The following is a 55,181-nucleotide window of genomic DNA, read 5'->3' on the forward strand; positions in this document are numbered from 1 at the left end:
GCCAGTTTAAGGGCTTCTGCTTTAAATTCAGGAGAATGGATAATACGTTTCTTCTTGTTTGTCATGATTCACCTCGTTAGTGATTGTACTCACTTAACTCGGTGTCCAAAACTGCTGGTGCGGATCAGCTGATTGTATGGCGTCACAATAAATTGCCCTAAAACTTCCGTAAAAAGCGTTAGATGCCAGTAATCAAAAAATCTATTGCAGCAATAATTTCGCTTCTAAACGTGCTTAGTTCGTTGACTGGGGTCGAGAGAATTCTAGTTGGTACACTAGCCATTTGATGAGTAAGAATTACAAAGTTACCTTCGTCGATATGAATGGTAGGGCATAAATGACTGGGTGCTTTTTTCTCTAGTAGCTCGATAGGCGTTAAAGGAATAACCAGCCGAGTATTAAGTGAATCTAGTAACTCGCTTTGGACATCAACAAAATATGGGTAGGCGGTAGCGGTGCTCTTATCGTTGTTCTTATAAAGCGTAAATTGCGACATTAGAATACTCGGTATGAATCAGAAAATAGACCGTGTTTTGCAGTTAAGTCGTTACAAGCTTCAATAGCTTCGGCGTTTTGCTCTAACCATTCAGCTTTCAATCGTTGTTTGACTTCTTTTTCTAGTGCCTGCTCCATTGTTGCAGATAGATTGATGTTTAGGCGTTTGGCTTCGGCTAACAACTCACTGTTTAGACTAAGATTTGTAGCCTTTTTAGGTGCATGCTTATCATATGCGTTTTTCATGAGGTGATCCTATGCGTATTCACTGTGCGCATTTAGTATGGCCGATAGCAGGGCATATATCAAATGACTATGGCAGAGCATCGAAGTCTAATCTTAAGAAGCTAATTCAAGTCATCAATTTCAGAGCAAATGCTCGATCGCACATTTGCTCCAAAACAAAAAAGGGATCTGACAAAGTCAGATCCCTTTCGCGTTATCAACCTAGCCATTTAGCCACGTTGTTTATTCCATTCTAATGCTTACTTGTCATCAACCTTAACAAACATCGTGGTTAGGACGAATGACAGGGCGAACACACCACAGACACCCAGTACAGCCTGAATGAAGTTCTGTGTACCTGCTGATAGGTAAGCAGGAAGACTGAACACAGAAGACAGGATGTAGCTTGTTAGGTGAGTATCCAATGTGACAGAGATGGCACCGAATACACCTGCTGCAAGGCTAGCGGTGAACATGGCTTTAGTGTACTTGGTAAGCACACCGAATAGCGCAGGTTCAGTAATACCTAGAATTGCTGTTACACCAGACCCCGCTGTGATTGAAGATTGCTCTTTCGAGACAGTTTTACGCTGCTTGTGCCAGATAGCAAGGGTTGCACCCGCAATCGCAAGGTTGCCCAAGCACATGATAGGCATGAGTAGATCTTTGCCGTACAGCGCGAAGTTGTTCAGGCTGATTGGCGTCATGCTGTGGTGAATACCGAACACGATAGTAATAGGACGTGTTAGACCGAATACGAAACCTGTCAGCGTTGGTGAAATTTCAAGTAGAGAGCTTACAACCCAACCAGCACCATTACTTAGCCACATACCTAGAGGGCCAACAAATGACAGGGTGGCGGTTGCCGTTACTGCGAAGGCAAACAGTGGTGTCAGTACCGGCTTAGCAACAGTTGGCACAATGCTATCAACAAGCGGTGTGACTTTAGAAAGTAGCCATACTGCGAGGATGGTCGGTACGATTGAGCCGCCGTAGTTCATCAACTCGATTGGCACGACGCCAAGCACGGTTAATTCTGCCACCTCGCTTGCCGCTTTTAGTGCCGCCGCTTTTTCAATTAGTTGCGGGGACAGCATAGCTGCTGCAACAGCCAGCGCGATGTATTCGTTAACTTTGAACATCTTCGCTGCCGAGAAAGAAACCAGCATAGGTAGGAAGAAGAACACGGCAACCGAAATCGAACGGAAGAAGAAAACAGTGTCTGATGTTTCTGAAATGACGTTAGTTGCGATAAGGCCAGATAGTAAGCCCATCAACATACCGGCACCGGCGATAGCAGGGACAACTGGGCCAAAAATACCCGCTACGATACGCATCGCGTTTTGGAATAGCTTGCCGTCTTTGGCTGAGGCAGCCGTATCGTCAGTATTGCTTGCTACGTTACCGTCTTGCAGCATACCTTGCAGCGTTTTGTGCCACTGCTCGACATCAACACCAATGATGATCTGAGTCTGATCTTGGGCAAAAACGACGCCTTGGACACCACTTATCGACTTAAGCGTCTCTTCCGAGGCAAGAGATTGATCTTTAAGCTTCAGTCGTAACCTTGTCATACAGTGTGTCGCATCAGCAATGTTACCAATGCCACCCAAAGCATCAATCATCAGTGTTAATCGTTCAGCAACACTGCTTTTCTTAGATGATGCTGAATTCTTTTTTCCAAAAGCACCCATTGACTCACTAATTTGCATAATATTATTAACTCTCTTTCAGAAAATAAATCTAGTGGAGTACAAACTCTTTGTAAAACAGTTCAAACTACCCAGATTCAATTATTTCAAGATATTAGATACTTATATCGGCTGGCTGCGATATAAAGTCGTACATTCTTATTATCTTCTTAGTCCTGTTAATCATTTATCAGTGCACCAACTTGCAGATAAAACCTTGGTGATGTCGCCGTCAGTGCTTGATGTAGGTGAATAATATAGAACCACGACAAAAATCCAACGCGGCAAACTGAGAGTTCAATCACGTTTTTTGGCGCATTTTAGGGGTGATGAAGCAATTTATTACGATTGGTCTGTTTTTGACGTAAGTTTTGCTAACTTACCATACCAATTAAATTTTATTAAAAAATGCACTTGAAAAGGGCTATTTTTAGTTGGTATATATAAAAATAGATTCCGGTTCAGATGAGACTTTCATTGTGAAAAAAAACATAATCAGTGATATTGAGTGCATTATTACTAAACCAGATAGACATAACCTAATTACGGTAATTGTAAAAACCGAACAAGGTGTGACTGGTTATGGTTGTGCTACGTTTCAACAGCGCCCATTAGCTGTTAAAACCATGGTTGATGAATATCTAAAGCCATTACTGATTGGTAAAGATGCGAATAATATCGAAGACTTATGGCAAATGATGATGGTTAACGCCTATTGGCGTAATGGACCCGTTATCAATAATGCTGTTTCTGGCGTTGATATGGCGCTGTGGGATATTAAGGCAAAACTAGCACAAATGCCTTTGCACCAACTGTTTGGTGGAAAATCGCGTGATGCCATTCCTGTTTATACCCACGCAACCAGCGATACAATGGAAGGTATTTATGAACTTGTAGACGAGTTCTTATCGCAAGGTTATAAGCATATTCGTTGTCAGCTAGGTTTCTATGGTGGTGTGCCTGAAAACATCCATACAACAGCAAACCCAACGGAAGGGTCATACTTTGATCAAGACCAATACATGGATAATACAATTACCATGTTTAAACTACTTCGTGAAAAATATGGCAACCAATTCCATATTCTTCATGATGTACATGAGCGTCTTTTCCCGAATCAGGCCATCCAGTTTGCGAAAGAAGTAGAGCAATATAAGCCGTACTTCATTGAAGATATTTTACCGCCAAGCCAAACAGAGTGGCTGGATAATATCCGTAGTCAAACATCAGTATCATTAGGTTTGGGTGAGTTGTTTAATAACCCTGAAGAGTGGAAACAGCTGATCATCAATCGCCGAATCGACTTCATTCGTTGCCATGTTTCACAAATTGGCGGTATTACACCGGCACTGAAACTTGCGCACTTGTGTCAAACCTTCGGTGTGCGTTTAGCTTGGCATTGCCCGCCTGACATGACACCAATCGGTGCAGCAGTAAACACCCATATGAATGTGCATTTACACAATGCTGCTATTCAAGAACATGTTGAATATAAAGAGAATACTCGTGCTGTGTTCCCGAATGCACCAGAGCCGAAAAATGGCTTCCTGTATGCGTTAGAAGAGAACGGTATCGGTGTTGAAATGGACGTAGAGAAGGCGAGAGACTTCCCTGTGACTTACCGACCACATGAGTGGACACAAAGCCGTTTACCTGATGGTACGATTCATACGCCTTAAGGTATTTGTGACCGTATTTAGTAAAATAGCCGCTTTTAAGCGGCTATTTTTTTCCTCGCATTTTAATATTTTCGCTATTAAAAGGGACAAGGTAAGTACAGTTATAATCGATATCGACCACTTCACTGACAATAAAGACTTCGCCAGTGGATAAAAAACCTCGGTTATTAATACTCATTGCTGCAATGCCTTTTTTACAACCTAGCAGCTGAGCGTCTTCTTTCGAAACATTTACTGCTTTATAGTTGGTTAAGTAACGTGCGATGTCATAACCTAAATCCAGGGTATGGTTTTGCAGCGAACTTTCAATAATCTCTGCTGTCATTTTGCTAAATAAGCTAACGGGTAATTTGGTGTTTTCTAATTGAACCACCGCGCCGTTAACTAAACGTAGCCGTTTTATATCCCAAATATAATCATCTTCACCAAATTGGAATATGTTTTTATCATGCCCGGTTGCGAGTTTCTTATGTAAGCTGACTTTTTTATAGGAAATTTCGTTAAAGCTGTTTTCCGTAATTGAGTTATAAATGAGCGGATTGTCGCGAACCGATTCTTTTACATAGTGACCAGCACCAAGTTTTGCTGTTACGACACCGATCGCTTCCAGCTTGCTTAGCGCTTTTCTTATTGTGAAGCGTGAGACTGCGTAGCTTTCAGCAAGATCCCTTTCAGCTGGCAATTTTACGCTTATTTTATTTTGGTAAATTTTGCTCAGAATATCTTGAACTACAAAGTCATACTTCTTCATTGGTGTGTTCTGTCTTGGAAAGCTACTTTATTTGATATTTTAGGGATATAACCAAGCTACTTCAAGAGTGGCGGGTGAGGGGATGGGCGTTCAATCGCGAGTGGTAAAGGCAGTAAATAGACGCGAAATCAGTGTTGAACTGAATAGGCCGCATTTGCTCAACCTATTCAGCTCAAGGGGGATGGCGGTTGGGTTGTTATGGATAGCTAGTCACGAACAGCTAATAATTAAGATATGGCGACTAATGTTTGGTGATCTCTGATAAAACATCACCAATAGAGCCACTTGGTTGGGTGACCCCCAATACATTCGATAGCGTGGGGGCGATATCGTAGGGGGTGATTGGGCGTGACACCTGCTGTGATTTGATGGTGTGTCCGGCAAAAATAACCGGGACATGGGTATCGTATCGCCAAGGGGAGCCATGGGTTGAAGCGATAGTGAGTCCATCCATGTCGTTAATGTATGTTCGTGGGTTAAATACTACGTAGACATCACCGGAACGTTGCGGGTGGTAGTTATTTTTTACTAGCTGCATTAGGTGTGAATCTGGCAGCGAATTAGCTTCGATATCGCGACTGGTCACAGCAGCGGCGACACCTTCTATTTTGGCAACTTCATCTGCTATGACGGCTTGTACGGTGCCTAAGTCGAGCCCTTTGCGCTTGATCACCTCATGGTCGAGGTAAATATAAGGCTGGGCATAAAGGCGAACCAAATCTTCACCCACTCCAAATCGAGATTTCAGTGTTTTGATTAACGCCGGTTTAACCACTTCTTTGTCAAAGTATCTCGCTGTTTGGTAGCCCAGGGCATTCACCGTTGGGGCTGCTTCAGGTACGCCATGATCCGCGGAAAGCACGATCAGGGTATTTTCTAGGCCGACTTTGTTATCAACTTGGCCAAGTAATTTGGCAATGGTGCTATCGAGGCGTATTAGGTTGTCTTCGGTTTCTAGGCTCGAAGGGCCATACATATGGATGACATAGTCATTAGATGAAAAGCTGACCGCAAGGTAGTCGGTGAACTTGCCTTGACCTAACTGCTCTTTATCAATCAATGTTGAGGCAAAGTTTTCGGTTAACTCATCACCTGCTGGGCTAAGTGTTAGCATGGTGCTGAAATAGGGATAACTTGCTGGCCCATACGGATGTGGGAAAGTACGCTTGAACCCGGCAAGATCAACCTTGTGCTCTGTTGCGGTTTCTTTTAGCGTGTATTTTTCCCGGGGCAATGAAAGTGTCCAGCGTTGCTTTGAATATTGTGCAGTGTGATCTGCGGCGTTCCAATCCATCACCCAGCTTGGGTATTGTTGATAGTAATAGTTACTGGTGACAAATTCAGATTGGGCTTTCGAGAACCAAAAAGCTTTACCGGAGTGACCTGCTAATGAAATTGCGCCTCTGTCTTTGACTGAGACAGAGAATATTTTTGATTCTCCGTTACTTGCTACTGCTAATTCGTCACTGAAGGTGGTTGACAGGATAGGCTCAGGTGAGCGCCCGTCTTGCTTTGCAGCTTTTTGAGTTGGGTCGATCTCTGTAGATTGATTAACACCTGCATTGGCGCTGAGCATGTTGTAGTTTTCATCTTCAACATTGTAAACAAGACGCGCTTTGCTTCTGTCATACCAGACATTACCAACCATGCCATGTACGCTCGGTGGTGCGCCGGTTGCCAGCGAGACATGACCGACAATAGTTTCTGTGTTGCCGTGCTGATAGTGGGCATTGGTGTAATAGACCCCCTGATCCATCAAGTATCGAAAACCAGATTCACCAAAATTGTGCTTATAACGTTCGAGTAAATCGGCTCGCAGGCCGTCGACAGTGATTTGTAGCACCAGTTTAGGTGTTTCTGTCGCTGCGGTGGCTGGGGCTGACATTAGCCCAATGGCGGAGCAGCTGGCTAGGGTAAGCAGTGGTATCCATGCTTTTTTCATTTTGTTGTCTCGCTGGATTAATAAACTAGATTGAGGCCAAGTGTTTGCCCTAATTGGCATCTCTTACCAGCCTTAGTCCCATATCAGACATAAGGATCGATTGGCTGGCAAAATCTCGGCGGAAGTTTTCTGACTCGTTGGCGTCGTAGGCGAAGCTGCCGCCACGCACTGATTTGTGGGCAAGACCGATATCGGTGTCTTGCGCGTTGTTAGGGTTGTTGGAAGGTGCGTAACGATAGTAACCCGCGTCAAAAGCATCAATGACAAACTCGCCGACGTTACCGGTCATATCATAGAGTCCCAGCTCATTTGGTTGCTTTTGTCCAACAGGGCGAGCGCGATTACCCGCATTGCCTGCATACCAAGCAACCTCATCAATATTATTCGAACCACTGAAAGTATAGCCTTTGCTTTCGTTGCCTCCGCGTGCGGCAAATTCCCATTCGGCTTCGGTGGGAAGGCGGTAGTTGGCACCTGTGAGTTCATTCAATTTGTCGACAAAGAAGTTTGCTTGTTGCCAGCTGATATTGTTGACCGGCACATCGGGATCTTTGAAGTAGCTGAGTGATGCGCCCATTACTGACTCGAACAAGCCTTGGGTGACTTCGTATTTGGCAATGTAGAAGCTATCGACCGTGACTTGTCGTGCTGGTTGTTCTGACTTTGCTGCGGTTTCATCATTCGAGCCCATTTCAAAACTACCGCCTTCAACAAGTACCATTTCATCTTCTATCTGTTGTTGAATCGGGTGTGGTATCGGCTCGGAATGGCTTGATGCCAACCAGATGGCAGCTGTGGTGCTAAGGACAGCAGCAAGAGCAAAGTGTTTTGAGCGAGAAGGCATGGCCGATACTCCAAAATGAACAGAGCACCATTGTAGGCAATTTGGTCATACCCATAGGTTATAAGGGGTATAACAAGCGATCTGGCGTGGAGGTCATTAACATGACGCCTTACCTCAGTTAATGGCTTCAAAGGTGAGATATGCTAGTCACTCAAGGTCCACAGTTTAACGGTAAGGCATCAAAGCGTTTGCACGTAATGGCAAAGCCAATTGGTGCGGCGTGCAATATCGATTGCACTTATTGTTACTACCTGAGCAAACAGGATTTGCTTGAGTATAAGAAAGGCTGTTCGCCGAAAATGGATGACGAAACATTAGAAACCTATATTCGCCAATACATTGAGGGGCAGAACACGCCTGAGATTATTTTTTCTTGGCAGGGCGGAGAACCAACCATCCTCGGGTTGGCATATTTCCGAAAAATAGTTGAGCTTCAGAAAAAGTACCAACCCGCTGGGGTGAAGATCGCCAACGACCTGCAAACCAACGGCACCTTGCTCAATGATGAGTGGTGTGAGTTTTTGGCACAGCACCAGTTTCTGGTCGGCCTAAGTATTGATGGGCCTGAGTTACTGCACAATGCGTATCGTACTAATAAAGCAGGACGTGGAACGTTCAAGCAGGTAATGAAAGCCGTAGATTTACTGCATAAGCACAAGGTGAAATTTGCGACCCTGACCTGCGTAAATAACCTGACGAGCAAGAACCCGTTGGATGTTTATCGATTCTTACGTGATGTTGTTAAGTCGCCGCAAATGCAGTTTATTCCCATTGTTGAACAAAAAACATTCCGCACCACTGCACCTCAAACTTGGCACCCGCAAACCCAGTTGCGTCAGGGCGATAAACGTTTAAACCCGTGGCATAAAAATTCGGTGGTAGAGCCTTGGTGTACTTCGGCAGAGGCGTGGGGGGATTTTCTGATCGCAGTTTTTGACGAGTGGGTGAATAACGATATTGGCAAGGTATTTGTTCAGTATTTCGAGGCCAGCGTTGAAACCTGGATGGGGCGGAAAAACCCACTGTGTACTTTGGGTGAGATCTGCGGCAAAGGGCTAGCGATGGAGTCTAATGGGGACGTGTTTACTTGCGACCATTATGTTTATCCAGAATACCAAGTGGGCAATATCCATCACCAAAAATTGGATGAGATGGCGTATTCCAGCGAACAGCAAAAATTTGGTTTTGCCAAATCACGGACTTTAACCTCTCAGTGCCAGCAGTGCGACTACAAATTCGCTTGCTATGGTGAGTGCCCAAAAAACCGGTTTATCCGAACCAAAGATGGCGAGCCTGGACTGAATTATTTGTGTGCCGGTTGGAAAAAGTTCTTTAACCATGCAGACAGTACCTTGACTTATATCTTAAGGGCTACGGGCCACCCTGTTGCCAATGGCAAATTCCGTGATGGGCTGCTGAAGGCGCATTCGCCTCAGTATTCATACGTTCACAATCGTGCCTAAAGGAGGAAATGTGCCATGAAAATGACCTTAGCAAAGGGGCTACTTGTGTCGATTCTTACGGTTTCTGGCGGCATGCTTTTGGGGGGAGTGTCTGCCTTGCCAGCCAGTGCAACTGAGGTTGTCGATGCTGTTCAAGAGAAAGCGATTCAAGAGAAAACTATTCAAGAGAAAGCTATTCAAGAGAAAACAGGCACTCAAGACAAGCCTGAGCAGTCACAACAGGTTCAGTCTCAACAAGGCCAGGCCCAACAGCTCCAGCAGTGGGTAATGATTGCCCAAGATAAACGACAGGATGATGCCACAAGGGCAGAGGCACTCAAGCAGCTTGCACGGTACCCAAATCAAAACAGTCTAGTTGCGGTTGCAAGAGCCCTGGGTGATGAAAGTGCCGTGGTTCGTGAAGCCGCGGTGGTTGGCGCAGAACCTTATCAGTTCGCCCATCGCTGGCGAATGCTTTCACCCTTGCTTTCCGATAGCGAGCTGCGAGTGAGGCTCACCGCAACCACGAACTTGGTGCGTAATTTTGCCGAGATGTCACCTGAGCAACAATCCATGCTCGAAAAGCCTGCAGCTGAGTTGGAGGCGTACCTAGAAGGGAAGAAAGACAGCCAATCTCAGTTATTGCTAGCGGATGTTTACCGTTGGCAACAACAATGGCAGCCTGCTCAAGCGTTGTATGATTATCTGTTGCTAGAAGATAAAACCAACCCGCAAATTTGGTTGAGCATGGCTGATAACTACCGCGCCCAAGGCGAGAACGAAGCGGCGAACAAACTGTTGCTGAAAGCGCAGTTTATCCTACCTGACAATGCCAATTTATATTACTCACAAGCGCTAACCTTGGTGAGGTTGAACCAGAAAGCCGATGCTGCGACAGCCATACAAAAATCCACCGAACTTGAACCGCGAAATAGCTACTTTTGGTACCTGAACGGGGTGCTGCAAGAACCTATTGATATCAAGGTTGCGACCGCATCGTTTGAAAAAGCGTATCAAATCTCGGGCGCCCCTGAGCAGTTGTACGCCGTGTGCGACATCTATATTCGACATGACCATCAAAATACCAAGGCTTGCCTTGATGAATTGGCTGAAGTCGCACCGCCGTATGTCATCGATGAACTGAAATCCAAACAAGGCTAATTAGCCTTATTTTCCCCTAAAGAGTAATTGAGAGAGTATATGCGACCATCAAAAGTAGCGCTGGCCGTTGTGTCAGTGTTTTCCCTGTCGGCACAGGCAAGTGGTATTTTTCTACAGGAAGCAGTAACCGCCAATGCAGGGGCAGCTGGCGCGGGTGACGGTGTTTATACCGATTCGGCCGCGGCGATGTGGACGAACCCCGCGACGATGAGTGGGATGGGAGAGAGCCTTACGACATTTAATGTTTTGGGCTTTGATCTCGAAATGAAATACACCGATAAAGATGGGCAAGCGGATGGTAAAGCCCATTCGGTATTACCGTCATTTGGTGCATTTCACGCCCATCAAATTACCGACGATCTTCATATTGGCTTAGCGTTAGGGGCTGTCGGCGGATCTAGCCTTGCTTATGGTGATCAATGGGCGGGGGCACCTGTTCTTGATGAAATTACCTTAACTGCGATGCAGTTCAATCCAGCATTAAGTTACCGATTGAACGACCAATGGTCGGTTGGGGCGGGGCTGCAATTTAGTTGGGCGGCGTTGCAGCAATCAAGCAAGCGATTGGATGTTAAGCAAGATACCGATTGGGCGTTTGGTGCCAATGTTGGGGTAATGTACCAGCACAATCCTAAGTTGGTCGTCAGTGCGAGTTATCGAACAAAGTTGGAACATGAGTTTGATACACGCGTATCGGGCCCGACCGAAATTGGGGTGATCAATCGTCTTCAAACTGATCTTAGTCTACCAGCCCTTGCCGATATCAGCGCCAGTTACGCTTATAGCGACAAGCTGAACTTGTTGGCATCTGTTCAGTGGCATCGTTGGAGTGAGTGGGATAAAACGGTAATGAACTTTACTCCTGATACCGATCTTGGGTTGGGGCGTGACGGGGTGACGATAGATAGGGATTGGGACGATGTATGGAAGTTCGCCTTGGGGACGGATTATCAGCTAAACAGCAAATGGCGCCTAAAGGCAGGATTATCATATGAAACGTCGCCACAAGATGATCCAACCAAGCAATGGGTTGATGTCCCAGTTGGTGAGCAATACCGCTATTCGGTTGGTGCCTCAACCAAGTGGGATGGTATCACCGTTGATATGTTCTACGAATATGCCGATTTAGGTGAGGTTGATATTGAACGGCAGAAGGTGGGGCTAAACGGCACCTTTGATGGCAGGATGCACTTTGTTGGCCTTAGCTTTACGTATTAACTGAGCTTTACGTACTAACCCTTGTTTGAGGTATGAAAAAGCCCTGAATTTCAGGGCCTTTTTATCGCAATTTGGCAGGTTAGTAGTGCCAAGGGAAGCGGCTGAAGTCTTGGTCACGTTTTTCTAGGAACGCGTCACGGCCTTCTTGGGCTTCGTCTGTGCCGTAGGCTAGGCGAGTTGCTTCACCGGCAAATAGCTGCTGGCCAACCAAGCCATCGTCAGGCAAGTTAAAGCCGTATTTCAACATACGCATTGCTGTTGGCGACTTGCTGTTGATTTCTTTCGCCCAACGCAGTGCTTCGTCTTCAAGCTCAAAGTGATCAACCACTTTGTTAACCATACCCATTTCGTAAGCTTCTTGTGCGCTGTAGTCGAAGCCACAGAAGAAGATTTCACGGGCACGCTTTTGACCAATCATTTTCGCCAGGTATGCAGAGCCGTAGCCTGAATCGAATGAAGCCACATCAGGGTCGGTTTGCTTAAATACCGCATGCTCTTTTGATGCTAGCGTCAGATCACAAACAACATGAAGGCTATGACCACCACCAACAGCCCAGCCTGGCACAACAGCGATAACCACTTTTGGCATAAAGCGGATCATACGCTGAACTTCAAGAATGTGTAGGCGACCCATGCGGGCAACATCTGCTTTACCGGCTTCTTCACCTTCGTACTTGTAGCCATCTTTACCGCGAATACGCTGATCTCCACCTGATGAGAATGACCATTGGCCTTTCTTCGATGGGCCGTTACCGGTTAGCAGTACGCAACCAACATCTGACCACTGGCGTGCGTGATCAAGTGCGGTGAAAAGCTCATCAACCGTTTTAGGACGGAACGCGTTTAAGCAGTCAGGGCGGTCAATAGCAATACGTACCGTGCCCTGATCTTTGGCGCGGTGGTATGTGATGTCTTCAAAATCGAAGCCTGGAACAGCTTCCCATAATTCTGGGTTAAAGGTTGTTTTGTCGGTCATGTTGAAAATAGCCTCAACGAATAGATGACATAAGGCTAGGGAGTTAAAGAAAAAAGTCAAATTTTGAGTGAAAAAGTGGTGATATAAATAGCGAATTGGAAGCTGACTGTTCATCGACTGTACAACTCATCAATGACCCTGTTCAAACATAAGTTAACGAAGGTATAGCGCTGTATAAATGATACTGAATAATTAGCTATTTGTTATTGAGTTAATTATCAAATGCTAATCAATTTGAATTTCAATACCTCTATACTCTGTTGCTATTGAGTAAGAGCGTTGAGCGCAGGATGTGCGATGCTGAAACATAGGATGTAGTAGTGGCAGATTTATTAGATGGTTATTTTTTTCGTCGAAAGGCTATCAAGCGAAAAGCTCAGGGATTACTTGATATTGTGAGCTGCAAAATTGTTCTGGTTGAGTATAGAGGTCACAAAATACTTGGCCATATTGACCATCCCGAAGATTACCAAGTGTGTTTAAACGGACAAAGTATTAAAGGTTCAATAATTAAATTGCAAAATATTATTAAGCAATGTCATTAGGTTAAATTCAATTATAAGTATTTCAAGGATGAAGGGCTTTTCAATTTAACTAAATAACAAGGATGTAAGTTTGGTTGCATTACATTCCTTCATCTTTGACCTCATTTGCATGGGAAATTCCATTCGAGTGCGCTTACGTTCTGTACTTTTCTGTATTGAGCATCCAAAACCTCCTCCGCTTAGTTTAGGCTGAAGACTCCAAAATTAAGCTTTGCACTCACCCGCCGAAAGGCGGGTCTTTTTTTATTTGTGATTGATGGCGTAGTTTGTGGGGGCGTGCATGGCATCTTTCATGGCGTAGTACTCTGAAATAGTTCATAAGCATCATGAACCCCTTGAATTAGCATTTGCATACCAATAACGGTAAGAATGAGTCCCATCAATCGGGTAGTAATATTTATGCCGCTTTCTCCGATTTTGTCGATAATCTTAGGGCCGAATAAAAAGCAAACAAAGGTGATGAGGCATAACAGGGCAAATGCCGCAATTGTCACAAGTATGTTCAGTACGCCGCCAGCCGCTGAATAATTCATCGCGGTAGCAATAGTACCGGGACCGGCGAGGATAGGCAGTGCTAAAGGGGAAATCGCAATATCTTTGTCTTCAGCTTCATCACTGCTTGGAGTATGAGAGTGAAGCTTTGAAGAGCTTCCCTGCAACATGTGGTAGCCAACCAAAAACACCAAGATGCCGCCAGATAAACGTAGCGCCGGTAATGTAATACCAAAGACTTCGAAGATCCCTTTTCCCAATAGGCAAAATGCCGCAATGATAATGAAAGCGGTCATCAACGCCTTAAAAGCCGTTTTTTTCCGCTGTTGTTCTGTTTCTTCACCTGTCATGCCAACAAACACAGCGGTATTGGCGATGGGGTTCATCATGGCGAAAAAGCCCATAAAAACGGTAACAGCGGTGGTGGCGAGATCGTGCATAATTGGTTTTCAAGTTAGGTATCAATGTTATAACCATAGTTGTTGACGAAATAAAGGCAGCATGAATGATGGAATAAATTAGAACACCTCTAGTTAGTGACTTTACGGCGACAAACGAACCCAATAAGGCCAGATAAAAATAAGGCTATGGTTACGGGCTCTGAGACCTGAGCTTCGGCTGCTGGTGAATAGGCCGTAATCAGGCGTGCCCAATCTCCTGGTGAACTTGCTGTCCAGTTAATACTAGCGCTATCACCATCGAATACCGTGGTGTCTTTCTTTTCTATTCCGCGTAAATTGAAGTCATTGTAATTAATATTCGGAAGAGCAAGTTGGTCGTCACTGTCAAACAAGTTTTGATCTGAAGTGATAAAGGCGAATATTTGAGAATCAAGCACAATTGATGCGTTAATTTGTCCTCGGCCGTTCGGGTCCCACTGAACATAGTGACTTGAAACAATGGTTCCAGCCTTGATGAAATACCCACTATTACCCGCATCTTCAATAAATGAGGCGGTCGGGTCAAAGACACGATCGACCTTCAAGTCTTCAACAAGTACATGGTTTTGTACTTCGTCCCAGGCAACCAGCTTGTTATTGTTTGGATTTGGCGAGATCACATTAGCTGGGGAGTTTGTGATTTCACAGGTTACAGCAGGGCCGTTTTTCGCGGTACCGGAGCAATTTTCTATACTTACGAGCGTTGCTTGGGCTGAAAGGCTGACGGTTGCTAATAAACCAATGGCGATTGAGATGGATTTTTTCATGGTTAGGCCTTAGTCGGGAAAATGAGTGATATATTTCTCTTTTACAAGAACTAGACCAACATTTACGCGCTTGCGCTATACACCTGAAAAGGTTGAAGTATCTGTGTTTTGTGGACTTTGAGTGAGCAAATGGTGAGGCACAATCGCCAAGACCGTCTTAAATTGGTTGGTAATTTCAGGTTTTAAGCCATTATCGTTTGCAAATTGCATTTTGGAAATCAAATGCAGCTTGAGTCATGACAGAGCCAGTATTAATTGTCACAATAAGCATTCTCGCAATAACCGATTGATAAACCATGCCTAACCAAACCTTTTTTCCGATTGAAACCATTAAATCCGATTTTCTGCAGCTGCTGAGCAAGCATCACCTTGTGGTTGAAGCGGAAACGGGATCGGGTAAATCAACCCATTTACCGGTTTGGGCGGCAGAGCAAGGTAGAGTGTTAGTTGTTGAACCGCGCAGGGTGGCATGTACCTCATTGGCTGAGTTTGTTGCCACCCAACGGGGTGAAAAGCTGGCGGAGTCAGTGGGCTATGCTATCCGATTTGATAACCGTTTTTCTGAGCAGAGCAAGATTGTATTTGTAACGCCCGGTGTTGCCTTGCGCTGGCTCAGTGAAAATAAGCTGGCTGATTTTGATACTGTCATTATTGATGAATTTCATGAAAGGCGCTGGGATACGGACTTGTTGCTTGCCATGCTAAAAGAGCAACAAAGCCACCGTTTAGTGGTGACCTCGGCGACACTCGATAGCCAAAAATTAACCCAATACTTGGGTGGACAGTGCCTTCAGGCAAAAGGCCGTAACTTTAATGTGTTTACGGTTAACCTTTGTTCAGATAGTCGAAATATGCCTGATATCCGGCATATCGAAAAACAAGTGAAAGAAACGGTTGTTAGCCACTATCAAGATCACCGAGACGTGTTGGCCTTTTTGCCGGGCCGAAAAGAAATCAGCCAATGTTTGTCGACTTTGCGCCAAGCGCTCATCAGTGAAATCGAACTGGGTACGCTTGATATTATTCCGCTCCATTCGTCGGTAACCGATGATGAGCGCCAGCGTGCTTTAAACGAAAGTAGCAAGCAGCGCATCATCTTAGCGACCAATGTGGCTGAAACATCGTTGACAATTCCTGGGGTGACGCTAATTATCGATACTGGCCTTGAGCGCCGTACGCATCAGCGCAATGGTCGTACCGTTTTGGGACTTCACGCTATCTCTCAAGCCAGTGCCGAGCAGCGCAAGGGGCGGGCAGGGCGAGTGCAAGATGGTGTCTGTATCCGACTATATGGCAAGGCCGCACCGCTAGAGTTAGTGACGCCACCAGAGCTACACCGTGAAGAGTTAATAGAGCCGATGTTGGCATCAGCCAGCTGTGGTCATCGCCTTGATCAGTTATCTTTCATCGACCATCTGCCTGCCAAGTCGCTTGATATTGCGCTGACAAAGTTGCAAGCAATGAAAGCGTTGGGCGAGGAAGGCTTGATCACTGAACATGGAAAGGTGTTGTACCCGCTTCCTATCGATACCTTATTTGCCCATTTGATCACTGCGATGCCCGACAAAGCAAGCCAAGAGGCGATGGTGGATTTATCGGCCGCATTAAGTCTCTATCAGCGTTTGTGGCAAATGCCTTCATCAGAAGAAAAGCGTGAGGCATTGCTGAAATGGGAGCCAAATAGCTGCGATGCCACCGCACTCATTAAATTGCTTCGTGGGCCTGTACCTGATTGCTTGAATATTGACGCTGATCTGCTGAAAGAAGCGCGTCAATTATCAGATCAAATCCGCTTAGCCTTGTCATTACCTTCCTTGGAAGTAGCTTCTACTTTTCGACGCGAAAAGTGGCTTGAATCGGTACTGATTGCCGCACCAGAGTTGGTTTTTGTACGTCGCCAAAAACGCCGTCAGGCATTGGGTAATGGGTTTATTGAGGTCAGTCTTGGCCGTGATAGCCGTTATAGCGAAGATGCTGAAGCCGCCATAGTGTTTGATCAGTTTGCTGTACCGGGTAAAGGGGTGAAACAAAACCTTGTGTTGGCAACCTGCATGGCACCAGTGCCGCTTGCTTTGCTTAACCAGCATCAGTTTGGTGAGGAAGAAATTGGTGAAACCCAAGTGAGTGAAGAAGGTTGCTTGGTTGAATACAAAAAGGTGTATGCGGGGCGGGTGATCCATTCTCATTGGGCGCCACCTCAGGGGGAGTCGGCAGTCAGCTCTCTGGTTGATATGGTGCTGGCAGGTCAGCTGTTAGCAGGGTTATCTGAACAACTTACCGCAGATATACATCAGTGGAATTTGTATCTAGCGCTTGGCCGTTATCAAACCGAGACGTGCTCAAGGCCAGCGGAAGCGGTTGAAGTCATCGCTTGGCTAACAGAGCAGCTGGACGCATTGGGGATTGCATCGGTAGATGATATGGAATTGTTTAGCGCCGATGATTTTGCCTTTGATGGTATCCCTGAGTGGGAGCGAGAAGACTTCGATAATGAATTTCCATACCAAGTCATTCTTACCGATTTGACCATGGCAATTGAATACCATATAGCCAAAAAGCTGGTGGTTGCCGTGCACACCAGCGGAAAGCGAAAGCAGGACCCTAAACGGTGGGAACTACCAAGATGGCAAGGCTGGCGAGTACAATACAGGAAAGCCAGCCGGAATATCGATGTCAGGTAGTTAAAACATCTTTGTCAATAAAATATCATAGCCAATTGAATTATTGCTCGTCAGGTTGGGCAGAGAGCTTTGCTCGTATGAATTCAGAGTGGTCCACATAAATCAGCTCTGCCACCTGACGAATGACCGCTTCTTCCATTGGGTCAAGCACACCATCGGCGTAAGCAACTTGCCACATGGCTTCAATTAATGCGAAGCGCTGCTCTGGCTCAAGTGTGCGTAACTTGGTTGTGAACTCATATAATGAAACGGATTGCTGACTTTTCTGCTTGGCTTCTGTCAGCAATACTTCTGCTTCCTGGTCGGTAATCTCCAACAATTTGACCAGTAGGTGCAACTTTGCTGCTTGCTCTCTTGGATCGTCGCTGTGATCAGCATTGGCGACTTCGCAAAGTAAGCATGCCATGGCCAGGTTTAATGACGGTGTGTCTACAGCACCGCCATCGGTTCCTTCATGCATGACCTGTCGAAAAATTGTGCGCAATTGTTGAAACATTGTGTGCCTCTGAATCTTACTTTATCTCTTTAATTGTGGTCATATTTAGTTAATTCAACCACTATGCCCAGTCACTTCAACACAGGAGTGGGTGGGCCGACACCCCCTCGGAACTGTGATCCTCGAAGACACTTGGGTTATAGATAAGAGGCTTCAAATTCCAATAAGTTCCAAGGAAGGGTAGTCAGAAGAGCCAGGTTGCGCTTGGCTAGCTTTAAGTGCGGATTTTAGGCTGACTGATTAACGCTACTAATCTGTTGATTTTTTACTATAGTCAAGTTGTATAAAAAGAAAACTTATGAATTTGTTAACTTCAGATTAAGGATAATCTTTTGTTTATAGACTCGTTGAGGAAGTTTGGCAGTAATACCGCTATTGTCACCGATAAAGGTGAAAGGCTAACCTATACCGAGTTGGCCGATGAAATCGATAAGTTTGCCCAGGAAATAGGCGACGAGGCAAAGCTAGTCGTTGTTGAAGCTAAGAATGAGATACAGCCATTAATTGCCTATTTGGCAGCATTAAGGGGCGGACACCCTGTCATCTTATTAGCAGATGGAGCTACAGATAACTCCTCACAAATTCTGGATGTATTTAAGCCTGATATCCTATTTAAGAAAAATCAAGATGATCAATGGGCATTGCATTTTCTAGAAAATGCCTCGAAAGAAAAGTTAAACCCTGAACTATGTGTACTGCTTTCTACTTCTGGTACAACGGGAAGTGCAAAATTAGTTCGACTATCTAAATTAAATATCCACTCTAATGCAGAATCAATCGCAAAATATTTAGACATTAACAGTAGCCATAAAGTACCAACAACACTGCCATTTCAGTACTCTTTTGGTATGTCTATTATCAACTCACATCTTTCAGTTGGTGCGTGTTTGTTGCTCACGGATAAGTCAATTTCAGACAATGCATTTTGGCGGTTATTTACGGAAGAGAGCGCAACGAGCTTATATGGTGTGCCATATACATATGAGCTGTTGGATAAGATTGATTTTGTTAATAAGGATTTACCGAGCTTAAAATATTTAGCTCAAGCCGGTGGGCGGTTGTCACAGGAGTTAGTTCTTAAGTTTTTAAACTGGAGTGAAAAAAACAACAAAGAACTGTTTGTGATGTATGGGCAAACAGAGGCTTCACCAAGAATCGCTTACGTTCCATCTAAAGACTTAAAGTATAATACAGACTGTATTGGCCTTCCAATTCCAGGCGGTGATCTAAGTATTATTGATGAAAATGGGATAGAGATACAGGATATACATACACCAGGAGAGCTAGTGTATAGTGGCCCTAATGTTATGATGGGTTATGCTTACTCTAAAGAAGACTTGTCTTTAGGTTGTACATTATCGTCGCTTAAGACGGGTGATCTTGCCTGCCGCAATGAAAACGGTATGTTCAAAATTGTTGGTAGAATGAACAGGTTCAGTAAAATATATGGCTTAAGAATCAGCTTAGATGAGGTTGAGCAATACTTAGAAAGCGTTGGAGTTAAAGCCATAGTTAATGGTAATGATACTCACTTGATTGTGGCAACGCTTAATGTTGGTGAGTCAGATAATATTATTAAACTGCTACAGAAAAAACTGTCATTAAACGCTAGTGCACTCTATGTAAAGGAGTTAGATGAATACCCTCTATTAAAGTCTGGGAAAATTGACTATAAGCAACTTATGTCTTATGTGTCAAATACAAAGGTTGAAACTAGTTATAGTAACTTGCTTGCAGGTTTTATTGCAGTATTTAGCAATTATAATATTAGAGAAACTGATAGTTTCCTGAGTCTTGGTGGTGACTCCATAAATTATGTTGAAATTTCATTAATTATAGAAAAAATCGTTGGGTTCCTTCCGGATAATTGGGAAGAGATGACGATAAAGCAATTAGAAACAATAAATAATAAAAGTACTGTTGTAAATAATGAAAGAAGACCATGGTTAGTTATTAGTTTATTAATCGGTTTTTTTATTGCTGGTGAGGCATTTTTGCATTTTCGAACTTATTTGAAAACAGGCCGTAGCATTCTGTCATATTTTAATGATACTTCTACAATAGTTTATAATGAAAGCTTTGATATTCAAACATATAGACCGAACCATTTGGTTAAGGACCCTATTGATAATAGAACTATTATGGAGTTTAATTCACTGGGGTTGCGAAGCCCTGAGATAGCAAAGAAACCAAAAAGTAATGAGATAAGGTACGCTGTAGTTGGTGCTTCTACTGTAGCGGGATTATATGCTGATTCGAATGATAAGACGTTTACTCAATTATTAAGTAGTAACTTATCAGAAATAAAGCCTGATCATGTGGTAAATATTATTAATGCCGGAGTGCCTGGTTATACACTAACTGATGAACTAAAAATGATTGAAAATATTCTTTTTGATTTGTCACCATCTAAAATAATAGTTTATCCTGGGTTTAATGATATAAATTCAATTTGTAATGTAGGAGCTAGTAACTCGGCTTTAGAAAGAAAACCTCTACCTTATATATCGTTACCTAACTGGGTTGAAACAAACTCTATGATTAGAAAAAATACAACGAGTATTAGGGCAACAAAAACTACGACAAGCAAATTTCTAGACCCACATTCAATTGATAACAGTGAATATGAAAAGAAAGTTCGAAATATTGTTGAAAGTGTTATAGATAAAGGCATTGATCCAGTGTTAATGACGGTCGCAAGATCATATGTGAACGTCAGTAAAGATAAGCAATTAAGCTTAGCTGATACCTCATTGTTTTATTATAAGTGCTTAGATTTAGACGGCATATTAGCAGTTGGTGAGATCTATAACGAAATAGTCCGTCAAATTGCAGATGAGTATAATCTGAAGGTGATTGATTTAGCAAAATTAATGCCTGGTGGTAAAGAGTATTTTGTTGATGGTGGCCACTTCACTTTCAAAGGTGAAAAATTTGTGGCAAATATTTTAACAAAAGAGCTTGTTATAAATAGAGAGGGAAAATAGATGCCGATAACCTCTTTTTCATATTTTTCATTAGTACTTATAACGTTTGCTTTTTGTTCGTTAATAATTAAAGGCAATGAAAGTAAGAAAACATTTTTGTTGATTGTTAGCTATTACTTTTACATGACGTTTGACTGGCGATTTTCTTTGCTATTACTATTTTTGACTCTAGTGAATTTTTATTCTGGATACGTAATTAGTAAATCAAGTAGTCAGTCGTTAAAAAGGTGTTCATTGTACTTATCAGTTGTGATAAGTTTGGGTGTACTATTTTACTTTAAATACTTTAATTTTTTCCTAGATTCTTTTTATGTGGTTTTGAATCACATAGGAATTAAAGGCCAAAGTCATATTACTGAAATTATATTGCCGTTAGGAATTTCATTTATCACATTCCAGGCCATAACTTACCCTATTGATGTATATAATAATCGATTAAGTAAAACAGCATCATTAAAAGACTTTAGCTTGTTTATGGCATTTTTCCCCCAACTATTGTCAGGGCCTATTTTAAGAGCGCATAAATTTATACCTCAGCTTGAGGAAAAAACAAAAGAGAGCAGCCAGCAAATCATCACTGGTATGACATTAGTGCTTTGTGGTTTGATAAAGAAAGTCATCATTGCTGATACATTAGCATTGCATATTGTTGATCCTGCGTTCGATAATCCATCTGAATTGTCCTCATTATTTTTAATCCTGGCTTTGTTTGCATACAGCTTTCAAGTCTATATGGACTTAAGTGGCTATACTGATATTGCACTTGGTGTGGCAAAAATGTTTGGCTACAAGCTACCTCATAACTTTAATCGGCCTTATATGGCAACAAGTATATCTAATTTCTGGCAACGATGGCATATCACTATGTCATCATTCTTCCGAGATTATTTATACGAAGCGGTAAGAAAGTGGCATTGGAGTAATATATATTTTAATTTGTTGATTGTATTTATCGCAATAGGACTTTGGCATGGGGCAGGGTGGAACTTTGTTTTATACGGCACTATACATGGTACTCTTGTTGGTCTAGAGCATTATCGAAGTAAGGTAAGAGAAGAAAAAGGGCTACCTCCTATTATATATAGAGGTTTTGGCCTATTTATTCGGGTATTACAAGTCTTTACCATAGTCACTTTAACAAGACTGTTGTTTCGCTCTGAAACTATTCAAAGTTCAATTGATTACTTGGAACTCATTATCACGACTTCATCTACTTCTTTCCCAATGAGTAATGTGGCAATTTTAGCTTTCACGGTTTGTATAATATGTCACTTTACACCAATAACATGGCGCGATAAGTTGATGAGAAAATTTGATGGGTTACCAGAATACGCATATGCTGCAAGTGCTGTGTTCATAGTCTATATAACAGCGGCATTTAGCAATGACATTGATAGTTTTATTTATTTTCAGTTTTAGTGGGATGATTAAGCTCATTGCTTAATAGCAATGAGCTTGAGAGCTACTATCTTGATTTACTTAGAAGCGGGCATTAATAATTGGGAAAATCGGCACGCTTTCGCTAACAAAAGTACCTGATTTGTCGTAGTTGATTAAGCCAATTTGAATACCCTTGTTAATGCGGTCTGTTGCGTTAATAAAGCCAAACTGCACACCGTCGAGGTTGCCTGCGTAGTTGAAGGCACCCATTTGAAGGCCAGTGAAGTTACCACCTGTGTAGTTAGCAAAACCCAGATCAGCACCTTTTGCACGGCCGTCATTCCAGTTAGCCAAACCCATTTTTAGGCCCGTAGAGTTACCCGTGACACGGTTGGCACCGAAAAATACACCCACACTTACACCAGTGAAGTTCTGGGACTCAGCCAAACCAAGGATTGGAAGCTGGAAGCCTGTTACTTGCGGTGTTTGTCCGTAAAGCAATGAAGCGCGAAAGCCCTTAACATTTCCGTCTGGTAGGTTATTACCAGGCACTGAAAGCTGAATAGGCTGCTCGGCAAAGGCAGGAGCAGCCATGACTGTTGCCAAAACTAGGCTCATCATTGTTTTTTTCATTATTACGTCCTTTATGAAGTTACGATTCGATCTTACATGAGGAAACTAGCATGGTGCAATGCATTGCTTATCTATAGTTTGTAGGTTGCTTGGCTTTATAAGAATTTGATGACAAAAAGCTAATCTATACATGAGCTTAGTGGGGAGCGAGGTTTCGTACTATTTGATTTCAGGTGCTTTAGTGGCGCAGATTGAAGACTATGAGGTATATGCCGCGAAGGAGAAGAAATGTGATAGAATCCTCACAGTTAATTATATCCCAGCTGATTTACCAGGAATTCCTTTGACTCAGTCGAATACCTCTCAGTCTGACGTTTTAAATAATGAAAAAACGTTAAAAGCCGCGATTAAAGATTGCATGATTCGCGATCGTTTCCGTTTGCACAAGCGAGTGCAAGGTGCGGCAAGAATTAAGAAAGATGCAGCTCGTCATGCTGTGTTTGATGAAATCGCTCTCGACATTGCAAAATCAATGCAAGTTGTCGAAATGCGTACCACCCAACGCCCTAAGATCACCTACCCAGAACAGCTGCCTGTTAGCCAGAAAAAAGACGACATTGCCGAAGCGATTAAGAATAATCAGGTTGTTATCGTTGCTGGTGAAACAGGCTCAGGTAAAACTACCCAGCTACCTAAAATTTGTATGGAGCTAGGGCTAGGTACCAAGGGGATGATAGGTCACACCCAGCCACGACGACTGGCCGCCCGTTCGGTGGCTAGCCGTATCGCCGAAGAGCTTCAATGTGAATTGGGCTCTTATGTGGGTTATAAGGTTCGATTCAACGATAAAGTATCGGATCGCAGCCAAGTTAAATTGATGACAGACGGTATCTTGCTGGCAGAGATCCAGAATGACCGTTACCTGAATCAATACGACACAATCATTATTGATGAAGCCCACGAACGAAGCCTGAATATCGACTTCATCATGGGTTACTTGCGTGAGCTATTGCCGAAGCGCCCTGATCTAAAGGTGATCATTACCTCGGCAACGATCGACCCAGAGCGATTCTCGAAACACTTCAAAAATGCCCCAATCATTGAAGTGTCTGGTCGTACGTATCCGGTTGAGGTTCGTTATCGTCCGGTTTCTGAAGACGGCGATGATAGCGACCGTGATCAGCTACAAGCCATTTTTGATGCGGTTGATGAACTGTGTGACGAAGGATCGGGCGATATTCTTATCTTCATGAATGGTGAGCGTGAAATTCGTGATACCGCAGATGCGCTTGAAAAGCGTAACTTGCGTGACACCGAAGTTTTGCCACTGTATGCAAGGCTATCGGCAGGTGAGCAGAACAGGGTATTCCAGTCACACGCCGGTCGCCGAATTGTTCTTTCAACTAACGTCGCCGAAACATCGCTAACAGTCCCTGGTATCAAGTACGTTATTGACCCAGGTACAGCGCGTATTAGTCGTTACAGTTACCGTACCAAAGTACAGCGCCTGCCGATTGAACGAATCTCGCAGGCCAGTGCAAACCAGCGTAAAGGTCGATGTGGTCGTGTGGCGGAAGGTATCTGTATTCGTCTTTACTCAGAGGAAGACTTCCTGTCTCGTCCTGAGTTTACCGATCCTGAAATTCTGCGTACCAACCTGGCATCGGTTATCTTGCAGATGACCGCTATTGGCCTTGGTGACATTCAAGCTTTCCCATTTGTAGAAGCGCCGGATAACCGTAATATTCAAGATGGTATCCGCTTGCTGGAAGAATTGGGTGCCATTAACACCAAAGCTAAAGATCCTCGTAAGCGTTTATCGCCAATGGGGCGCCAGCTGGCTCGCTTGCCAATCGATCCGCGTCTTGCCCGCATGGTGTTGGAAGCACCTAAACATGGCTCGCTACGTGAAGTGATGATCATTGCTTCTGCGCTATCTATTCAGGATCCGCGTGAACGCCCGTCAGAAAAGCAACAAGCCTCGGATGAAAAGCACCGTCGATTCTATGATAAAGAATCGGATTTCGTGACCTTTGTAAATCTTTGGGATTACATCCAGGAGCAACAAAAGGCGCTTTCTGGCAACCAGTTCCGTCGTCAGTGTAAGAAAGACTACCTGAACTACTTACGTGTCCGTGAGTGGCAGGATATCTACTTCCAAGTCAGCCAAGTGGTGAAAGAGCTTGAATTCCGAATTAATGAACAGGAAGCAAGTTACCAAGGTATTCATACTGCGATCCTTTCGGGGATGTTGTCTCACATTGGTTTGAAAGACCAAGAGAAAAATGAGTACCAAGGTGCCCGTAATGCACGTTTCAATATCTTCCCTGGCTCTGGCATCTTCAAGAAGCAGCCGAAATGGGTGATGGTAGCCGAACTGGTAGAAACATCTCGCCTATGGGGACGTATTGCGGCCAAAATTCAACCTGAATGGGTCGAGCCTCTCGCTGAGCATTTATTAAAGCGCAGCTACAGTGAGCCGCACTGGGAGAAAAAGCAAGCCGCAGTCTCTGCGTTTGAGAAGGTAACGCTTTACGGAATTCCAATTATCGGTAAGCGTAAAGTGAACTACGGCCGAATTGATCCTGTAGTATCGCGTGAGCTATTTATCCGCTCTGCGCTGGTGGAAGGAGATTGGGAGACCAAGCATAAGTTCTACCACCAGAACCGTAAATTGCTAAAAGAAGTCGAAGAGCTGGAGCACAAGTCACGCCGTCGTGACATCTTGATTGATGACGATGCGCTGTTTGAGTTTTACGATCAGCGCATTGAGCACACTGTGGTATCGGGACGCCACTTCGATACGTGGTGGAAGAAAGCAAGCCGAGACAACAAAGAGCTGCTGAACTTTGAGCGTGATATGTTGTTCAGGGGGGATGCAAGCCATGTCACCGATCTTGATTACCCGAACTTCTGGCATCAAGGAAACTTGAAGCTGAAGTTGAGCTACCAATTTGAGCCGGGCGAAGACAGTGACGGTGTCACGGTGCATGTGCCGCTACCTATTTTGAACCAGGTTGAAGTGGATGGCTTCGACTGGCAGATCCCTGGCCTGCGCCAAGAGTTGGTGGTTGCGCTGATCAAGGCATTGCCAAAGCCTGTTCGACGTAACTTTGTGCCTGCGCCAAACTACGCTGATGCATTTCTTGCTCGTGTTGATGCGATGTCGATGCCATTGCTTGATGCGCTAGAAAAAGAGCTAAAGCGAATGACGGGTGTGACCGTGCTGCGTGAAGACTGGAATCTAGAGCAGATCCCGGATCATTTGAAAATCACCTACCGCGTTGTTGATCATCGCAATCGTAAGCTGAAAGAAAGCAAAGATCTTTACAGCTTGAAAGATGGCTTGAAGGAGAAGGTTCAAGAGACCTTATCTAAGGTTGCCGATGATGATATCGAGCAAGAAGGTTTGAAAACCTGGAGCTTCGGTAAACTGCCTGAGCGTTATCAGCAAAAACGAGGTGGCTTTGAAGTCAAAGCGTATCCTGCGATTGTCGATAACAAAGATTCTGTTGGCATCAAATTATTTGAGACCGAAGAAGAGCAGCGCAATGCGATGCAGCAGGGCCAGCGCCGTCTTGTTTTGCTAAACGTGCCGTCACCGATTAAATATTTGCATGCTAACTTGCCGAACAAATCAAAGCTGGGCCTGTACTTCAACCCTTATGGTCGAGTACTGGATCTTATCGATGACTGTATTGCTTGTGGTATCGATAAGCTCATTGAAGAGAAGGGCGGTTTAGTCTGGGAGCCAGAAGCGTTTGAAGCGCTGAAAGAACACATCCGTGGTGAATTGGGCGATACCGTAGTTGAGATTGCTAAACAGGTTGAAGAAATTTTGACCACGGCATTCAATATCAACAAGCGCCTAAAAGGACGCGTTGATTTAACCATGGCGTTTGCCCTTTCAGATATTAAAGCGCAAATCGAAGGTTTGATCTTTAAAGGCTTTGCCACTGAGTGCGGCTGGCGCAAATTACCGGATATCTTACGTTACATGCGTGCCATTGAACGTCGAATGGAGAAATTGCCAATCGACCCGAACAAAGATCGCATGCACATTATGAAGATAGAATCGGTAGTGGCAGACTATAAAGAATTGCTGAACAAAATTCCGAAAGGCCAACCTGTGCCGAATAAGGTGAGAGAAATCCGTTGGATGATTGAAGAACTCCGCGTGAGTTACTTCGCCCAGCAACTCGGTACCCCGTATCCGGTTTCTGATAAACGTGTTCGTAATGCAATTAGTGATTGCTAATTAGCGTTGATCAGCGCCAGAAAAAGGTAAGCGCTAAAAAAATAGAAAGCCAAGGTATAAATTGCCTTGGCTTTTTTATTGAGTAGTAACAGCGAAATCTGAAATGTTTTTTGGCGTAGATTGGTAAATCTGTCTGAGGCCGTGGGGGTAAGCTAGTGTTAATCCCGCTGTTTAGAGAGTTGATTTATGTTCAAAAAAACGCTGATTGCTGTTTCGGTGACAATGGCGACTTCCATCGCTTTTGCTGCGCCAGTTATTAATAACGACAGTACCCATTCTCAAGAAAGCCCAAGCGAACAGGTAGTGGTGTTTAATAACGTGAATGTTTTCAATGGTACTGATGACAAACTATACCAAGACCACACTGTTGTGGTGACGGGCAATAAAATTACTGCTGTTACCCAAGGAGAGGTCGATATACCTGCCAATGCAAAAGTGATTGATGGTGAAGGGCGTACATTGATGCCTGCAATGGTGGAAGCACATATGCACTTAACATTGCCAAAAGGCTTATTGGGTACAGACGATATGCGGTGGTCTGAAATTGCTGTCCATGCTCAAGAGTTCGCGGAAATGTATCTCGATTTAGGCTTTGGCACGATCCGAGATGTTGGTGGTGCTGACGGTTCATGGACTGACATGGAACGAAGTGGACAGCTTGCTCAGGTGCCTCGTATCTATGCATCAGGTGCACCTATTGCGCCCATTGGCAGTCATGCTGATGTTGGCCTGCAATCTCGTCGTTTGACGGATTCACCGCAAAACCTTGAACTGCTAAATATCATGTCGAACATTAATGGAGTTGACGAGATCAAAAAGCAGGCGAGGTATAACTACCGACAGGGTGGCCAATTTACCAAAGTCTTTCAGTCCGGTGGTGTTTCTTCTAAATTTGACCCTTGGCAGTACGTCTCGTTTACAGATGAAGAGTTACAAGCGGCGGTTGAAATGGCAGAGAGCTACGGCTCTTATGTCGCCACCCATGCTTACTCCGATAAAGCAGTAAAGACAGCGCTGAACAACGGAGTTAAGTCAATTGAGCACGGCTTTACGTTTAATGAATCCCAACACAAGTTATATCAAGAAAAAGGGGCATTCTTGGTTACAAACCTAACGGCTTTCTCGCCTGATTTAGCCAAGGTGCCTGTTGTACAAGACCCAATGATCCAAGCCAAGTTGGAAAGTGCGCAAAAGGCATTTAAGGATTACGTCGAAAATGTACAAAAGCTCGACCCTGATTACCGCGCATTTAATACCGATTGCGTAGGAACCGCTAATCTTTGTGCGAAGCAAATCGCCCACGAGATATATTTAAATGCTAAGTTCTTCGGTAATTTTAATGCACTAAGAGCAATGACATCGACTGGCGGTCGTATTTCCGCAGAGCTAATGGAAGATTGGATTAACCCATATTCAGACGGGAAAATTGGTGTCATCGAAGAAGGGGCTTTTGCTGATATTCTGCTTATCGACGGGAACCCACTTGAAGATATAAGTTTAGTTGGTGGACGAGAAACTTGGTTTGATAATGATGCAAAACCTGATGGTTCACACCTAACTGAAATGGATGTAATCATGAAGGATGGGAAGATCTTCAAAAATACGCTTTGAGTTGTTAATGATTAAATAATGCTTACCCAGAGTAAGGCGCTGCCTTGGAGTGCCTTGCTCTACTGTTGCCATTTTATGGGTGCTTAATAGGAAGCATAAAGAAAATCAAAGAGTCGTTATTATGAAAAATTATCCCGTTATTATTGGTTTGGGGGCGTTATCGCTTCTGAGCCTTACATCTTACGCTGCTGATTTTGGAGGGCCAGATACTGTTGAAAATACGCTGCCAGTCCAGCAGAAAAAGGAGAAAAATTGGCGGGAAGAAATAGCAGAAAAAGGAGTATCTGTTGGTGCTGATTATACGGCATTAGGTATTACATCCCCCAATGGTTCCGAAGGTAATCAAGTGAATCGTGCTTCTGGTGTCGCCCGTGTGTATGGCACTTGGGGTATAGTTAATAAGGGAGGAAAAGATACCGGTAGCTTAGTTTGGAAAGCGGAACATCGTCATGCTTATAGTAAAACACCACCTAAAAATGCAGGCTTTATTGATGATGTTAGTGGTGGTCCTGAAGGGTTAGGGTACGTAGGGATGATTGGTGCCGCCTATAATGATCAAGCTGTACGGGTCACCAACCTTCATTGGAAGCAGAAATTGAATAATGGTAAAACGACGGTGATTGGTGGCTGGCAAGATGTCACGGATTATGTCGATACTTATGCGTTGGCGAGTCCTTGGACGGGATTTACTAACTTGGCATTCTCTACTGGCGCTGGAGCGATGGGGTTACCCGATGACGGAATTTTAGCGATATCTGCAGGCCATATGATTACGGATAACTTGTATGCTGTAGCCGGTATCGCCGATGCCAATGGAAAGTCGGATGATATTCTCGATGGTTTTAATACGGTATTTGATGAAAGCCAATTTTTACCACGCTAGAGTTGGGCTGGACCGCTTCTCAAAACCAGATTTATACCGATAATGTGCATGTTACCTTGTGGGATTTTGGCGAGGGTACCCGCCATAGTATTGCTACGGGTGAGGGGGGACGGGGAGTCAACTTCTCTGCCAGCTGGTTCGCAACCGATAAGCTAATGCCTTTTATTCGAGGCGGCATCTCTGAAGGTGATTTTGCCCTTTATGATAAATCGTTGAGTGTGGGATTTGGCTATTTTGGCTTGGGTAAGGAAACCAATAATCTTGGTGTTGCTGTTAACTGGTCGGAAACGAACGAAGAAGCGTTTGGTGGCGATGAACAAATAGCCGCCGAAGTTTTCTACAACATGCAAGTCGGTGATAATTTGCAAATTACGCCAGACATTCAAGTGATTAAAGACCCGGCATTTTCAAGTGAGGATACGGCAGTTGTGTTTGGGCTAAGAGCCAGAGTCTTTTTCTAATAAAAACGGAGCCTAGCGGCTCCGTTTTTGTATCTTTAACGTCAATTAACGTTCCCAGTATGCTTCTTCCAAGCAATCTTCACGTTCTGGAAGGCCGCGAGACAAGCGAGGTGCATGCTGCGTCAATACTTCATAGCTTACGCGGTTGGAGTATTGGCAAATTTGTGAGAAAGATGAGTAGCTCAAAAACTCAGCGGTGTGTTTACCTGAGTTTGGCACATTCGCTTTGTGGTAGCGGTTTGCAGACATATCGTGCAGCAGCGCTGAAAGGGCTGCATCACCGGCACCGTTGGTGTTTTTAATCTCTACAGGGCCGCCTAGGTAAGGCGCAATGTGAGAATAAACACGGATTGGGTTCTCACAGCTGTCTTTTTTCATCGGGCGGCTGAATTCGTATTTGTTGAAGTCAGCAATTTTTCCCGGTAGCAAAGGCAGGGTAGATTCTCGCTTTAGGGCGTCATCAGTGTAACCTGCCATGTAAAGGCCAATAGGGCCGGCAGTGCAAAGTACAAGATCAACCCATTCTAGTGCTTTGTCAGCAGCAAGTAGCGGATCTTTTTCCCCGGTAAGGGCTTCACCTTCTTCTTCGTTCATTGCAACACAGGTTACGTGCTCTTTTAGGAACTCGATCCACCAGTCTTGCAAGCCTTCAACAACGTATTTAGTACCAAGCGTCAGTACCACTGGCACATTGTACTTCTTCGCATACTCGATGGCTTTTAGCGCAGACTCTTTCATTGCTTCGTCTTCTCGGCAACGAACAAGGTAAGAGGAAAGCACTAAGGCTGATGCATTTTCAAAAGCGCTTTCTGGTACATACTCAGGGGTCAGTTGATTCATTTCCCCAGAGTTGATCGCAAAAGTACGCTCACCGTCCTCGGTGATTAGGGTGTAGCAACGACCGATAGGGCCATCAACAGGTTGCAAGTGATCAAGATCCATACGGCTTGATGTGTTGCACAGGTAGCGGTAAGCGTAAGAACCGATCTTTAGATCTTGGCTCATTACACCCAAAAGAATTGATTTATCGTCAGCGAGAACAGAGTAGTTGTGCAGGGTGTTACCAATGGTATCGCCCGGGTACTCGTGGCTGATCAGATTGCGCTCTTTTAATTCTTGGTACAGTAGCTCAGCCTTGTCCTCTTCAAGCACTAGCGAGTGACCCTTACTTAGGTTATGACGGTCAAGAAATGCATCATCGATACGAGCTTCGATATCAACGATAGTTTGACCAACACCAACCAAGTGGGTACGAGATAGCGGATTTTCTTGCTGGATTTGAGCTACTAATGGATCGCGGGCATTGACTGGAAAGTAATGCTTTGATTTACGCTGACCAGGGAATTTCATGTGTGAGGCTATCGGTTAATGAGAATTTTCGTTCATTGTATCATAAAAATGCGAGTTATATCCCAATTTATGACGATCTAGTGACAGCGAGCGTTCTTTTGCTGTTTTTTTGTTCGCCCTTGAAACGCAAGTCAGGCTGAAGAGGTATAGCGAATACGTAAATAGCAAAACAGCCACATAAGTGGCTGTAAAATAAACAATCATCACGAGGGCTAAAGCCTAGGAAAGTAGCTTAGGCTCGTTGGCACGGGTGCCGCCAACTGGGCGGTTTACAGAGATAGAACGGCCTTTTTTCATGCCTTTTTCGTAATCATCGGTAAGTGCCTTCATTGCTTCTTGCAATTGTTTTTTGAAGGTTTCACGGTCGAGGTTTTTGAACTCTTTGTCGATGTAGTTGGTCATGCGCTTATCATGATCATCATCAGTATTAAGTTCTGGCAACTTCTCCAATGCCCCCTCAAGCCAACCGGCCAAGAAGGAGGACACACGGCGGCTAACTTCAGCATTGCTGGTGCCGGTACCTTGGAAGCTGTTTCGGAATTGACCGGTTTGCTGGTTCATTTCACGGTAAACAACATCAAAGGCGAAGGCTGCAAAGATGGCACGCTCGGCAACGCCAATGAACTCTGCTTGCTTGAGACCTTTATGGTTTGTCAGCACACATTCAACCCCAAAACGACGGTTAATGCCGCGGATAATTTTCAAAATCTGTGGGCTGATATCTGACGGTAGCAGGGTACTCGCCTTGGTTTTGCCCATCTGGATAAATTCGATGTCATCTTGCTCTAGTCCGTACTTAAGCATCAGGCGATGCGCCATCTTGATAGCTTGAGCCGCTTCGTTAACGTTGGCAGAGTTTCCCAGCTCTAGGCATTTTGCAATTTTTTTCAGCGCCTTTCGCTTTTGTTCAGACATGCGTTCACACCATTTTTGAAAAAGGGGGCGTATTTTAACGTTTTCAGGCGCCTAGCACAAACGGAAACCCGCGAGTGTATGGCTCAAAACAGCAGTGAAATCGGGATATTGCTTATAATTCAAACAGCAAGGATTGTATTCATTAATGTACCCGAGTAGCTCGGGAGTACAACATAATTGGCAAATATTCTTGAGTATGATTATTTAGCCTCGCATAATGACGCGCAACGTCTCTTCATAACGACAGCTACAATATGACCGACACTTATCAATCCATCGATGTTCCATTCGAATATCGCCACACATGCTGGTTTTGCGGTGAGCCTTACTATGAGTCATACGCTTTCATGGCTTCGCCTAACTATGACAACCAGACCCAGCCTATTCTTATTCCGAGCTGTCAGGAGTGCTTTGGCATTTGCCGTGGTATCAAAGCAGGTGGGTTGGATTTATTACGAGATAAAGTAAAAGAAGGCTTGCATAAAAAATACCAAAAGCACTTGCAGATAGGTGTTAATTGGACCAAGGAAGAGTTGGAAGAGTCTGAATTTGAAGGCAAAGCCCTAGAAGGATTCAGAGAAAGCGCATGGGCCATGTATGAGATTGCAAAAGGTCGAGTCAATTATACCGGTTGGCCTTTAACCATTGATGGTTTGCCTGTGGCGTCCATGAGTACCGCGTTTCATGTTGAGTTTGATGGTATTACCTATACCAGTATTAATCAGGCGGTTGAGCAGCTTGCGAAGGCGTATGCAATCCCACAGGCTTACCTCGAAGACGTGGTGCAGCTTGTTGGCCGTGATCGTCTTGCCTATGCGATTCGTTTTGCCAAAACCACTTATGGTTATTCAGCGGCAGAAAGAGAAGCGAGTATTGGCAGCTTGAGGGCGTTATTAGCAGAGGAGCAAGCGTTAGCCGAAGCTGCCCCGAAGGCGAAACAGGGTGTCGATGTGCCATTAAGTGAGATCAAGGAACTGATTTTACATAGAACCCTGATCCCAACGCCTGCGATTCAATGGATTTTAAAGCGTGGCGTAACGTCTTTGCAGCAGCTGGCTGAAGCCGAAGATAAATTTTTTGAGCATTTTGGCCAAGACTCTGAGTTAACCGCTTTCACGTATTTCAATGCTATTCAGATCTACCTTGAACAACGAGAGATAGATTTGGATTGGGCGGAAAACCACGATCCGAACCATCACTTGTTTAAGCACATTTAAATCAAAACAGGCACCAGAAAGGTGCCTGTTTTGTTCGTGACTAATTCACGGCTAATTTGGGTCTGGTTCTGGATCTGGGCCGCTGGCTAGGATTGGTTGTGGCGAGACCAAACCATGGTTTTGCCATCTTCATCAAACGCGAGCACTTCATACGGGTCTTTTTGGTTGTTGTATTCCATTCCTGGTGAACCCATTGGCATTCCAGGCACAGCCAAACCAATCATACGTTCTGGCTTAGACTCAATGAAGCGCAGGATCTCTTCAGCAGGGACGTGTCCTTCAAACGTATAGCCGCCAATCTCAGCGGTGTGGCATGACGCGTATTGAGGCTGAATACCAAGGTCAACCTTCACAGGGATAATGTCTTGCTTGTAAACAATATCAAGATCAAAGCCATTTTCCTCCATATGATCGACCCACTCGGTACAGCACCCACAAGACGGAGATTGGTAGTTAGTGCCTTTAATGGCCTTGGCGACTGACAGTGAGCTAATGCTTAATAGAGAAATAGCGAAAAGGGCTTTCATTGAATTTTTCATAATATCTACCTGATTTTTAATTAATAATGTGCTGAATTTCCTCGCTCTAATGAGAGAAGGGAAGAAAATCAGATCATTGCAGGTGGACGAAGCAATTCAGTCGTCAGCTTATGGCTTTTACCATTGGGCTCGGTAAATACGGGGTCAGCAGGATACACGCTGAAGTCAATTTGGTTTTGAAGGATGGCAAACTGGGAATGGCTGGTGCTGCAGTTATGGTCCTGGCAGCAAGAATTGGCTGATGTTTCACTAACGACATCACTGCATTCAACACTAAATGCTGAGCCATGGCTTTGCTCGCAGCAATTCAGAGAGTGGCTGATGTGACATGCCGTTGAGGTAGATACAGAAGGCAATTTAGCCGCAGATGCAACAGGCAATACTGTATTAAACAGCATTAGCAAGATAACAAGTTTTGATAGTACTTGTTGCAGGTTGCGCATAGAAAACCTTAGACGTTTAACGAAATTCACCAAGCCTTATTGTTAGCAAAGCTGCTAAGTGCTCTGTAACTTGGATGGTAAATAGTATATCGCTCATTTTTGCTAGTTAATACCACGGTAATGAGAATTCTGTGCTGTTTGTGCAAAAAATGGCAAGTGATTGATGATAGATAATCTTTTCAATCAATCTGCCTGGATATCGCCTCAAGCCTTGTGTGATGCGGTATACAAAGGAAATAAGCCTAACCGAACTCTGACAAAAAACTAGGACGAATGCGCTTAAATTAGTACAACTAAAAAATACAAGTTGCTAGGATTTTGGGGATGCAATACACAGAACAAGACCGTCAGGTACTTCATGACACATGGATGAGCTATAAGGCTAAGATGCGCGTAACGCAGATCGAGATGGCAAAGAAGTTAGGAGTAAGCCAACTGGTTTTCTCTGATATTTTACGTGGGCAGGTACCGCTAGAGCACCGTTTTGTAAACCAATTTTGCGACTATATCGGCGTAGATCCTGTACTAACACTTCCTTCATTGCGAAACCAAGTAGGTGGTAATTTACCGAACTCTGTCACGCTGAAAAACACCTACATAGTGGATGGTGAGATTAAGAATGTTCGCTATAGCGGCAATCAGATTATCGTGGAATATGTACACAGCGTTGATATCCACTGATTGTCTATTTTTGGTAAGCGGTATTTCTACTAAAGAGCCCTCGATGTCGAGGGCTCTTTGCATTGGTGTCTTTTGTACTGGCCTCTATTGAGGGCTTAAACACCCTTGGCATTATTCTGTTTCTACAAAGCTCGTTTCAGTTTGCTGACTGTTTGTATGTTCACGCTTTATACTCGACCACTCAGGCACAAACAAATAGAGGACAGCAGCACTGCAAAGTGAGGCGATCAGATCCGTCGGCCAGTGCATGCCAAGCCAAATACGGCTAATACCAACGCCGGTTGCCCACAGTAATATCATCCCAGCGGGAATTAATTGTCTACGGCGAATGAAAAAACCGCCCCAGAAGGTGACACAAATTGCAGCAAAAATTGTGTGGCCAGAAGGCAGGGAGTAGTTTGTTTCCCCTTGCCAATGGCTGATTCGCCATGGGCTAACAAACTGTTGAGCTTGGCTTACCGCAACATCTTTTTGGGCTGAGTTAAGCTGGTAGAAGGCTTCGGGGGATTTCACTATATCTAGCGCTTGCAACTGATAAGTATAGGGGCGCGGTACTTCGGTAATATGCTTCATAGCTGTTTTAGCGACAAAGCTTAGTACCAGTAGAATAGCAAATTGCACGCCCAGCTTGATGATCTGCTGCCTAGGAAGCTTAAGTACGATAGGCGTTAAGCAGAGTAGGGCAACAGTAACTAAAAAACCTGGGTTACCTGCTGAGAACGATAATACAGAGAAAAGTAAGCCTGTTGGCATAGATGCTGACTCGGTAAGATCAGCACGAGAGTAAAACATTAATGCCCCTGATAAGATGGTGGCAAAAAGTAACAGGGCTATATAGCCAGGGATCTTATCAGTGATGAATCGTCTAAAAAGCATAATCTCTGTTTATGAATGAAAGGGGGCTGAATTCTAACAGATGGTATAACTCTCAGCGTAAAAAAAATGTCATTTTATCAAGGCGCTGATTCAGCTAATGTACAGCTTAAAAGCAGCATCTTGCTAATTAGTGAGTTACAACTTTAATAGGGATAGTAATGAAAATTGGCGTAATCGGCTTGGGCGATATAGCCGAAAAAGCACATTTACCGGTATTAACTCAATTGGCTGGCGTAGAGCTCGTGTTTTGCACTCGAAACCCTGAGAGGTTGAAGTACCTTGCGGAAAAGTTTCGAATCAGCGAGTACTACACGGATTATAAAGATCTGGTAAAAGCTGGTGTTGATGCCGTCATGATCCACAGTGCGACATCTTCTCATTTTGAGATAGCACGTTTCTTTTTAGATATCGGCATGCCTGTATTTGTCGATAAGCCGCTAGCTTCAACTTATCAGGAGTGTGAGCAGCTACACGACTTAGCTGAGCAGAAACAACAGCCGTTATTTGTCGGCTTTAACCGTCGTTATATCCCATTGTACCAAGCGCACCTACCATCAGTGACTGCGCCTGCTTCGCCAGACGTGCCATTGTTGTCACTGCGTTGGGAGAAGAACCGCTATGATTTAACCAGTGAAACACGGACTTTTATCTTCGATGATTTTATTCATCCTTTAGATAGTACCAATATTCACGGCTCAATTTCTGCCGACGATCTTTTCATTACGTCTCAATTTGACTCAACAGCAAAAGATGAAACAAAACTGGCTCGCTTAGATGTTCAGTGGCAACAAGGGGGAACCTTGTTCCATGCTTCAATGAATCGCTTGAATGGCATTACCAATGAGGTGATCAGCGCGACTTATCGTAACCTGACATATCGCTTTAATTCATTTGTTGAAGGCAACAAGTGGCAAGGTAATCGTCATGAAATAGTGAAATTAGCTGATTGGACGCCAATGCTTGCCTCTAAAGGCTTTTATGGCATGGCTGAACATTGGCTAGACGTGATTAAAACGGGTAAGCAAGCACATGATGTTACCCAGAGAAATCTCCATTCACACTATTTGGCCGAGTCTGTTTACCAGAAGGTAGTGGCATCGAACGTTTGACGATAAGCCAGAGCAGATAGCAACTGACGGCTAGCTCGCCCTATATAACACTTCACCTTGAAAACTGCATGTAAATGGTACTTATATGCAGTGTTTCCTTTCTCACTGTCTATTGAATGCGAATTTCAAACTGAATAACGGTGTATTCATATGTCTGTAGTGGCTTATTGCTGGGTGGCAGCGGCAGAATTTTGGCCAAAAAATATTTTGAACTCAAAATATTTTTGAACATCATCAGCTTCCGCTAACTCACTAGTGCGACAGATAAAATTTGATTTGAATCACATTTTTTCTTTGTGTTTTAAGAAAAACAACCACTTGCCCAAAAATAAATAACTAGCCCTGCAAGATTTATGCTGCTAAAGTGCCGCCCCTCACACACAGCGTGAGAATATTATGCTAAGCAATACCCTAAAAGGTAGCGACAAACTTGTTCCAGCTCTAACGATTAGTTTCATGGGGCTTTTCCTTCTTTTCTCCCTCATTGATTTACAGACGGTCACTCAGTTAATCGGTGCGGCGTTCACTGCAACCACAGCCTATTTTGGTGAATTCTGGCAGTGGCTCATGGTGCTTAATTTTGCGGTAGCTGTTGTTATTGCATGCAGCTCATACGGTCGTACCCGTATGGGATCACTAAAAAAACCAAACATTGGTACCTTCCGCTGGTTGGCAATGATCATGTGTACATTGCTTGCAGGTGGCGGTGTGTTCTGGTCAGCTGCTGAACCTATCTATCATTTCCTTACGCCATCGCCGAGCTACCCTTCGGTAACGGCAGCTTCAGCGGAAGCTGTTTCTCCGGCATTGAGCCAGAGCTTTTTGCACTGGGGATTCCTTGCTTGGGCGGTATTGGGCACCTTGGCAACGATTGTACTGATGTATGCTCACCACCAGGGTGGTGTCAAACTACGCCCGCGTGCACTGCTATATCCTATTTTGGGTGATCGCCTCGAAAACCACTGGGTAGGCTCAGTGATTGATGCTTGCTCAATTATTGCGGTTGCAGCAGGTACTATTGGTCCTATCGGCTTTTTAGCGTCTCAGTTGGGCTATAGCCTGGAAGCCGTGCTGGGTATTGAAAACTCAATGACCAGCCAAATGGGTATTCTGGCTGCGGTTGTCGCGATTTACTCAATCTCTGCATTCACTGGGATGGACAAAGGTCTGCAATGGCTTAGCCGTTTCAATGTCGTTGGTGCCTTTGCTCTGCTAATGATCATGTTGGTGTTTGGTCCAACCCAGTTCATTTTTGAACACTTCGGTTCTGCATTTGCGATGTATCTGCAGCAAGCACCTGAAATGAGTGTTAATGCCGCTGACCCGGGCTGGAATCAATGGTGGACATGGTTCTTCTGGGGTTGGTTTATTGGCTTCGCGCCAATGATGGCTATCTTCATTGCACGAATTTCAGAAGGTCGTAGTATTCGCGAGCTGGTACTGACTGTTGCTATCGGTGCGCCAATCGTGACGAATTTCTGGTTTACCGTATTGGGTGGTACAGGCATCTTCTTTGAGCTACAAATGCCGGGCAGTATTTCTGCACCGTTGGCCGAAGCGGGGTTGCCTGCGGTATTGCTTGCGTCTCTTGCACAGCTCCCATTTAGTGATCTGCTTATTCCGGCATTCTTGGTACTGACCACAACCTTTGTGGTTACCACAGGCGACTCAATGGCCTATTCCATTGCTATGGTGGTGTCTGGTGATAATGAGCCAACCAAAGGTCAGCGCTTGTTCTGGGCAATCACCATGGGTTGTATTGCAGCAGTACTGCTTGTTGCAGGTGATGGCGGCCTTAATGCGTTGCAGTCATTCATTGTGATCACCGCTGCGCCGGTATCCCTATTGATTGCTATTACGCTGATCACAGGGCCAATGGCTGCGAAGCGAATGAAAAAGCAAAAAGTGGCGGAGAAAGACGCTGTTTGGCAACAAGGCGACGTTGCCAGCCAGTCTTTATAATACCAACCTACATAAGTACTGGATCAGTCTTACTGGTTAAAATCGTTGTTCTCTACGTTAGAGATTTTGTCATTAGAACCACTAGTGGCTGCAATCTCTGCCTTGATAACAACGATTTTTCCTGCGTAATACTTAGATCAATTACTTATCCAGATTGGTATAAGTTGTTACTGCTTGCTTCAAGCACAAAAAAGTAGATTGCAATAGAAAGCCGAGAGTAGAGATGCTCTCGGCTTTTTGCATAGTGGTTTGCTAATTATCGCTGATTTGTATTTTGCAGTATCGAAAGTGGCGATTGTTGAGGCTTACGGCGAAGGGTAACAAAGCCGATTAACGCCATACCGAACAGGGCTAGAGACCCCGGCTCTGGTACCGCTGTCAGATTCAGGTTTAAATCCCAATGATCTGAGGTCATTCTCGTTGTCCGATCTGCTGCGCCATTGGTTTGTTGGATCCATGTTGAAGCGCCAAATACATTCTTGTTCTTAGCATTGGCACCTAAGCCAAACTGAAAGGTGTGGGGAAGTTTATATTTGTCGATTTCGTAAACATCGTTACCGATAGTAATCGTCCCCATAATGCTGGAAAAGAAATCAATATCTGAGCTGCCCGGCGCCGCGAGGTTATTGGCATTATATGCGGAGGCAGCATCATCGTTTTTGCTGTAACGTGCACCACCTTCCTTAACGTAATGATTTGATGTTTCAAGAAAATCCTTGAAAGTCAGATCAATGGTCGCTTCCAAGTTATTCAAATTCATCGCTGTGGCTTTCAATGTGGCAGTCCAATCATTTTGGTTTGCCGAGTCATTGTTTATGGTGAGCATTCCATCAATGGAGAAGTAGTTGTTATGGCAGCGGTTTCCTGAAATGTCCCGGTTTGTCCAGAGGCCATGAGAGCTGCCACAGCGCTGTACTTGCGCATCAGAAACTTTATATAACACGGCAGCTTGGGCTAGTGATGGTGTAACACTGAGGGTAGTTAGTAATGTGATAGCTGATAGTAGTTTGTTCATGATGACTCCCTTTATACATGTTGTGATATATGCATAAGGATGAGCAATCGGTGTGCCAGTTTTTATACTGATGTAGGTTGGTATCAGCCATTACAAAAAAAGTGGCTTCCGAAGAAGCCACAAACGAGGGATAGATTAATGTCGGAGATGAATACGATTAGTATTCCCAGTACTCAACACTGTGAGCGCCAAAGAACTGATTCGAGAAGTAGTCTTCACAAGTACCTTCACGCCATACATCGGCAGTTGCACAGTGTAGGCCACCACCAAAGGCATACGCATCACGAAGGTCGACAGGAATGACTTCGAAGCCAAGCTTGTCGAACTGTTCCATTTGGCCTGTCTCAGTTGCTTCGACACACACGGTGTTATGGTCGAGGATCAAGGTATTCATTGATAGCCACGTACTTGAGTAGCATAGTGGTGGCGGGTTATCCCATGCAGGGTTTACTGCTTCGACAATTTCCCAGTCATTCTTCTCGAAGATTTCACGTTGCCCTTTAAAGAGTGGGCGATGCGGATTCAACAGCATCAAGCCAGGTCTTAGTGGGCAGAATGTGGCATCGATATGGATCGGGTGGTTATCCTCGAAGCTCAGTGTATGGACCCGGTAGCCTTGAGGCTCATACTTACGCTTGATCCAGCGGATCCCTGCAAGGTTTGTGGTGAGACCGTGTTGAACAAAGATATCTTTACCTAAACGCATGACATCGGCAGCATCGAATAGGATATCGGTTTCCTTGGTGCTGTATTCTTTGCGAAGTGAGCGGGCCATGGTTTCTTCGTCAGACAAATATTCGTAGGCCGCAACATAATCCATACGGAAGCTATCGTCAGACAGGCGAGGGCGTGGTGCTTGCTCTATCAAGCAGTTTGGATCTGACTCGAAATATTCGCGTAATAAGTCGACGTAGGCTAAATACTCAAAGTAGCGGCTGCGGAAACTCATTGGTGCCATCAGAATGCTTTTACCCATTGTTAATAGGCAGTCACGTGGTGGCATTACACCAAAACCTGAACTGATAGAGAAATCGGGTGTGGTGATCCTTGAATGCCAGTCGACGGCTCCTGGGCGGTCGACAATGATCCCTCTGTCTTCAAGCGTTTTAGCGAAACCGTTTAAGCATTCGTTCGCACGGTCGATGGATTCTTGAGTACGACGACCAGCCTTGCTTCCACGCATAGGGGAATCAGCGGGGATTTTCTCATTACTGGCAGGGCATGCTTCTGGTATATGTTGGTTATCCGCAATCCCCACGATAACGTGACGAAGTGGGTCGAAATCATTGTAAGATTCTACGTGTATATTAGGGCGCACGTAGGGGACACCGGAATCTTTTCTTTCAAGAGGCAAAGAAGCATTGGGATATAGATCGTTAGAAACACTCATTTTAAATCTCCAATAGAATCAATTATTAGTCACTTATGAAATAGGATTTAGCCACTAATATTTGTTACAGCACGAAGGGTAGAGGTTTTATTAATAAGAAGGATGAAATACCAATTTAATTAATCGCTTCATCCTTCAATGAAGTTAATATCGCTGTTATTTAATGTGTTTAATAGTCAATTAATGCCGATAACTAACAGATTTCTGCCGACTAGTAATAAATTGGATTTCATCGGTGAGTAAAACCTAAAAATAACGCGGATAATTATTCACAATATATTCAGTGGGTTACGTGCTTCATATTATTGGTTGTTGATATTGTCTAAAGTCACACTTTAAAACACTGTAAATAGTATTGAAATTCTCCTTGGGTATATATATTGAAAAGGCTGAGGAGGTTTTACTATGTGTCAACGTGTAATTGCAAACACCCCAGAGTTTTCGATGTTTGACTTACAAAAAATCGAAGAAACTAAACATATGATTTTTGGCGCAGACTATATCGTAATCCGACCATTGCGTGGCGAGTGCTCGTTACAACTAGCCAATAACCGCTTTACCTTAAGGCCAGGTACCATTGTGCTACTGGCCCCATTTAACCCGTTTCGCTTATCTTTGGGGCCGCAGGGGCATACTGGGGGAGGTGACTGTGATGTGTTGCATTTTAGGTTGAATGCGCTGGGTGCCACCTTTGTTGATAGCGTACAATTTAAGCCAATAAAGCAAATGCTAGATAGTGCGTCGAATGCGTTATATTTTGAAGGAAGTGAGCTAGATGAAGTGCATGCTTTCATTGATAGTATGGAGAATACCTTCGACTTTTCTCAGGTATTAAACTTGCTTGGTTTACTTGAATCACTGTCAACGCTGAAATCAGTTCGTCATTTAACGAATAACACCATAGAGCTTAATACAATTAAGCGAGCTGAAGAAAGAGTGAATGTGGTGCAGCAATATATTGCCAACAACTTGTCCGAGCATTTATCTGTTTCGAGTGTCGCAGCGCAATTACACATGGCTGACAGTACATTTTCACGATTCTTCCATGCCAACTTAGGTGTGACATTTCGCCAGTATGTAATTGAGCAGCGGGTAAGAAAGGCGGCAAGCCTGCTTATTTCAACCGATTATTCCATTTCACAAATTGGAGCGGATGTTGGCTTTTCGTCGCTCTCTAACTTTAATGCCAAGTTCAAGAGCTTACTTCATGTTACCCCAAGAGAATATCGCGCCAATCATATAGACATGAGGCGCGATATCGAGAATAGCCGAGTGGTTGAAGGGCAAATTAACCGGCAAATGTCAGAGCTTATGGCATGAGTTTTTGATAGTTGATAGATGATTACAGCTCAGGTGCTTGGCCGTTGCTTTAGCAACTAACCAGTATGTGCAACAGGCACAAAGGGATGAGTACAGTGGCGCTTCTACCCAGCCTAGATCAAAGTAGAGAAATAAAATACAGCCCATTGCAAAACCGACCACCATAGAGCTGAGTGCCGCATAGATATTGGAAGGGAGAAAATGGGCGAGCAGCATGGGTGCTACCAGCACCGCCATTAAGGTGCCAGAGCCTAGAATCGCGAGCATAGATAACATAAATGGCGGTGCGAAGACCATCATGACAAAGCCAATCATACCTAAAACAGCAACAGTACCACGGTTAAGTAACAACAAGGGTTTCTCTGAAAGTTTGCATTTGGGCCAGAGAGCCTGGCGTAGATCGTGTGAAACCGAACCTGCAATAGCGTGAAGCACTGAGCTTGCGGTCGATTTCATCGCGAACAGGATGAACAGTGTTACGACGGCAGATACAACGGGCGATAAAAACTGAGTAAGGAAAACGGGCATGGCTTGATCGGCAATTTCAAGTCCGGGTACTTTCAGGCGAGTATATAAGCCTGCCAGAGGAACAAGGCTCAACAGGCATGCCATTGGTGCCATAAAGGCAGCCATATGGTGTAGCTTGGTTGTTTTCGCTAGGGCCATAAAACGGACAGACATAAACGGCAGTGTCGCCGAATAAATAAAGGCATACGGGAACACTAAGAAGACATGCCATATGCTGGATCCATAGGGGCCGGAATCACTTGGTGAAAGTAGGGCGGTATCAATATTGTTCAGGCCGTTGAGTAACTCACTGGGTGAGATGTCGATGAAGATAGTGCCAACAATAATAATGGCCGAAGCGCACATGCCGATGATCATTAATGTATCTGTAAAAGCAACGGCAGCTAGCCCGCCAATAGAGGTATAGATGATAATAATCGAGGCCATTAATACCGCGGCCTGTGTGGTATCAATGCCCAGCCATTGGCCCGCTAGCAACCCCAATGCTTTGATCTGCCCGACCAGAAAAACCAGCAATAGGAGAATAGTGACCAAGGCAGCAAAGGCTTGGCTGAGCCTTTTTATTGCCTCGGGGCCTTCGTGGCTATTAGCGATAAATTCAGGAATGGTGAGGCTACCCATGGATTGCGCTTTCTGGTGAAGAAAGCGAGCACAGAACAAGACGGCAAACACCATGGCTGGGGCGAAGAAGAAATTACCCAATAACTCAATTGCACCGTATTTATAGGCAACCCCGGGGGAGCCCATAAACCCCCAACCGGAAAAGCCGGTTGCGACAACAGTTGCTGCCCCGATAAAAGGCCCTAAGCTATTGCCTGCTAATAGAAAGCCGCTCTCATCTTTTTTCTTCTTTAATACGTTGTTGCTGTAGAGCGCCAGGCCGATCATGATGACCACTGTCAGTAACAGGAGCGCCCAATTAAATGAAGTGACCATCATAACCTCCCGTTTGCTGACTAATGCTCAAGTTGTGCTTGCTGGCTTGGTTTCTTCTTGGCAATGGTGAAGACAATCTCGCCCATACCACCACCAATCACGAGCAGCCCACCGAGTGTCTGTAGCATGGTGAGTGATTCACCAAACAGTAAGATGCCGATACCTGCGCCGACAACCGTCTCGAAGTAAGAGACGCAGGCTAGCTCTGCGGCTTTTAGGTGTTTTGCCGCAATAGTAAGTAGGGAAAGCGCACCGAAACCGATGAAGAAGCCCATAGCGATTAGCCATACCCAAGAGCTGGCATCCATGTCGGCAAGCGACGGTGGGCTGACCATAAAGTATGCTCCGATGGCGATAGCACCGAATAGGAAGTTGAAGAAGGATCTTGAATCGGAACTGACGTCAGTTCGGTAGCGGCTGAAAAATAGGAATAAGCCGTAGCCAAAGCCGGAGGCTAGCCCGAGCATATCGCCCAAGAAGTTCTCCTTAGAAAAAGAGAGCGAGACGACAACCCCTTCTGTACTGCTATAGCTGATGATACCAATGATAAATAAACAACCAATGAAGACGGCAGTTAACAGTGTGCCGGTCAGTGCTGATATTTTCTCTTTAAGGAAGATGGCGGCCAACAAGGTTGAAAATACAGGACCGGTATAAATAAGAAAGACCGCATTGGCGAGGGTGGTGTATTGCGTTGCCGATACATAAGCCGCTAAACATAAACCAAGGCACGCGCCGCTGACCATGACGGTAGGTGATAGCTTAGTATTTTTGATTGATAGCGCATTTCCCTTGTATAGCATAATGGCCAAAATACAAATGGCCCCGACAGTCATGCGGGTAAATGCAATCACATCACCACTGGTATTAATGTTCCTTGCAAATAATCCTACAAACCCCATTAGGGTGGCAGAAATAACCATTGTGGTATAGCCCAAGGTTTTGGTATTCATGACTTACTCCTTTTATTATCGCTGTCAGGTTGGTCACATAGCCTTCCGGTTCCTTTAATTTCGTGGTGAACGAAAATAGCGGCGACAACGAAAAATAGAGCTAGGTTTGCCCATATAAACGCATCTATTGACCAGTATCCTGTCATTCGATTTTCCTCCTGCACGCATCAACATCGGTTGAATTGGCGCTTGGCAAAATAATGAATCGTAATTGTGAAAAGGGTGAATCTTGTTGCGGCGTTGGAATTTATACTGGCTGAGAGGCATATCAATAACTAGCGAAAACCTGCCGGAAATTTGCTAATTGCTGCTTGATTGCAAAAAACTTGAAAAGGGTGTTGTCGGAGTGTCTTGTCGGGAGGACGCATTGAAAAGAAGATGGGCCATGAATTAACAAACAGCAAGTATCATGGCTCATCTCATTAAGGGGCTCGGTGCAATCTGACTGGGCAGAGTCACGAATTAGCGGGTATATAAATAACCGTTGTCGAACTTGAGTCCGTTATCGCGATCATACTTGAGAAGAACTGGCCCATCGAGGTCGACAATCTCTGCACGGCTGGCAATAGGCAAGGCGGTTTCCATTGCCAATGAGCTACCCACCATGCAGCCAACCATAATATCAAAGCCCAACTCTCTTGCCTTTGCTTCGAGTTTTAGTGCCTCGGTCAGTCCGCCGGTTTTATCGAGCTTGATATTCACCATTTCGTATTGACCAACCAGCGCATCGAGATCCTTGCTGGTATGGCAACTTTCGTCGGCGCACAGTGGAATCGGGTGTAAAATACCCTGTAATTTATGATCTTGCCCTTTTGGAACAGGTTGCTCGATCATTTTGATGTTTAATGGGGAAAGTGCTTTAAATAATCCGGCAAGATTTAACTCTCCCCAAGCTTCGTTTGCATCCAAAATAATATCGACACCCGCGGCTACTTCTCGAATCGCACTCACTTTCTCCACAATGGCGTTATCGTCAAGCTTAACCTTCAATAATTTCGCCCCTCTCAAACAGAGTTCTCGGGCTTGAGCTGCCATGCTTGCAGTATCCCCTAGGGATACGGTCATTGCGGTAATGATACTGGGTTTAATGTCAAACTGCGGAGAGGGAAATGCCTCTTGATGCTCAAGTCGCCATAATGCACTATCGATGGCATTGCGTGCCGCGCCAGCTGGCAGGCTAGCCTGCAGTGTTTCTCTTGCTGTCGCTATATTGACTGCAATCTTGTCAGAGCACATTGAGCCCGCCACAGCTTCAATTTGATTGATAACGCTTTCAACGCTCTCACCATAATGCGGGTAGGGGGTGCATTCACCTTGCACGCGGTTGCCCTGGTGAGTAATTTCCACCACAACCACGTCTTGGTGCGTTCGGGTGCCTCTTGAAATCGTGAAGGGCTGAGCAAGTGGAAAGCGTTCAGCGCTAGCAGTAATTTTCATTCAGACTTTGTCCTTAGAGTGAATGGAGTTTATCGACGATACTTGCAATCCCAAAGCGTACTGGATCAGTGACGGGTAGCTGGTATTGTTGCTCCCATTGACGGCACAGGGCTTGGGCTTCTGCTTCGGTTAGTGCCGAAGTATTTAGGCTGATACCAACAAACTTAGCATTGGGGTTGGTTAACTTGGCTGCTTGGAGGTTCGCTACTAGGGTTGCTTCGATTGCAGGAACTGCCATATGCGGTAGATGGCGAATATGCTCGCGACCAACCTCATGACAGAGTACCAAAGCATCGGCTTGGGCACCGTGAAGTAGGCCAAGACTTACACCAGCATATGAAGGGTTGAATAAAGAACCTTGACCTTCGATCACATCCCACTCGTGATCAGAAAAGCTTGGGCTGATGGCTTCAGTGGCACCCGAGATGAAATCTGCCACAACGGCATCGATTGAGATTCCACGGCCTGAAATCAAGATACCCGTTTGTCCTGTTGCACAAAACTCAGTGTTAAGCCCTTGGCGGTTCATCTCTTTTTCAAGAGCCAATGATGTGTACATTTTACCAACGGAGCAGTCAGTGCCGACAGTGAGTAGTCGTTTTCCTTCACGGGGTAAGCCGTTACCAACCTTGAGTGGTTCGTCGTAATGGCGTACATCAAACAATTGGCACTGATTGGCTTCTGCTTTTGCCGATAACTCGGGATAATCAACAAGACGCTGGTGCATACCCGACGCAAGGTTAAAGCCGAGATCAAGAGCCTGAGAAAGGGTCGAAAGCCAGTTTTCAGGAATAAAACCACCGGCATTTGCGGTACCCAGTACAAGGGTTTTAGCGCCTTGTGCTTTTGCTTGCTCTAATGTCAGATCGTTAAGTCCTAGCGAAACGGTCTCGGACGTCAGGCGGTGTTGTCCAACGCATAATTCAGGGCGCCATTGCTGGATACCTTTTGCAGTTTTTGCTGAGAGAGGATCGGTTACATCGCCTAGAAAAAGTAGGTATGGCTGTGGGATTAGCATGTCGTATCCTTGAATTGCTTATTAAGTCATGTTGAATACTTTTAATCTAATTTATTCACGGCAGGCCAACGAATACTTAAATGTATGAAGGGTATAACTTGAAGTTATAGCCAATATATTCTTGATATGAAGATGCTTTTTTCTGAATGTTTGACTGTTCTTTTTTCTAACCGGCCACATAAATAGTTAAAATCCTTAATCACAAATTGCTATTTTATAAAATTTCCTAAAAGTTGTTTTAAAGAAAACGAGTGAAAACAATGAAGGTATTCACTATTAAATTAATTTCATATTATATTGAGATGTACTACGTTTGATTTAAGACTAAAGACTTACAAAATTAATGGGTATTAGCGGTTAAGTGCTTTCATGATTCAAAAATGAGGTAGCGCTCGTGTTCGTGAACAAAAGAATATTACTGATTGATGATTCCAATACGGCGATATCAATCATGCGATCTATCTTGAATTCATCAGGTGTTTCAAACGACAAGATCGATAGCACAATGGATAGCTTAAAGGCTATCCGGCTGCTGAATAACCATGATTATGATATTGTCGTATGCGACTACAATATGGGGCACCATATCGATGGTGGGCTTATTTTTGATGAGGTTAAGCAACGTAAGTTGCTACCAAGTGATGGCGTGTTCATTTGTGTTACTGGTGATAACTCCCGCCAAGTCGTTACCCATTTTATTGAACTAGAGCCTGATGACTATTTAATCAAGCCGTTTTCTGCCGCAACATTAACCCAGCGCATTAATAGTGTTTTGGTGCGAAAGTCTGCGCTTTACCCATTATTGTTGGCCGTTGATAATAAAGAATTCAATATGGCGATTGATCTTTGCCATCGGTATAAAACCAAATACCCCAAATATAAGAGCTATATTGATCGTCTCAACGGTGACTGCCTACTACGTGCCGACCGTCATAACGAAGCAAGGGAGTTTTATCGTCAAGCCTGTGAAGAATATGAACACTTATGGCCACAAATTGGCTTAGGGCAAGCACTTATCGGACTTGGCGAGTTATCCGAAGCGGAAACGGTGTTTGACGATATTCTGTCAAAATACCCCAAGCAGCCCGTGGCGAGAAAGCATCTTGCCGGGTGCTTTATGGCAAGCGGGAAGATCCCAGAGGCGTTGGCACAGTTTAAGTTTCTCCACAAAGTTAATTCGGCAAACCCGCTGCGAGAACTCGTCATTGCCAATTTATATGCCGTGTTACAGCAACACAGTAATGCAGCCGTGGGTTATCAGCGTTATATCAGTAAAGTGAAAGGAACAAGCCGTTTTAGCTATGGCATTAATGTGAATATCCCGGTTTCCCTTCTGCTGGCTAGCATTTACTGTGAAGATAGTAAGACCCGCGATGAATTGGTCAATGAAGCCCGCAGTTGCCTGCATGAATTGAACCATGGGTTAGAGCCAGATGTTGAAGGGTTTGAAAGTGAAGTCAGTTCTATGGTCGGTGTCGCGATATTGGCCTGCCTGCAAGGCGACATAGAAAACTGTTTTACTATCGTGAGTCGGATCAACCTTAAAGAAAAGCCAGTGCGGGATTTCTACACGGTTTTGAATGTTGCACGGATTTATGCGTTTTGCGGCATGCCCGATCTCTATGAACAAACAATGCAGCTTGCACGGGAGCTATGTGGCCATTCCGATGATGCCACTTTGGTTCAGAGCCAAGTTAAGCTATTGGAAGCCTGCCATAGTGGTATCAATAACAGGCTCAAAGAAGGCGGGGAACTAGTCGAGCGCGCGTTTGCATTGCGTGAGGCCAATCAAGGGAAGCAGGCCATTAAAGTGGCATATCGTGCATTCCATATGGTGCCTTATCACTATCAATTGTGCTATTTGATTTTAGAGCTCACAGCTTTGGCAACCCCCTCATTTTTAAACCCTGTCGAGCTAAGGTCGGTAATTACTTCGTGTCATTGGGTATTTACCCATGATACACGTCCGAGCAAGGATGAGACGTTAAGGGCGAATGAGTTATATCAACTGTCATTAGCACGTATAGAAAAACGACCAAGCGTTGCCTAGTGAGTCGTCGTTTGCGACTTACCTTGTTATTTGTAAATCGTTATTGGTTATTGGTTATTGGTTTTTGACTTTTGGTAATTGGTTACTCGCTGTTTAGGTCGAGGCCATCTGGCAGTGGTACATCTGTTTCAACCCATCCCCCGCCAAGTACTTTGTACAGGGTCAGTAAGTTGAGCTCTTTAGAGAGCTTGGTTGTCAGCAAGTCTTGCTGCGCGGTGTAGTAGGAGCGTTGGGAATCGAGTACGGTAAAATAGTCATCAACACCTTCATTAAAGCGCAAATTGGATAGGCGGAAACTGTCGCCCGTTGCATCTACCAACATCTGCTGAGCAGCTACTTGATCTTTCAATGTTGCCTGGTTGGCCAGGGCATCGGCTACTTCACGAAAGGCAGTTTGAATGGTTTTCTCATAATTGTTCAACGCAATTTGTTGGTCAGCAATGGCGACGTCTTCTCTGGCATCAAGTTCACCCCAGTTGAAAATAGGCAATGATAGCGCAGGGGTGAAAACCCAGCTCCGACTATCACTAGAGAACAAGTCGCTGGCCGAGGCGCTTAATAGTCCGCCGGTTGCCGTTAGTGAAATCGTCGGAAAGTAAGCTGCGCGAGCAGCGCCTATATTGGCATTTGCCGCGATTAATTCATGCTCTGCGGCGAGGATATCAGGGCGTTGCAATAAAACGTCAGATGGCATGCCAACATAAATGGGTGCAAATTGAATACTGTCGCTGGCTTGAGGCAGCAAATGCATTGGCACGGTTTTTCCTACCAAGACATTGAGTGCATTGATGTCGACATTGACCTGACTGGTAAAGCGCGCCACATCTTTTAACGCAGTGGCGACCGTGGTTTTGGCTTGGGCGACATCCAAACCTGTCGCCACCCCGTTGTTGAAGCTTTTAATCGTCAGATCGAGTGAGCTTTGTTGTGATACAAGGGTTTCGTTAGCCAAATGTTTTGAAGTATCAGGCAAACTGACCATTTGCAGCAATACTTAAAAATAGGTGCTAATTACCTATTTTATGGTAAATAGCCAATACTGTTAAATTGTACAGTGGTTTTGCGAAGCTACATACGAAAGAGGGAGAAGGTTGATAGAAACCCTAAAAATCATCCATTCCCATAAATTCTATTTAACATAAGGTACATAATGCGCACTAAACATGATATTCCAAAGTTAAAATGTCTCTTTTCTGCAAAGTTAAAATGTCATGTTGTTCTAGCTTCAAAACACGCTTTCTTTGCCGTGTTTGGAGCCCTTGGATGCTATTGACCATGACTGACAATGAATTACTGAGAATCAAACTAATCCAAGACATTTGTGATAAACGGATCACCGGTGTCGATGCTGCCCGCTTACTTAAACTCGGTCCTCGCCAAGTTTATCGCTTGGTCAAGCGCTTCATCGAATTCGTGCTGCTGGTTTGGTTTCTTTAAAACGTGGTCAGCCTGGCAATCATCGCCATGATGAGAAATTAAAATTACAGACACTGGCCTTGCTCCAACAGCAATACGAAGATTTCGGCCCGACGTTGGCTCATGAAAAATTCGCCGAGCTTCATGACATCCACGTTTCCGTTGAAACCTTACGCCAATGGATGATCGCCGATGGCCTCTGGCTTCCCCATGCCAAACGTAAGCCGCGAGTTTATCAACCTCGTCATCGCCGTGATTGCCTGAGCGAGTTAGTTCATATCGACGGCTCCCTCGATAACTTGTTACACCGTAATAAATTTCAATTCAAAATAGCTCTAACCATTTCTTCACTCGCGAAAAGTCAGTTTATCTCCGCTTTACAATTTAGAAGCCACAAACAAACTTTTGCTTTGCTCTGACAGTAATGGCTTGGCAAAGCCATTCAGGTTGGTATAGTGCTCGCCTCTTAATTTAAAGCAGTATTAGGAAGATTGACCCATGAGCACATTAGAAAATGTTAAAACCAAACTAGAAGTCATCCTTCTTTGTATCAAGGTTGGTCTAGCTGTCTTTGCTATGGTTTGGCTTACTACTGGTAATTGGGACAAACTCTTAGATCTGCTTGCTTAAAATTTACCTAAAGAATTCACCCTAAAACTGGGATGAACATTGGCGCGGCAATCAGCAGAATGCCTAATAGATAGATAATCAATACGTACATAGTTCAGTGCTTTCATTGTGTGTATAAAAATTTGGGAGCCCTACGCAAAGCAGGAAACGTAAGGCTCCCATGAACATCTTTTACCCAGGTAAGCAAGCCGTGTTCATTGCTCTAACTTTCACTTAGCTTTATATCAAACTGGCAAAGTTCAAGTTGATTCATACTCTTAGAAGTCCGGTTCCTATAAGCATGAACCAAGCATTCGTAGGAGTCGAACACTTGGAAGAACCCCCATCAGGTTCTGGTGATGCATTCTAGCAGCTATAAATGCTAGCGGAAGTCGTCAAGGTTAACTTGTCGCGTAGTGACCTGAATACATAAAGTTACACTGTCTCTTTTAAGTTAAGATCTTGCACCTTCATGGACGATGACAGGAAGATCAGTACAACCAAAATCTAAGCCAAACTGGCTAAGTACACATGTTAACTGACCGCGATGGTGTGTTTGATGGTTGAAAATATGCTGACAAAACTCGGCAACATTTCTCTCAAGCACCCCACCCTCTGTCGTTGTATACCTCACGACTTGGCGGCAAGTATTTGGGTGAAGTGATTTTGTGAATTCCACGTAAATACTATCAACCAATTGTCTAAGTGATTTAAGTTCCTTCAAGTTTGATACAAACGTCTCATTGACCGCTGTAGCAACTGGTAATTGTGACAATAACACTGGTTCGATTTGAGCAATATTATTATCAATCAACCGTCTCAACATGATTAAATCACCGAACAAGATGTGATTCCAATAGCTCATTACACTAGAGAAAAATGAATGCGTTTCGGCATGCAGTTGTTCATCTGTAAGCGATTCGCAAACATCCATCAATTGGTTATTCATTCGCTGGTTGTACAGCGCCATCATCCTAAAATTTGAGGGCAAGTCCATTTTTATTTGCTCTTTTGAATTCAACTAATTTAAGGTTTCATTACTTGTTGTATCTTGCCTTTACCACTCGAAACAGTGACTTCAGCATATGCTCCATTGAACAATGTAAGGTTGGGAGGCAAGTGACCGATATCAACATCATAGATAACAGGAATATTGATAGACGATGCAACATCCGTAAGTGCTTCTAAAGCTGTAATACTTTTACCACAAGGCTCAAGAACCGCATTTCTTCCGAACATCAACCCTTTTATACAGTCGAAGACACCTTGATATTTGAGGCTTAATAAAGCTCGCTTCAATACTGTTGGTGACATCTCTGCATTTTCTAAATACAGAATGACTCCGTCGTTTTGATACTGTTCACAGAAAGAAAGGAGGTCAAAATAATCTGTACCTATTAGGTGTGTCATGGTATCAAAACAACCACCAATCAAACGACCGCTGAAATTGGCATTTGCAGATGTTCCAATCACTTTCCATTCTGTTGGTTCGGTTAAGTTTAAGAGCGCATTAGGATTAGCCGCATACGACTCACCCTTTCTTTCATATAACTTAGTTGAAAACTGAGTAAACTCTGTACCTTCATTTAAACTAAGCCAATGTAATGTGTTGCTTGTCAAAAGCTCTGATTCACTGGGGTGTAATTGCATTAAATTGGCTGCATGTACTAATTTTGTGGTTAGAGTCACCATTAATGTACTTACATCAGAAAATCCGATAACCCATTTAGGTTTAGCTTTGCTCAATCGTTTATAGTCAAGTAATGGGAGAATATCCATTGCAAACTCACCACCCCATGGTGGCATGATTGCAGCAATAGAATCATCACATAAAAAAGCCATTATTGTGCTCGACGTTCTGCTGGCGCGCTTACATGTTTGTGATCATCGCGTAAGCATAGCCCTTCGAGAACCTCAAACCCAGAACTTCTTAAATGACCTATCACGATGTCTAAACGTTCATGAAGACTTTTGGGTACACCAGAAGAAAAAGCGGTTACAGCAATTTTACTACCTGGTTTTAATGGATTGGGTGATTTCATATGACTCCTACAACTAACCATTATTTAAAAGCATTCATAATCAATAACTTTCAAAAGTCATGGTCTAAATAATCCATGACCTAGTGATACCATAGCTAACAAATTATTGCTCCTGCTTTTGTATACACAATGGACACAATACCTTCAGGAACATCAAATAAAGAGACACTGTAACGTATGTGGTATTACCAAATACTTCAGCTTCAGAGTCTGATAAGATATGTCTTATATTGTTGTTCTATAAACTTAGTCATGCCAAACGCTATATCAATTCAAATCAATTCCCTAGTCCAACGCCTTGGTCGAGAGAAAGTGAACGAATTAAAAGTCCTTTTCTCGGCTCATCAATGTGAATTGAAAAGAATTAGAGCATCTAGACATTGGCAAGCGACTGGAGAGCATGATGCTTTGCTAATTGTGGCTACGTCACTAAATGATTCAGATGATCCAAAGCTTCAAAGAGTTCGCAGTTCCATACTAAAGGCTTTGTTAACAGCAGAAGCACACCTTCCAAGCATCAGCTTCAGAGTAAAGAACATTATCTCTACTCTGCCCAAGCAAGATGTCACCCAACTTAAACAAGCATGTATTGAGTGTTCTATTCATTACAAACGTGTTTACCGCACCGCGCATGTAGACTTGATCGGAAACGGTGATCAATTAGCACAACTATATTGGCAACTGAGCCTGCAGTCATGCTCGTTAGAGCTCCGAAAACAGCTAGATGTACTAGCAAAGCACTTAGCCAAACATAATGTGAATCTTCATGAAATTGACCATCGCCCGAACTTGATTGAGATGATAAAAGAGCAACCTAATATTACTTTGAATGAGTTGGTTTCGAAAACAGGTTGCTCACTTATGGATGCTAGACAAGCATTTGATGACTTTGAATTTAATTGTTAATAATTGATTTTAAATACGTATTTGTTCAAATCAAAAGTTATAGTGCATTAGATTGCAAGACTTTTGTTTTCGATATGGCTTTACTCGCTAATAATTCACATTAATTAATTCCTCTACATCATTTTCTTACAATCGATTGTGATACGTTCTTCTCGCAACATAATTACAAGGATTTGAAGATGAAAAAGAAAGTATTATCAGCCCTTTTATTCTCCGTATTCACAACCACGGCCGCTGCCGAAGTCACATTAATTAACCCTTTCGTTGTACCAGACAAACACAGCGAAGCAGTGCTTGAGCATTGGGAACAAGCACGCGATTTTCTACAAACTCAACCAGGGTATATTGATCTGCTCCAGCCAGACTGGACACTTCATTAAGCGACATTTTGCTTTTCAAAGTTAACTGGGCTTAGGTACCCAAGAGCACTGTGCCTTCTCGTCTGATTATAATCAACCTCAATGTACTCAA

At 44.2% G+C, this 55,181-nt stretch carries 48 protein-coding genes and 1 pseudogene; 22 read left to right on the forward strand and 27 right to left on the reverse strand.

Annotation, left to right across the window (positions count from 1 at the left end; genetic code table 11):
- Positions 1-178 precede the first annotated feature (178 nt).
- From C9I98_RS24730 to C9I98_RS24740, 3 genes are all read right to left on the reverse strand, one after another.
- Positions 179-496, reverse strand: a complete 318-nt coding sequence (locus C9I98_RS24730) for a CcdB family protein (RefSeq protein WP_036828144.1) — start codon at positions 494-496, stop codon at positions 179-181.
- Positions 496-741, reverse strand: a complete 246-nt coding sequence (locus C9I98_RS24735) for a type II toxin-antitoxin system CcdA family antitoxin (RefSeq protein WP_036828142.1) — start codon at positions 739-741, stop codon at positions 496-498. Before C9I98_RS24735 ends, C9I98_RS24730 begins: the two co-directional genes overlap by 1 nt.
- 239 nt (positions 742-980) lie before the next feature.
- The gene (locus C9I98_RS24740; RefSeq protein ID WP_425440733.1) at positions 981-2,414 is read right to left on the reverse strand and encodes a PTS transporter subunit EIIC; all 1,434 of its coding nucleotides are present in this window, start codon (positions 2,412-2,414) and stop codon (positions 981-983) included.
- A 476-nt stretch (positions 2,415-2,890) separates the two neighbouring features.
- Between C9I98_RS24740 and C9I98_RS24745 the strand changes: the two genes are divergently transcribed.
- Positions 2,891-4,090, forward strand: coding sequence for an enolase C-terminal domain-like protein (locus C9I98_RS24745; protein WP_107272606.1), 1,200 nt, complete (start codon positions 2,891-2,893; stop codon positions 4,088-4,090).
- 43 nt (positions 4,091-4,133) lie between these two features.
- On the opposite strand, the gene C9I98_RS24750 is transcribed toward C9I98_RS24745, so the two are convergent.
- The 3 genes from C9I98_RS24750 to C9I98_RS24760 form a co-directional block, all read right to left on the reverse strand.
- Positions 4,134-4,841: a GntR family transcriptional regulator gene (locus C9I98_RS24750; protein WP_107272607.1), complete on the reverse strand. Its 708-nt coding sequence runs from the start codon at positions 4,839-4,841 to the stop codon at positions 4,134-4,136.
- A gap of 241 nt (positions 4,842-5,082) precedes the next feature.
- Entirely contained in the window at positions 5,083-6,783 is a 1,701-nt protein-coding gene (locus tag C9I98_RS24755; protein ID WP_036817075.1) for an alkaline phosphatase family protein, read from the reverse strand.
- A gap of 49 nt (positions 6,784-6,832) precedes the next feature.
- Positions 6,833-7,627, reverse strand: a complete 795-nt coding sequence (locus C9I98_RS24760) for a formylglycine-generating enzyme family protein (RefSeq protein WP_036817068.1) — start codon at positions 7,625-7,627, stop codon at positions 6,833-6,835.
- Between the two features lie 140 nt (positions 7,628-7,767).
- On the opposite strand from C9I98_RS24760, the gene C9I98_RS24765 reads away from it, so the two are divergent.
- Genes C9I98_RS24765 through C9I98_RS24775 form a run of 3 tightly spaced genes read left to right on the forward strand, consistent with a single transcriptional unit; the run spans position 7,768 to position 11,448 of the window.
- The gene (locus C9I98_RS24765; protein WP_036817065.1) at positions 7,768-9,090 is read left to right on the forward strand and encodes an anaerobic sulfatase maturase; all 1,323 of its coding nucleotides are present in this window, start codon (positions 7,768-7,770) and stop codon (positions 9,088-9,090) included.
- 15 nt (positions 9,091-9,105) lie between these two features.
- On the forward strand, positions 9,106-10,230 hold the full coding sequence (locus C9I98_RS24770; protein ID WP_081878827.1) for a tetratricopeptide repeat protein: 1,125 nt from the start codon (positions 9,106-9,108) through the stop codon (positions 10,228-10,230).
- Positions 10,231-10,269: 39 nt separating this feature from the next.
- Positions 10,270-11,448: an OmpP1/FadL family transporter gene (locus C9I98_RS24775; RefSeq protein ID WP_107272608.1), complete on the forward strand. Its 1,179-nt coding sequence runs from the start codon at positions 10,270-10,272 to the stop codon at positions 11,446-11,448.
- Positions 11,449-11,527: 79 nt separating this feature from the next.
- Here C9I98_RS24775 and C9I98_RS24780 read toward each other — a convergent pair whose 3' ends face one another.
- Positions 11,528-12,424, reverse strand: a complete 897-nt coding sequence (locus C9I98_RS24780) for a 1,4-dihydroxy-2-naphthoyl-CoA synthase (protein WP_107272609.1) — start codon at positions 12,422-12,424, stop codon at positions 11,528-11,530.
- Between the two features lie 320 nt (positions 12,425-12,744).
- Between C9I98_RS24780 and C9I98_RS24785 the strand changes: the two genes are divergently transcribed.
- The gene (locus C9I98_RS24785) at positions 12,745-12,969 is read left to right on the forward strand and encodes a hypothetical protein (protein ID WP_107272610.1); all 225 of its coding nucleotides are present in this window, start codon (positions 12,745-12,747) and stop codon (positions 12,967-12,969) included.
- A 290-nt stretch (positions 12,970-13,259) separates the two neighbouring features.
- Here the strand turns inward: C9I98_RS24785 and C9I98_RS24790 are convergent, their stop codons facing one another.
- The gene (locus C9I98_RS24790) at positions 13,260-13,901 is read right to left on the reverse strand and encodes a MarC family protein (RefSeq protein WP_036826326.1); all 642 of its coding nucleotides are present in this window, start codon (positions 13,899-13,901) and stop codon (positions 13,260-13,262) included.
- A gap of 89 nt (positions 13,902-13,990) precedes the next feature.
- Positions 13,991-14,668, reverse strand: coding sequence for a hypothetical protein (locus C9I98_RS24795; protein WP_036826329.1), 678 nt, complete (start codon positions 14,666-14,668; stop codon positions 13,991-13,993).
- A gap of 296 nt (positions 14,669-14,964) precedes the next feature.
- On the opposite strand from C9I98_RS24795, the gene C9I98_RS24800 reads away from it, so the two are divergent.
- Positions 14,965-17,349, forward strand: a complete 2,385-nt coding sequence (locus C9I98_RS24800) for a helicase-related protein (protein ID WP_107272611.1) — start codon at positions 14,965-14,967, stop codon at positions 17,347-17,349.
- A gap of 40 nt (positions 17,350-17,389) precedes the next feature.
- Here the strand turns inward: C9I98_RS24800 and C9I98_RS24805 are convergent, their stop codons facing one another.
- Positions 17,390-17,845, reverse strand: coding sequence for a tellurite resistance TerB family protein (locus C9I98_RS24805; RefSeq protein WP_036827092.1), 456 nt, complete (start codon positions 17,843-17,845; stop codon positions 17,390-17,392).
- Between the two features lie 332 nt (positions 17,846-18,177).
- Between C9I98_RS24805 and C9I98_RS24810 the strand changes: the two genes are divergently transcribed.
- Positions 18,178-20,832 carry an AMP-binding protein gene (locus C9I98_RS24810; RefSeq protein ID WP_107272612.1) on the forward strand — a complete coding sequence of 885 codons (2,655 nt, stop codon included), beginning with the start codon at positions 18,178-18,180 and terminating at the stop codon, positions 20,830-20,832.
- Entirely contained in the window at positions 20,833-22,251 is a 1,419-nt protein-coding gene (locus C9I98_RS24815; RefSeq protein WP_107272613.1) for an MBOAT family O-acyltransferase, read from the forward strand.
- Positions 22,252-22,311: 60 nt separating this feature from the next.
- On the opposite strand, the gene C9I98_RS24820 is transcribed toward C9I98_RS24815, so the two are convergent.
- Positions 22,312-22,845, reverse strand: a complete 534-nt coding sequence (locus C9I98_RS24820) for a hypothetical protein (RefSeq protein WP_107272614.1) — start codon at positions 22,843-22,845, stop codon at positions 22,312-22,314.
- Between the two features lie 358 nt (positions 22,846-23,203).
- On the opposite strand from C9I98_RS24820, the gene hrpA reads away from it, so the two are divergent.
- The 3 genes and pseudogenes from hrpA to C9I98_RS24835 all read left to right on the forward strand — a co-directional run bounded on the left by hrpA (position 23,204) and on the right by C9I98_RS24835 (position 29,998).
- Positions 23,204-27,043 carry an ATP-dependent RNA helicase HrpA gene (hrpA, locus tag C9I98_RS24825; protein WP_245907247.1) on the forward strand — a complete coding sequence of 1,280 codons (3,840 nt, stop codon included), beginning with the start codon at positions 23,204-23,206 and terminating at the stop codon, positions 27,041-27,043.
- A 186-nt stretch (positions 27,044-27,229) separates the two neighbouring features.
- The gene (locus tag C9I98_RS24830; protein WP_051901803.1) at positions 27,230-28,654 is read left to right on the forward strand and encodes an amidohydrolase family protein; all 1,425 of its coding nucleotides are present in this window, start codon (positions 27,230-27,232) and stop codon (positions 28,652-28,654) included.
- Between the two features lie 121 nt (positions 28,655-28,775).
- Positions 28,776-29,998: pseudogene (locus tag C9I98_RS24835) on the forward strand (carbohydrate porin).
- 45 nt (positions 29,999-30,043) lie between these two features.
- On the opposite strand, the gene C9I98_RS24840 reads toward C9I98_RS24835, so the two are convergent.
- Positions 30,044-31,348 (reverse strand): inosine/guanosine kinase, encoded by a 1,305-nt coding sequence (locus tag C9I98_RS24840; protein ID WP_107272615.1) that lies wholly within the window; start codon positions 31,346-31,348, stop codon positions 30,044-30,046.
- Between the two features lie 219 nt (positions 31,349-31,567).
- Positions 31,568-32,263, reverse strand: coding sequence for a DUF2786 domain-containing protein (locus tag C9I98_RS24845; RefSeq protein WP_036824561.1), 696 nt, complete (start codon positions 32,261-32,263; stop codon positions 31,568-31,570).
- A gap of 254 nt (positions 32,264-32,517) precedes the next feature.
- Between C9I98_RS24845 and C9I98_RS24850 the strand changes: the two genes are divergently transcribed.
- The gene (locus tag C9I98_RS24850) at positions 32,518-33,480 is read left to right on the forward strand and encodes a hypothetical protein (RefSeq protein WP_036820018.1); all 963 of its coding nucleotides are present in this window, start codon (positions 32,518-32,520) and stop codon (positions 33,478-33,480) included.
- A gap of 86 nt (positions 33,481-33,566) precedes the next feature.
- Here the strand turns inward: C9I98_RS24850 and C9I98_RS24855 are convergent, their stop codons facing one another.
- Both C9I98_RS24855 and C9I98_RS24860 read right to left on the reverse strand, forming a co-directional pair.
- Positions 33,567-34,019 carry a DUF411 domain-containing protein gene (locus C9I98_RS24855; protein ID WP_036820021.1) on the reverse strand — a complete coding sequence of 151 codons (453 nt, stop codon included), beginning with the start codon at positions 34,017-34,019 and terminating at the stop codon, positions 33,567-33,569.
- A gap of 68 nt (positions 34,020-34,087) precedes the next feature.
- Positions 34,088-34,462 (reverse strand): hypothetical protein, encoded by a 375-nt coding sequence (locus C9I98_RS24860; protein ID WP_036820024.1) that lies wholly within the window; start codon positions 34,460-34,462, stop codon positions 34,088-34,090.
- Positions 34,463-34,786: 324 nt separating this feature from the next.
- On the opposite strand from C9I98_RS24860, the gene C9I98_RS24865 reads away from it, so the two are divergent.
- Entirely contained in the window at positions 34,787-35,143 is a 357-nt protein-coding gene (locus tag C9I98_RS24865; protein ID WP_036820028.1) for a helix-turn-helix domain-containing protein, read from the forward strand.
- 111 nt (positions 35,144-35,254) lie between these two features.
- Here the strand turns inward: C9I98_RS24865 and C9I98_RS24870 are convergent, their stop codons facing one another.
- Entirely contained in the window at positions 35,255-35,935 is a 681-nt protein-coding gene (locus C9I98_RS24870) for a phosphatase PAP2 family protein (protein WP_245907241.1), read from the reverse strand.
- 242 nt (positions 35,936-36,177) lie between these two features.
- Between C9I98_RS24870 and C9I98_RS24875 the strand changes: the two genes are divergently transcribed.
- A complete protein-coding gene (locus C9I98_RS24875) occupies positions 36,178-37,128 on the forward strand; it encodes a Gfo/Idh/MocA family protein (RefSeq protein ID WP_107272617.1) in 951 nt (316 codons plus the stop codon).
- A gap of 396 nt (positions 37,129-37,524) precedes the next feature.
- A complete protein-coding gene (locus tag C9I98_RS24880; protein WP_036823094.1) occupies positions 37,525-39,090 on the forward strand; it encodes a BCCT family transporter in 1,566 nt (521 codons plus the stop codon).
- Between the two features lie 256 nt (positions 39,091-39,346).
- Here C9I98_RS24880 and C9I98_RS24885 read toward each other — a convergent pair whose 3' ends face one another.
- Together C9I98_RS24885 and C9I98_RS24890 are read right to left on the reverse strand one after the other, a co-directional pair.
- A complete protein-coding gene (locus C9I98_RS24885; RefSeq protein WP_036816141.1) occupies positions 39,347-40,105 on the reverse strand; it encodes a PEP-CTERM sorting domain-containing protein in 759 nt (252 codons plus the stop codon).
- A 157-nt stretch (positions 40,106-40,262) separates the two neighbouring features.
- Entirely contained in the window at positions 40,263-41,495 is a 1,233-nt protein-coding gene (locus C9I98_RS24890) for a serine/threonine protein kinase (RefSeq protein WP_036816139.1), read from the reverse strand.
- A gap of 405 nt (positions 41,496-41,900) precedes the next feature.
- Between C9I98_RS24890 and C9I98_RS24895 the strand changes: the two genes are divergently transcribed.
- Positions 41,901-42,815, forward strand: coding sequence for an AraC family transcriptional regulator (locus C9I98_RS24895; RefSeq protein ID WP_036816136.1), 915 nt, complete (start codon positions 41,901-41,903; stop codon positions 42,813-42,815).
- Here the strand turns inward: C9I98_RS24895 and C9I98_RS24900 are convergent.
- The 4 genes from C9I98_RS24900 to dgcN all read right to left on the reverse strand — a co-directional run bounded on the left by C9I98_RS24900 (position 42,798) and on the right by dgcN (position 47,687).
- Complete coding sequence (locus C9I98_RS24900) at positions 42,798-44,279, reverse strand: sodium:solute symporter family protein (RefSeq protein ID WP_051901785.1); 1,482 nt, start codon at positions 44,277-44,279, stop codon at positions 42,798-42,800. The genes C9I98_RS24895 and C9I98_RS24900 overlap by 18 nt on opposite strands.
- Positions 44,280-44,299: 20 nt before the next feature.
- Positions 44,300-45,232 (reverse strand): DMT family transporter, encoded by a 933-nt coding sequence (locus tag C9I98_RS24905; protein ID WP_036816133.1) that lies wholly within the window; start codon positions 45,230-45,232, stop codon positions 44,300-44,302.
- 462 nt (positions 45,233-45,694) lie between these two features.
- The gene (gene dgcA, locus C9I98_RS24910; protein ID WP_036816131.1) at positions 45,695-46,669 is read right to left on the reverse strand and encodes an N-acetyl-D-Glu racemase DgcA; all 975 of its coding nucleotides are present in this window, start codon (positions 46,667-46,669) and stop codon (positions 45,695-45,697) included.
- A gap of 13 nt (positions 46,670-46,682) precedes the next feature.
- A complete protein-coding gene (dgcN, locus tag C9I98_RS24915) occupies positions 46,683-47,687 on the reverse strand; it encodes an N-acetyltransferase DgcN (protein WP_036816128.1) in 1,005 nt (334 codons plus the stop codon).
- 394 nt (positions 47,688-48,081) lie between these two features.
- Here dgcN and C9I98_RS24920 point away from each other — a divergent pair, with 394 nt between their 5' ends.
- Positions 48,082-49,737, forward strand: a complete 1,656-nt coding sequence (locus C9I98_RS24920) for a response regulator (RefSeq protein ID WP_107272618.1) — start codon at positions 48,082-48,084, stop codon at positions 49,735-49,737.
- 82 nt (positions 49,738-49,819) lie between these two features.
- Here the strand turns inward: C9I98_RS24920 and C9I98_RS24925 are convergent, their stop codons facing one another.
- Complete coding sequence (locus tag C9I98_RS24925; RefSeq protein WP_245907242.1) at positions 49,820-50,719, reverse strand: TolC family protein; 900 nt, start codon at positions 50,717-50,719, stop codon at positions 49,820-49,822.
- 281 nt (positions 50,720-51,000) lie between these two features.
- Between C9I98_RS24925 and C9I98_RS26965 the strand changes: the two genes are divergently transcribed.
- The 3 genes from C9I98_RS26965 to C9I98_RS27080 all read left to right on the forward strand — a co-directional run bounded on the left by C9I98_RS26965 (position 51,001) and on the right by C9I98_RS27080 (position 51,783).
- A complete protein-coding gene (locus C9I98_RS26965) occupies positions 51,001-51,174 on the forward strand; it encodes a helix-turn-helix domain-containing protein (RefSeq protein ID WP_245907243.1) in 174 nt (57 codons plus the stop codon).
- A complete protein-coding gene (locus C9I98_RS26970; RefSeq protein WP_051902644.1) occupies positions 51,162-51,572 on the forward strand; it encodes a hypothetical protein in 411 nt (136 codons plus the stop codon). Before C9I98_RS26965 ends, C9I98_RS26970 begins: the two co-directional genes overlap by 13 nt.
- Before the next feature lie 79 nt (positions 51,573-51,651).
- Positions 51,652-51,783, forward strand: a complete 132-nt coding sequence (locus C9I98_RS27080; RefSeq protein ID WP_275451446.1) for a hypothetical protein — start codon at positions 51,652-51,654, stop codon at positions 51,781-51,783.
- Between the two features lie 433 nt (positions 51,784-52,216).
- On the opposite strand, the gene C9I98_RS24935 is transcribed toward C9I98_RS27080, so the two are convergent.
- Genes C9I98_RS24935 through C9I98_RS26975 form a run of 3 tightly spaced genes read right to left on the reverse strand, consistent with a single transcriptional unit; the run spans position 52,217 to position 53,804 of the window.
- Complete coding sequence (locus tag C9I98_RS24935) at positions 52,217-52,759, reverse strand: DinB family protein (RefSeq protein WP_036831023.1); 543 nt, start codon at positions 52,757-52,759, stop codon at positions 52,217-52,219.
- 29 nt (positions 52,760-52,788) lie between these two features.
- A complete protein-coding gene (locus tag C9I98_RS24940) occupies positions 52,789-53,604 on the reverse strand; it encodes a S66 family peptidase (protein WP_245907244.1) in 816 nt (271 codons plus the stop codon).
- Positions 53,604-53,804 carry a hypothetical protein gene (locus tag C9I98_RS26975; protein WP_245907245.1) on the reverse strand — a complete coding sequence of 67 codons (201 nt, stop codon included), beginning with the start codon at positions 53,802-53,804 and terminating at the stop codon, positions 53,604-53,606. The genes C9I98_RS24940 and C9I98_RS26975 overlap by 1 nt, the downstream gene beginning before the upstream one ends.
- Positions 53,805-54,056: 252 nt before the next feature.
- On the opposite strand from C9I98_RS26975, the gene C9I98_RS24945 reads away from it, so the two are divergent.
- Both C9I98_RS24945 and C9I98_RS24950 read left to right on the forward strand, forming a co-directional pair.
- Positions 54,057-54,710: a ribosome recycling factor family protein gene (locus C9I98_RS24945; protein WP_107272619.1), complete on the forward strand. Its 654-nt coding sequence runs from the start codon at positions 54,057-54,059 to the stop codon at positions 54,708-54,710.
- A 179-nt stretch (positions 54,711-54,889) separates the two neighbouring features.
- Positions 54,890-55,090 carry an antibiotic biosynthesis monooxygenase family protein gene (locus C9I98_RS24950; protein ID WP_051902608.1) on the forward strand — a complete coding sequence of 67 codons (201 nt, stop codon included), beginning with the start codon at positions 54,890-54,892 and terminating at the stop codon, positions 55,088-55,090.
- On the opposite strand, the gene C9I98_RS24955 is transcribed toward C9I98_RS24950, so the two are convergent.
- The coding region (locus C9I98_RS24955) for an IS3 family transposase (protein WP_146153905.1) at positions 55,087-55,181 on the reverse strand (95 nt) is incomplete at its 5' end. The genes C9I98_RS24950 and C9I98_RS24955 overlap by 4 nt on opposite strands.

The organism is Photobacterium sanctipauli, assembly GCF_003026495.1.
Lineage (GTDB): Bacteria > Pseudomonadota > Gammaproteobacteria > Enterobacterales > Vibrionaceae > Photobacterium > Photobacterium sanctipauli.

What these genes read in the sequence shown, in the direction of transcription:
- C9I98_RS24900 (WP_051901785.1), bottom strand. Translation starts at nt 44,279, where the DNA reads ATGGTCACTTCATTTAATTGGGCGCTCCTGTTACTGACAGTGGTCATC.
- C9I98_RS24790 (WP_036826326.1), bottom strand. Translation starts at nt 13,901, where the DNA reads ATGCACGATCTCGCCACCACCGCTGTTACCGTTTTTATGGGCTTTTTC.
- C9I98_RS24935 (WP_036831023.1), bottom strand. Translation starts at nt 52,759, where the DNA reads ATGGACTTGCCCTCAAATTTTAGGATGATGGCGCTGTACAACCAGCGA.
- C9I98_RS24795 (WP_036826329.1), bottom strand. Translation starts at nt 14,668, where the DNA reads ATGAAAAAATCCATCTCAATCGCCATTGGTTTATTAGCAACCGTCAGC.
- C9I98_RS24770 (WP_081878827.1), top strand. Translation starts at nt 9,106, where the DNA reads ATGAAAATGACCTTAGCAAAGGGGCTACTTGTGTCGATTCTTACGGTT.
- C9I98_RS24950 (WP_051902608.1), top strand. Translation starts at nt 54,890, where the DNA reads ATGAAAAAGAAAGTATTATCAGCCCTTTTATTCTCCGTATTCACAACC.
- C9I98_RS24840 (WP_107272615.1), bottom strand. Translation starts at nt 31,348, where the DNA reads ATGAAATTCCCTGGTCAGCGTAAATCAAAGCATTACTTTCCAGTCAAT.
- C9I98_RS24755 (WP_036817075.1), bottom strand. Translation starts at nt 6,783, where the DNA reads ATGAAAAAAGCATGGATACCACTGCTTACCCTAGCCAGCTGCTCCGCC.
- hrpA (WP_245907247.1), top strand. Translation starts at nt 23,204, where the DNA reads ATGATTCGCGATCGTTTCCGTTTGCACAAGCGAGTGCAAGGTGCGGCA.
- C9I98_RS27080 (WP_275451446.1), top strand. Translation starts at nt 51,652, where the DNA reads ATGAGCACATTAGAAAATGTTAAAACCAAACTAGAAGTCATCCTTCTT.
- C9I98_RS24760 (WP_036817068.1), bottom strand. Translation starts at nt 7,627, where the DNA reads ATGCCTTCTCGCTCAAAACACTTTGCTCTTGCTGCTGTCCTTAGCACC.
- C9I98_RS24765 (WP_036817065.1), top strand. Translation starts at nt 7,768, where the DNA reads ATGCTAGTCACTCAAGGTCCACAGTTTAACGGTAAGGCATCAAAGCGT.
- C9I98_RS24805 (WP_036827092.1), bottom strand. Translation starts at nt 17,845, where the DNA reads ATGTTTCAACAATTGCGCACAATTTTTCGACAGGTCATGCATGAAGGA.
- C9I98_RS24800 (WP_107272611.1), top strand. Translation starts at nt 14,965, where the DNA reads ATGCCTAACCAAACCTTTTTTCCGATTGAAACCATTAAATCCGATTTT.
- C9I98_RS24820 (WP_107272614.1), bottom strand. Translation starts at nt 22,845, where the DNA reads ATGAAAAAAACAATGATGAGCCTAGTTTTGGCAACAGTCATGGCTGCT.
- C9I98_RS24945 (WP_107272619.1), top strand. Translation starts at nt 54,057, where the DNA reads ATGCCAAACGCTATATCAATTCAAATCAATTCCCTAGTCCAACGCCTT.
- C9I98_RS24750 (WP_107272607.1), bottom strand. Translation starts at nt 4,841, where the DNA reads ATGAAGAAGTATGACTTTGTAGTTCAAGATATTCTGAGCAAAATTTAC.
- C9I98_RS24740 (WP_425440733.1), bottom strand. Translation starts at nt 2,414, where the DNA reads ATGGGTGCTTTTGGAAAAAAGAATTCAGCATCATCTAAGAAAAGCAGT.
- C9I98_RS24940 (WP_245907244.1), bottom strand. Translation starts at nt 53,604, where the DNA reads ATGGCTTTTTTATGTGATGATTCTATTGCTGCAATCATGCCACCATGG.
- C9I98_RS24845 (WP_036824561.1), bottom strand. Translation starts at nt 32,263, where the DNA reads ATGTCTGAACAAAAGCGAAAGGCGCTGAAAAAAATTGCAAAATGCCTA.
- C9I98_RS24885 (WP_036816141.1), bottom strand. Translation starts at nt 40,105, where the DNA reads ATGAACAAACTACTATCAGCTATCACATTACTAACTACCCTCAGTGTT.
- C9I98_RS24775 (WP_107272608.1), top strand. Translation starts at nt 10,270, where the DNA reads ATGCGACCATCAAAAGTAGCGCTGGCCGTTGTGTCAGTGTTTTCCCTG.
- C9I98_RS24735 (WP_036828142.1), bottom strand. Translation starts at nt 741, where the DNA reads ATGAAAAACGCATATGATAAGCATGCACCTAAAAAGGCTACAAATCTT.
- C9I98_RS26975 (WP_245907245.1), bottom strand. Translation starts at nt 53,804, where the DNA reads ATGAAATCACCCAATCCATTAAAACCAGGTAGTAAAATTGCTGTAACC.
- C9I98_RS24860 (WP_036820024.1), bottom strand. Translation starts at nt 34,462, where the DNA reads ATGCGCAACCTGCAACAAGTACTATCAAAACTTGTTATCTTGCTAATG.
- C9I98_RS24855 (WP_036820021.1), bottom strand. Translation starts at nt 34,019, where the DNA reads ATGAAAAATTCAATGAAAGCCCTTTTCGCTATTTCTCTATTAAGCATT.
- C9I98_RS24890 (WP_036816139.1), bottom strand. Translation starts at nt 41,495, where the DNA reads ATGAGTGTTTCTAACGATCTATATCCCAATGCTTCTTTGCCTCTTGAA.
- C9I98_RS24815 (WP_107272613.1), top strand. Translation starts at nt 20,833, where the DNA reads ATGCCGATAACCTCTTTTTCATATTTTTCATTAGTACTTATAACGTTT.
- dgcN (WP_036816128.1), bottom strand. Translation starts at nt 47,687, where the DNA reads ATGCTAATCCCACAGCCATACCTACTTTTTCTAGGCGATGTAACCGAT.
- C9I98_RS24905 (WP_036816133.1), bottom strand. Translation starts at nt 45,232, where the DNA reads ATGAATACCAAAACCTTGGGCTATACCACAATGGTTATTTCTGCCACC.
- dgcA (WP_036816131.1), bottom strand. Translation starts at nt 46,669, where the DNA reads ATGAAAATTACTGCTAGCGCTGAACGCTTTCCACTTGCTCAGCCCTTC.
- C9I98_RS24925 (WP_245907242.1), bottom strand. Translation starts at nt 50,719, where the DNA reads ATGGTCAGTTTGCCTGATACTTCAAAACATTTGGCTAACGAAACCCTT.
- C9I98_RS24730 (WP_036828144.1), bottom strand. Translation starts at nt 496, where the DNA reads ATGTCGCAATTTACGCTTTATAAGAACAACGATAAGAGCACCGCTACC.
- C9I98_RS24850 (WP_036820018.1), top strand. Translation starts at nt 32,518, where the DNA reads ATGACCGACACTTATCAATCCATCGATGTTCCATTCGAATATCGCCAC.
- C9I98_RS24865 (WP_036820028.1), top strand. Translation starts at nt 34,787, where the DNA reads ATGCAATACACAGAACAAGACCGTCAGGTACTTCATGACACATGGATG.
- C9I98_RS24875 (WP_107272617.1), top strand. Translation starts at nt 36,178, where the DNA reads ATGAAAATTGGCGTAATCGGCTTGGGCGATATAGCCGAAAAAGCACAT.
- C9I98_RS24895 (WP_036816136.1), top strand. Translation starts at nt 41,901, where the DNA reads ATGTGTCAACGTGTAATTGCAAACACCCCAGAGTTTTCGATGTTTGAC.
- C9I98_RS26965 (WP_245907243.1), top strand. Translation starts at nt 51,001, where the DNA reads ATGCTATTGACCATGACTGACAATGAATTACTGAGAATCAAACTAATC.
- C9I98_RS24870 (WP_245907241.1), bottom strand. Translation starts at nt 35,935, where the DNA reads ATGTTTTACTCTCGTGCTGATCTTACCGAGTCAGCATCTATGCCAACA.
- C9I98_RS24780 (WP_107272609.1), bottom strand. Translation starts at nt 12,424, where the DNA reads ATGACCGACAAAACAACCTTTAACCCAGAATTATGGGAAGCTGTTCCA.
- C9I98_RS24830 (WP_051901803.1), top strand. Translation starts at nt 27,230, where the DNA reads ATGTTCAAAAAAACGCTGATTGCTGTTTCGGTGACAATGGCGACTTCC.
- C9I98_RS24880 (WP_036823094.1), top strand. Translation starts at nt 37,525, where the DNA reads ATGCTAAGCAATACCCTAAAAGGTAGCGACAAACTTGTTCCAGCTCTA.